The sequence below is a fragment of the Drouetiella sp. genome (assembly GCF_059504425.1).
The window spans coordinates 1-57,537 of the sequence record NZ_JCACIN010000025.1; the positions used below are offsets into that span (position 1 = coordinate 1).

Here is a 57,537-nt window from a genome sequence, read left to right on the forward strand (position 1 = left end):
TTTTCTCTAAACCCCTGCCCAGTCAGTCTCTCAAGACTTTTCTGCACCACTAAGGTGATAATGACGTGGTGTTTCTTCCTGTAAGGGAATATAAGCTCTATAGTGCTTAAGACACGCATCCAGGAAACCTCTATTATCTCTATCAGGTTTCCTTGCTAAAAATGCCGATCTTAATTCTGCTTCGGTAACTTGCCTGATGGAGCTTTTGAATCTATGTTCATAGTTGTTCCAAGCGTCAAACTCAGAGTCCTCTACCTTGATATCCCAATCATTCTTAAAGTCTTTTCCGCACTCAAATCCAAATAAATAATACTCAACGAGTTGGTCTTTGCGAAAAACCTTGAACTCGTTATAAGAAGCATGAGAAGAATCGTAAAAGGTAATTGTGTCGGTATTCAAGAGCAACGCTAGCGCGAAAGCAATCGATTCCTCTCTACCTGAGAGGGGTAGAATTGTCCATTGGTGATTGAGATATCGCCAGAATGGAACAGCCCACAGTACTGGAGGTAGTGATTTATTAGGTCTTGATTTCCTAACTTGTCGTTGCCGCTCAACTTCTGCCCATGAAGTCTTATTTGCGTCAACATAGTCAGCAATTTTGCAATTGGATTGCACCTCAAGCACAAAATATTGTTGAACAATGGTGCTTACAGCTTCAACGGGTGCTTTAACAAGAATGCAGTTGTCTAGCGCATACTTGCCACAGCCAAGCTTTTGAGCAACGGAGCAATCCTCAACCATCGAAAAAATGTGATTCTAACCCGATATAACACTCTTACTACACCAACAACTCAAGTGTACGTCCTTACAGATAAATTCGAGCCGTATAACTATTGGTAGGCTGAAAGTTTCTGCCTAAGATCCCAGAGAAGGTGGATATACCGAAAGTTTCCGCATAACACCCTAATTTGGGTAGTATAGACAAAATCTTTCGATGATAATACGCCGATTTAGATAGATAGGCAGAATTGTTCTGCCTATTTTCAGATTCAGTCACAGCAAAAAAGTATAGTCCTTCTGCAAAAGGTGCTCGATCGCCCCCTCCCCAACTCTCTATCCCAAAAACACAAACAAACTTGTACGGGAAAGAGCTTGACGATCGCCCCTTCCTTCCTATATTCTTATCCGCTAAGGTTGCTTTCTCGTATTCCTGCGCCAGCAGCCTTAAGTCACCCAAAAACCTCTGGCGAGGTATGAAGTAGTGCCACCTACAACATACCTCTAACCTTACAGACCGTACAGGCAGTCCGTAGGGCTTAAGTTAGTGTAGCTTTCTGGTTACACTCCTTGGCGCTACTTGTTAATCGATCGTGAGTAGCCATGTTTTTGGGGTTCCTTCTCGTCTTACTTCTGTAAGCGAGATCTCTGCAAGCGAACCCAAAACAACAAGGAGTGATAGTTATGACCGGAGAATTCAATTTCTTCAACCATCCGGCGTTGCAGCCCGATGGTGAACCCAACCCAGAGCGAGAGCTAATTCGCGTAATTGTGTTCGGTTCACGGGATGCCGTGCGTGCCACGATTCACGAGTCGCATATCCGGGGATTTCGGACAATTGACACCTGGAGTCCGCTCTTGCCTACCCCTGACCCACTCAAGGTAATGGCGATCAGCACCCACTATCGCCCGACTAACGGCTAAGGGAAGGCGATCGATTGAATAGAGGTGGCGGAGAAATAAACCGAATTGAGCATTATACCTCCGCTACTTACCTAATTCCTATGGCAAAGCTGATTTTGAGTTCCTGTTCACAGGTTTTGCTTGAGCAAAATCTAGTTTTGCCTCAGCAAATGTTGATTTTGAGCTTTGATGTACAAATTTTGCTTGAGCAAAATCTGATTGCATGGAAGCTCCAATCGATTTTGAGAACGCCAAACTTGATTTTGAGCTGAGTTTTTCTAATTCAAACCAATAAACCGTGGAAATATTCAACGCTCTCTACGAACAGAATTAACACATCCACTGCGCCCACAGTCAGTTCCTCAGTTCCGACTGTGGCTTCGTTCTACCTCACACTAATATTTAACTAAGCCATCCTTGAACACCGATCGCCTCCATAATGAGTTCGACAGCCAGTGCAGCTAAAATCATGCCTGTAACACGCTCCAAGATTGCAGCACCATTGGTACCAATGACCCGTAAAATTGGCTCAGCCAGCAGCATCAATCCATAGGTAACGGCCATAATGCATACAACAGCACAAGCTGTGACTATTTGTGATGGAATCGAATAAATGTGATTGTCTGTTAGCAGAACCACAGCCATAATTGCTTCTGCTCCTGCAATAGACGGCACCGCTAGCGGAAAAACCGCAATATCGTAACCCTTTTCAGGGGTTGCTGGTTGTTCGTGCGAAAAATCAAAAATCATTTGCAAGGCAAACAAGAACAAGATCAAACCACCTGCAACTTGCAAAGAAATCAACCGAATTTGCATCGCTGACAGAATGACTTGGCCCACCACAATAGACCCTAATAAAATAATTGTGGAGTAGACAACAGCCTTAAGCGCAACTCTACGACGCTGCGTTTGAGAAAGATGCGCCGACAATGTGGCGAAAAGAACAACTGTTCCAATCGGTTCGATTGTCACCCATAGTGTCAACAGATCGTTCAGTGCTTTATCAATCATGGTTAAAGTCTACATGGTCTATATTTGATAGCTGCTGGAAAACCATGCACGCAGGGTAAAACGACAGGTTAGCAGCACTTCGCTTTCACCCCCCGATCGCCCCCTGCTGTCCATCGCTGCCAAGACTTTTCCACCTCCACCGACTGACTCAACCAGCAGTGCAAGACCTTTGTGTGGAGCCAGCCAAAGGCTAAAGTGAGCGGCGACAGATAACTTTGGCAATGTACCACAATCTTGAATCTGTCCGCTGCACTGCGTTATACCGTGCCTTCACCGATCGCCTCAAGCTACATCCACTTCAGAGGATGCCTGAGAAGTGTAATTTGCTACCCGAACCGCCCCCAATCCCCCAGAATTGTTGAGGATTGGGAGATGAATGCAGAACAAGAGAACTTATCTACTCCCTTCCCGCTCACCGACATTGGTTGGCAGCACCAAGAGAGCTTTTTTTACGGCGTAGCTGACTTTTTAAGCATCTTTTTGGGCAGAGGCACCCTTGTCCCTCCATAAGAATGATTCTCATTGACAAGAGCACAGAGCATCGGATAAGTTGCTGAGTACATCAAATGAGATACATTATCATTCTCAGAGGAAGGAACAGTGTCGAAACAGTGTCGAGTTGCCCCCGTTGTGCAGAGCCACACTGCCTCTGCTACACCAACCCAGGGGCGATTTTGGTCTTTCGCAACCAGTCTATTGACTTTATTTGTTCTGCTGCCGACTTTAGGCTGCGGCGCTCCCCAAGCTGCCTCTAGTTCTTCAGTTACCCCCACCGGGACAAGTTCTGAGACAGGTAGCCCTAGCGGCGATGATCCCCTACAGGTCGTTGCGGCTGAAAATTTTTGGGGCAGCCTTGCGGCTCAAGTCGGAGGCGACAAGGTAAAAGTTACCAGCCTCATTACTAGCCCCGATACCGACCCCCATGACTACGAGCCAAAGCCCACAGATGCCCGTCTCATGGCAAGCGCCCGCTATGTGATTCTGAATGGCGCGGGCTATGATCCCTGGGGACAAAAGCTGCTGGAGAGCAACCCGGTAGGCGATCGCAAAGCCTTAATCATTGGCGATCTGGTGGGCAAGAAAGAGGGCGACAACCCTCACCTCTGGTACAACCCCAACTACGTCATGCAGGTCATTGATCAAATCACAGCCGACTTCAAAGAGCTTGATCCCGCAGATGCCGCCTACTACGATCAGGAAAGGGCGGAGTTTATCGCAGTTGGACTCAAGGATTACTTAGGGACGATCGCCGCCATCAAGCAAAAGTACTCGGGCACACCAGTCGGCACCACCGAGAGCATTTTTGCTTACCTGGCTGAGCCGCTAGGATTGAAGCTGTTGACACCAGCCAAGTTCATGAATGCTGTTTCTGAAGGCGAAGAACCTACGGCGATCGATAAATCCGCCGTGGATCAGCAGTTGACTCAAAAGCAAATCAAAGTTTTGGTCTTTAACGCACAGAACGCGACGCCCGACACCGATGCGCTGACGCAAAAAGCAAAGACCGCAGGCATCCCGATCGTGCCTGTCACAGAAACACTAACCCCGGCAAACGCCAGCTTTCAGGAGTGGCAAACCGCTCAACTCAAGGCTTTAGAAGCGGCATTAGCCGAAGCCAAATAACCCACGCTGGTATTCATGTAATGATTTTTTATTGGGTGGGCTTAGCCCACCCAATAAAAAATCATTACATTTTGAGGACTACCCCCACACTTAACCAGGCGCAAAGCGCTGTAAGGAAAGCCATGACCCGCCCCACCGGGATTGACCCCATGCCATTGTCTGGAGATCAGTTCAGCCAGCGAGAAATCGTTATCCAGTTTGAGCAAGCTGCCGTGCGTCGGGGCGATCGCCTCATCTGGAGCCATCTCAACTTAAGCGTCAGTGCCGGGGAATTCATTGCTGTGTTAGGGCCTAACGGAGCTGGGAAATCGACGCTGCTCAAGGTATTGTTGGGCTTGCTGCCGTTGAACGAAGGTCGGCTCAGTCTATTAGGGAAACCTGCGCGGCGTGGCAATATCGCTATCAGCTATTTGCCGCAGCGGCGAACTTTTGCCGCCGATATGCCAGTGCGGGGGCGCGACCTAGTGCATCTTGGGATTGACGGCAATCAGTGGGGGCTGCCGTTACCCGGACTGAGGAAGCTCTGGGGAGGAGATGTTCGCGCTCGTGAAAATCGCCGACGGGTGCAGCAAGTGATTGAGCTAGTGGGAGCAACAGCCTATGCCGATCGCCCCATTGGTGAGCTATCGGGCGGCGAACAGCAAAGGTTACTAATTGCCCAAGCGTTAGTGACCCGTCCTCGGATCTTGCTGCTGGATGAGCCTTTGGACAGTCTAGATTTGCGCAATCAGCAGGGTGTATCGGCGCTAATTCGCCAAATTAGCCAAGACTACCAAGTGACAGTGCTGCTTGTCGCCCATGACGTCAACCCGATCTTGCCCTACCTCGATCGCGTGCTTTACCTAGCGCGGGGACAAACGGCAATCGGCACTCCGGAAGCCGTGATTACCTCCGAAACGCTGTCCTACCTTTACGACACGCCGATCGACGTATTGCGCACCAGAGACGGACGCATCATTGTTGCCGGACATCCGGAGGAGGTAACCTATCATGCTCATCACCACTAGCCTTCTGGCGGATGCCGGGGAGGTGCATTTCTCCTGGAATCCGATCGCCAATCTCCAAGAGCTGTTTGCCTTTCACTTCATGCAGAATGCCTTTCTTGCCGGGACAATGATTGCGATCGTTGCCGGGGCTATGGGCTACTTTATGGTGCTACGCGGACAAAGCTTTGCTGGACATACCCTGGCAAATGTCGGTTTTGCCGGAGCATCGGGCGCGGCGCTGCTGGGCGGATCGCCCGTCGTGGGCATGCTGCTATTTGGCATAGCGGCGGTGTTCGGCATCGACTGGCTGAGCGGACGAACGCAGAGGGCGAAAATCCCAGGTGGACAAGATGTGGCGATCGGCACCACTCAAACTTTTGCCCTAGGGCTGGGGCTGCTGTTTGTACAGCTTGGCACTTCCTATGCGGCAGGCATTTACGCGCTGCTGTTTGGGGCAGTGCTGGGCATCAGCGATCGCGACATAGCGGTCATTGCCCTCACCGCCGGGACAACGCTGACCGGGCTAATGGCGATCGCTCGTCCGCTGCTGTTTGCCTCGATCGATGCTGATGTGGCCGCAGCGCGGGGTGTCCCTGTGCGGCTTCTGAACCGCCTGTTTCTTATTTTGCTAGCGTTTGCCGTGGCTGAGGCGGTGCAGGTCGTCGGGGTGCTGCTGATTTTTGCGCTGTTGGTGACTCCGGCTGCCATTGCCGAACAGGTAACGGCTCGTCCGATCGCGGCAGTGGGGCTGTCTATGGGTTTGGCGATCGGATTCACCTGGGCAGGGCTGGCAGTTGCCTACTTCATTCCCTATCCTGTTGGCTTTTTCATCACGAGCTTTGCCTTTGCCACCTACGTGGCGGTGCGTCTGCGGCGAATTAGATGGCAACCGAGCGTCTAATGTTTATATCCCTCACCGTATCCTCGTCAGTGCTGTTAGACATCCCACCCTTTTCGCTAAACCTGATTCAAAATGTGCAGAATATGCTCAGCGTCGATTTCATGCAGAGCGCTTTTCTAGCGGGTACAGTGCTGGCGATCGTGGCGGGGTTGGTCGGTTACTTTGTGGTGCTACGTCACCTAGTTTTTGCGGTAGAGGCGCTGTCCCATGTCACCTTTACTGGAGCGCTGCTGGCGGCAGTTGTGGGGCAACAGCCGATCGTGGGGCTATTCGGAGTCACGGCGCTGGTGGCGCTGGCAATGGGGCTTTTGGGCAATCGCTCGGCGCGATCGCGAGATGTGGAAGTCGGTACGGTGCTGGCATGGGTGCTGGGGCTAGGGGTTCTATTTTTGAGCATGTACACTACAACATCCAGCGGTGCCAAGGGCAGCTTAGGTGTCAATATCCTGTTCGGCTCGATTTTAGGATTGCAGCCGCAGCAGGTACAGTGGATCACGATCGTGGGTACTTTAGCCATTGCAGCAATTTTGGCGATCGCCCGTCCTCTGCTCTTTGCCTCTGTTGATTCCGACGTGGCGGCAGTGCGCGGCATCCCCGTACGGGGACTTAATATCTTGTTCCTAGTTTTAGTGGCAATTAGCGTCGCTGCCGCCGTCCCTGCCGTAGGAGTCTTGCTCAACTCTGCCCTAATTGTGACTCCAGCCGCGATCGCCCAACGTTTAGTCTCGCGTCCTTTTATGGCGCTGCTGCTGTCTGCCGTCATTGCGCTGCTCTTTACCTGGGTAGGGCTAACCATCGGCTTTTATGCGCCTGTTCCCATTAGCTTTTTGATGAGTGCGATCGCTTTTCTTAGCTATGTATTAGTGGCTACTTTTTCTAGAAAAAATTAGCTCCGGTGATGCTTATTCTCATCCCAACAATAATGAGATTGGGCGAGAACGCCAATTCTATCGATCGAGGTTTTGATCCTGGAAAGAAACGGGATCTTCCAAAGGTTCTAAATGGGTCATGACATGGGTTCTAGGCAAGGCTTTGGCGATCGCCAATTCCACCTGATCGCAGAGGTCATGCCCTTTCTGCACTGTCCAGGAGCCAGGAGCCAGGACATGGATCGAGACAAAGCGACGAGAGCCAGCCGTACGGGTTCGTAAGGCATGGAACTGAATTCCCTGCTGCTCATACTCGCTCAAAAGCTGCTGGATTTTCTGTTGATCGGGTTGAGAAATCGATCGATCCAAAAGTTCTGATCCGGTTTGTAGCATCAGGCGAGCACCCGCCCAAATAATATTGGCTGCAACCAATAGAGCAATGATTGGGTCTAGCACCAGCCAGCCTGTGAGCTTCACGAGAAGAAGACCCACGACCACGCCTACCGAAGTCCAAACGTCAGTCAGCAGATGATGCCCATCGGCTTTGAGAGCGATCGAATTTAGCCGTTTTCCTGCTCTCAAAAGAATCCAGGCAACCCCGCCGTTAATCGCCGTTGCGACCAGAGAAAGCGCTAGCCCGACTCCAATCTGCTCTAAGGGCTGCGGATTGAGCAAGCGTGGCCATGCGGCAATGCCAATGCTAACGGCTGCGACCATAATCAGGGCGCTTTCTAACCCACTCGAAAAGTACTCTGCCTTAGAGTGCCCGAAGGGATGCTCTTCATCGGGCGGCTTTGCCGCGTAAGACAAAGCCCAAAATGCAAACACAGCCGCAACTAAGTTAATTCCTGACTCCATGGCGTCAGAGAGTAGCCCGACCGAGCCAGTGAGTCCGTAGGCTCCAGCTTTGAGGGCGATCGTCAGTAGGGCAGCAGCGATCGAGAGCAGCGTGTAGGAACGAGCGGACGGGGCAGTCTTCTTCATGGCAATTATGGCAGTAAGATCCTAACTCTGGTCTTGAAGCGCCTGGTCGAGCGTCCGTCTAGCTGACTCTGCCTGCTCTTTCGCCTGACGGAAGCGGAGATTAGACTGAGCGAAGGTCTTCAGCAGCTTAAACCCTTCTTTGAGACTCGCCACATCTGCCTCTGTAATGGGAGCATCCTCAAACAGAATATCGACGTGCTGACGGATTTTGATGGCTTCCTGCTTTAGCTCTTGGGTTTTCAGCTTTAGGCTAGCCAGATTGCTCAGAAGCTGAATGGCTTGGCTCACCTCATCCTCTTCAGGGCTAGGCTCAGCGCTGGGAGTAGACTTAACCTCAATAAACTGCTCAGCAGCAAAGCCATTCGGCAAGTTGGAAGGGAGCTGATCGTTATCCAGCATCTCCATGAGCTGATTCATTGCCTTTTCTCTAGCTTTTTTGGAGTCTTTGCCCTCGATCGCGATAATGACTTCAGGATGCTCTGCCAGGGTGTATTGAACCATTGTGTCCTTCTCAATTTAGCGATTTACTTAATTTAGCGATCTATAACAAGTACATTCGCACTATTTTAGACTAAACTCAAGGCTTCCCTACTTTCGTCGCCCTACCATCTTCAGCTTCACGCTCGCTGGGGCAAGCGTCACTCCTCGGCGCTGGGGGCGTACCGATCGCGGTTCTGCCAACGCCAGCTCATAACGTGACAAGATAACCGCTAGGGCAAGCTTCATTTCAAACAGCGCCAATGCCTCCCCAATGCAGCGCCTTGCGCCCCCGCCAAATGCCATAAACTCATAGCCTGAGAATTTCTTTTCTAGAAATCGCTGTGGCTGAAACTGCTTGGGGTTGGGGTAAAGATCGGGTCGCTGATGCACCAGATAGATACAGCCCACCAAAATCGTGCCCGGTTCCAGGCTGTAGCCCAGCAGCTCCATCGGCTGCTGCACCTGACGGGGAAACGTGAGCATGGCGATCGGGTAAATTCGCAGGGTTTCTTGGCAAACGGCGCTGAGATAGGGCAAACGGGCGATCGCCATCGGGTCGTTTGCTATCGTGTCAGCCAAATCACCGTTCAGCGAATCTAGCTCTGCCAGCAGCTTTGTCCGCACCTCTGGCAGGTGGTGAATCCAATAGAGCGCCCAAGCCATAGCCGTTGCCGTCGTTTCATGACCTGCAATGAGCAAAGACACTAGCTCGTCCCGCAGCTCTTGATCGGTCATGGGCTGACCCGCTTCATCCTTTGCCGTCATTAGCATTGAGAGAATGTCGGTACGGCTAGCATCTGGGTAGGCACGGCGATCGGCAATTTCGGCATACAGCAGGTCATCCAGCCTCTGCCGCTGCTGCAAAAACTTACCCCAAGGACTCCAAGTGCCCCAGTCTTGCTGAAGAGAGGGGAAAAATAGGAAGCCAGAAGCAAGCGGCGAACTAAAGGTATCCGCCATTGCACCCGTCAGATGTTGCAACTGGTCGTAGCTCTTTCCTTGCTGCACCCCAAAGACCGCCTGCAACATCACCTGTAGCGAAATAGACTGGGTTGCCGATCGCGCCTGAAAGACTTGATTGGCAGGGATTTGAGACATTGCCTGCTCCGACAGGTCGGCAATCAGCTGTCCGTAGGTGCGCATTCGATCGCCGTGAAAGGGCGGCATCAGCAACTGTCGCTGACGACGATGGCGATCGCCGCTCAGCAGAAAAATTGAGGTGTCGCCCACTAGAGGCGTCAAAATTTTGTTAATCTCACCTGGCGCGGTGAACTCCTTGCGATCGTTCGTCAATATGTATTGAATTGCCTGGGGATCGTTGACAAATATCAGCCTGTTGCCAAACCCGACGATTTGAGCCGCAAAAATGTCTGGAAGCTCCTGCACAGCGCTTTCCATATAACCAACCGGATTCAGAATCCACTGAAACTGCTGCAAGAGCGCAGGCGTTTTAAGTCCGCTGACTTGTTTCATAGGGGTGATGATGATCGCGTGGGATTCGCTTAGCTAAAACTCGCTTAGCCAAAATAATGGTATCCCCCTTTTGGGGATATCCATAGTCCAGACAGGTTTTGATCATTTTTGACCGTGGAAGCTGTGCAAACCATCACGCGAATGCCTGCTCACTAGCCTGTACTGTTATGGCTGTATTCAGAGCGGTTAAGACAGGGACATTCTTGAGGGCGCGCTCAAAAATGTCTCAAGCCCGATGATTACGGCTATATCCACATCACTGACTATATTTAGTGCTTTGCCCTTAAACCCTCGTCAAACCTGAACTTTGCTGCCGCACAACCATGATCATTCTGCACTATCTCGTCATTGCCTTGACCTACGTTGGCTTAGGGCTTGGGTACTTGCCGGGGCTACACATGAATCGAGCGACGATCGCCCTTGTGGGATCGTCGCTGCTGATGGCGTTGGGTGTGCTAGATCTCAAGACCGCCTGGGGAGCGATCGACTACAAAACCCTAGTTTTTTTGTTTGGCATGATGGTGATTAGCGCCAATCTAGCGACGGCTGGATTCTTTCAGCTATCGCTAGATTACCTAATGCGCTACGTCCGCAGTCCTTTTGGGTTAATGGTAGTGCTGACAGGGGGGAGCGGCGCGCTGTCCGCATTATTCCTGAATGACACGATCGCCCTGATCCTAACGCCGCTAGTCTTGGGCTTAACGGTTTCCCTCAAGCTCAACCCGATTCCGTATCTGCTGGCGCTGGCAGGTGCAACCAATATTGGCTCAGTCGCGACTCTCAGCGGCAATCCGCAGAATATTTTGATTGGCTCGTTTTCGGGCATTAGCTATCTCGATTTTGCCAAAGCCCTGACTCCTTTGGCGATCGCAGGTTTGATTGTTCAAATCGGCTGGCTGTGGTGGCTGTATCCAGAAGTGCGATCGCTTCAACCCACGCTAAAACCTGAACATTTGCGCTACCGAGTGTTTAAGCCCCTGCTAACCAAAAGCTTGCTGATTACAGTCGGGTTACTGGCTGCCTTTTTAGCTGGCATTCCTATAGCCGAAGCGACCTTCATTGCCGCAGGATTGCTGCTCTTGACGCGACGTGTCAAACCAAAACGGATTTTGCATCAAGTCGATTGGGATTTGCTGCTGATGTTTTCTGGGCTGTTCATTCTGACGGAAGGGGTGCAAAAACTCGGTCTGCTCAATGGCTTTGCTCAGTTTGTGCATGACCCATTAAGCATTCTAGGGGTGACGGCGCTGTTGTCTAATTTGGTGTCCAATGTACCTGCTGTGCTGTTGTTGCATCATCTAATTCCGCACCCTGATACGCGCACCTGGCTTCTACTAGCCGCCGGATCGACACTTGCAGGAAACCTAACGCTGCTCGGCTCAGTAGCAAATCTGATTGTGGCAGAGGCAGTGGCAAAACAGGGATATCGCCTGACGTTTTGGGAGCATCTGCGCTTTGGGGTGCCGCTGACCGCCCTAACTTTAGGGCTGACTTACTTCTGGATTATGAGTTAGGCTTTCTGGGCAATTGCCTGAATGGGGGCATTTCCGTTGGAGAATTCTCAGGCTTGCCCTTCCAATTGATTCAGATGGATGGCATTACGTAATTGAGTTAGGACGAGTTATTTTTTGAGCGCGGCTCTCAAAAAATAACTCATTAGATCTGAGCGCGTAGCGCTATGTAAGCGCTATATGGCTGTCTAGAAAGATGCAGCACTTCAAAATATATTGGGTTTTACGATCGCGGAGCATTATTTTGGGAGATGATCTGTAGAGCTATCCTCTAATCCGCATTTTGAATTTCATTCAGCCCTCTGTTCGTCTAGGTCTCCAACTCTGTGGCGGTTTGCTGCTGCTTCCGGTGGGCTTGCTGCCCGCAAAAGCTCAGCCTTTTTGTCCAGCTCAGCTGGATCAGGCGATCGCCCCCATCATTAACGCTCCCCAATTTCGCCGTGCCCACTGGGGAATTTTGGTACAGACGGGCAACAACCAGACGCTTTATTCTCAAAATGCAGAAGAATTTTTCACTCCTGCATCCAATGCTAAGCTGCTCACGACCGCCGCAGTGCTGACACGACTCGGTTCGCAGTTTCGGATACGGACTTCTGTGTACCAGATGGGTCATGCAACTTTAAATATTTTGCGTGTCGTAGGGCGGGGCGACCCTAGCCTGACCGATTTGCAATTGCAGGATCTGGCTCAGCAGATCCGCGATCGCGGTATCACTCAGATCGATCGGCTAGTGCTAGATGATCAATATTTTCGCGGTGATGCCATCAATCCAACCTGGGAGTGGGAAGATATCCAGGCGGGCTATGGGGCTGTGGCAAACAGCCTGATTATTAACCAGAATGCGATCGGTTTAACGCTGGTACCGCAAAGATTGGGAGAACCCTTGCAGGTTGTCTGGGATGAGCCAAGCATGGAGCGGCATTGGCAAATTAATAACCGCTCAAAGACGGTAGCCATCGATCAACCAGAATTTTTGCAGGTGGGACGTACCTCTGATCCGCCGACTCTGAAAGTTGAAGGGCAGTTGCGGGTTGGGTCTGCCGTAGAGCCGATCGCCATTTCAGTGCCTCAGCCCACCGCATATTTCGCCGATCGCTTTCAGCAAGCCCTGGATGCAGCCGGAATTCAGGTGAAGCAAATTCAAACTCTCGACAGTTCTGATGCTCAAGCTATTCAGTCCGTACGGCTTACTCAAGCGATCGAGATAGCCGCAGTCGAATCTGCACCGCTGGCGGAGCTGTTGATAGAAGCTAATCAAGAGAGCAATAATCTTTATGCAGAGGCAGCCTTACGGCTTCTCGGCGCCAATCAGATGTCCCAGAGTAGCTCCAGTCTGGAGGCAGGCTTAGATGAAGTGGAAGCTGCTCTAACCCAGATCGGAGTCAATCCAGAAAACTATCGGCTGTCAGATGGTTCAGGTTTATCTCGTCGAAACCTGGTTAGTCCAACCGCCCTAGTCGAAACGCTGCAGACAATGCAGCGATCGCCCTACGCCTCAAATTATCAAAACAGCTTAGCTGTTGCCGGAGTCAGCGGCACTTTGCGCAATCGCTTCCAAGGCACCTCAGTGCAGGGACGGCTCCAAGGCAAGACAGGATTCTTGAGTGGTGCTGCCGCTTTGTCAGGATACCTACAGCCACCTCACTACCCGCTCGTAACGTTCAGCATCATGGTCAACCAGTTTGATCTGCCGATTGGGGAGGTTCAGGAAGCGATCGATAGGATTGTAGAGACTTTACAAAGCCTACAGCCCTGCTGAGCTGACCGTTGAATGTGCAAATTGGTTGCAAGAACCTAGACTCGATCGAAGCTAGACCAAAGCAGGACGAGCTTCCGATGGCTTAATTTGGAACTTCACCAAGTTAGCCAGCTCTTGGAGCTGATTGATGGCTTCTGCACCCTCTAGCTTCATGAGTTCGCGATCGTCTCTCATCTCTGTCCAGGTGATTCCATAGTCAGATACCAAGAAGCGAATCAGATGATTCTCCCCCAAGCTGACCATAAACGATGCGCTATTCATTTGCCCCCCGCAGGTGTAGCAAGAAGCTAGATACCCTCTGGCTTCCAACACAGTTGCCAACGCCTGAAGATTCATAACTAGATCTTGAACGAATCTACGATGCTGCTCTGCAAGTCTGAGAAACATACTTAATCTCCTCTGCCACAGTTAACACAATTCTAGAACATTTTATAATTTCTTAAACATTTGAATTTAAAGTAAAACGCTTTTCGACCGAGCCACAAAAGCATCCGTGAGCGACCTAGCGCAATTGGTATCCTAGTCTTACAACTTTTCCATAACAAACACGTAACGAGCTAAAGAGGACGAACTGTCCCGCAAACCTAAAGTAGCGAACTACCCAGTGAGATGCGGTATAAGCTGCGACACAAGAGTCGGCAGAACATCAAACGAAGGAGGTGAATCGGATCTGTAGCTAATGAGCAGCGCTAATTTTACAGCCCTCAGACTAAGGTTAACCTATTGCTCCAGACTCTGCCCAGGGTCTTCAGCCTTTCAATACACATTTTTAATATATTGCTACAGTCCTGTTACAAAAATTAAACTATTGCAGATGTGTGGAAGAGGCGATCGCGGTCTAATTAATCTTCCACCAGCCCAGCCCAGGTCCAATGAGGCGCACAACCACCCAGTAAGCAACGAGTACCCCAATTCCAATCCAGGCTCCACGGGTACTCCAATTGACAAACTGCTCTGCCTGACTTTTTTTGATCGGCAGCCATGGATAAACGTTTCCTTCTTGGCCGTACTTCTCGCCTAGCGAGTCTTTGCGCCGCTTCGAGTCTCCCATAATTCACCAGCCGTAAGCTTAATTGTAGGAACATCATCATACCGTCTTCTCACTTCCCTCTGCCGCAGCGGTTAAATAACTACACTTCAGAAATTCTCATTTTGCAACAAAGCCCGAAAAAAGCTCGCCTGCGGCGAGCTTTTTTCGGGCTTTGTTGGGGGAGTTCGTGCCCGCAGGGCACGAACTCCCCCAGCTGACCACACTTTGAGACTATTCAAAGGTGATAGAATGCACAACAAGCTAGGGGTGCCTGAATAATTCAGGCTGAGATTACACCCTCGGAACCTGAGTCTGGTTAGTACCAGCGGAGGGAAGCGTTGAATTTCGATCGCCATCATCCGAAGCCACAGCTCGATCGCTGATGGCATCTCAAAATTACCCTAGCCAGACACACTCTATAAGAATGGGCTAGATCACTATGTCTATAGGTCTATCTACAGGAGCGATCGCGCTGCTAGTTACGTTAGTGACAACAGGTTTATTTGCGCTGCTAGGGTTGCTGAACGCCAGTCAGAAGACGATGAACATTGAAGACTTCATGGTCAGTCGCAATCGGTTTGGGGCTGGCATGGCGCTGGCGACGATCGTGGCATCGGCAATGGGAGTCTGGATTTTGTTTAGTCCACCCCAGGTTGGCGCTACGAGCGGTATAGCTGGAATTTTAGGCTACTGTATTGGGTCGGCAATGCCGCTGATTGTATTCACCCAAGTAGGGCCTCGCATCCGCTACCTGATGCCAAACGGACATTCGCTGAATGAATTTGTTTTGTACCGTTTCGGCAATGCTATGTATTTACTGACTTTGGGCATTGTTGTGTTCTATATGTTTGTTTATCTGGCGGCTGAGCTGACGGCGATCGCTAAAGCCGTGCAAATTCTGGCGGATGTGCCTCTAGGCTGGACGGCGTTAGTTGTCATTACTGCCACCTTCATATACACAACATACGGCGGGCTAGGAGCGACTATTTTTACCGATGCTATTCAGTTTGCCGTCATGCTGCCCCTGCTGCTCATTAGCTTTTGGGTGGCGCTAACGGCATTGGGCGGCTGGGAAAACGCGCTTGCGCCAGTTCAGCTCAAAGCGCCAGAGCTACTGAATTTAGGCTATGTAGACGGCATTAAATTTGGGGCAACACTAATGATCGCGATCGTGGCAGCAGAAATGTTTAACCAAAGCAACTGGCAGCGCGTTTATGCCTGTCGAAATGATAAGACCGTGCAGCAAGCTTTTTTGGGAGGCGCTTTAGCGGTTCTACCTATTATTCTCATTTCAGGCGGATTGGGATTGCTGGCAATGCGTTTCGGATTTAATGACGATCGCGCTTTCTTTTCTCTGCTTCAGCAACTTTCATTACCGCTTTGGGTAACGATTTTGGTTTTGGTTCTGGCGCTTGCCTTAGTTATGAGTACCCTCTCTGCTCTACTCAACGGTATTGCTAGCGTGTTCACAATTGATCTGATGCGATTGTTTCCGCAAATGCAGTCAGCAGGTTTGCTACGTACATCGCGGATTCTCACGGTAGCGATCGGTATTCCCACTATTTTGATTGCCGCGCAGGGCTACGATGTTCTCTATTTGTTTCTATTAGCCGATCTGGTTTGTGCGGGAGCTTTTTTCCCGGTGTTGTACGGGTTCTATTCCCATCGTTTGACCGGAGCTATCGCCCTGTTGAGCGCTTTGTTAGGCATTGCAGCAGGCGCGCTTTTCTTTCCCAAGCCTGACTTTAGTCCCTGGCTCAATATTCCCTTCGGCGGTGATCTCTTGATGAGCTTTGCAGCGGCTCTGATCGTATCGGCATTGGTGACGATCGCCTTTAGTCTATTCAGCAAAAGCTCGTTTGACTTCCAAAATCTGCGAGTACAGAGTCGCTCTTATGTGGAATCAGAAAAGGCGATCGGCATAAGGGAATAGGTCAATAGATACAAATATTTTTTGACCGACCCTAGCGCAAAGTGATTTAACCATGATACGCTTGCGAACAAGCTAGGGGTGCCTGAGAAATCAGGCTGAGATTACACCCTTAGAACCTGAGTCCGGTTAGCACCGGCGGAGGAAAGCTGTTTATATCAAGGAATTAAATATGAGAACGCACTGGGTTGCTCAACGACACGGACAGGCTAACGTGTCCCAAATGCACTATGCTCGTCAGGGTATAGTGACCGAGGAAATGAGCCATGTTGCACAGCGCGAGAACCTGCCTGTGGAACTGATTCGAGATGAGGTTGCGCGGGGTCGGATGATTATTCCGGCGAATATTAATCACACAAACCTAGAGCCAATGGCGATCGGTATTGCCTCCAAGTGCAAGGTGAATGCCAACATTGGTGCGTCACCGAATTCGTCAAATATGGACGAAGAGTTGGATAAGCTAAGGTTGGCGGTGAAATACGGAGCCGATACCGTCATGGATCTGTCCACAGGCGGTGGCAATTTGGATGCTATTCGCACCGCAATTATTCAAGCTTCACCCGTGCCAATCGGTACCGTGCCGATTTATCAGGCTTTAGAAAGCGTACACGGCAGCGTTGAGAGCCTGACCGCCGAAGATTTCTTGCAGGTGATCGAAAAACACGCGCAGCAGGGCGTAGATTATATGACGATTCATGCGGGCATCTTGATTGAACATTTGCCCCTCGTCAAAGGTCGGCTGACTGGAATTGTGTCTAGAGGCGGCGGCATTTTGGCACGATGGATGCTGCATCATCACAAGCAAAACCCCCTCTATACGCACTTTCAAGACATTATCGAGATTTTCAAGCGCTACGATGTCTCCTTTAGCCTAGGCGACTCCTTGCGTCCGGGCTGTCAGCATGATGCCTCAGATGCAGCACAGCTGGCAGAACTCAAGACTCTAGGGCAACTTACTCGCAAAGCCTGGGAGCAGAATGTGCAGGTGATGGTGGAAGGCCCTGGGCATGTGCCGATGGATCAGATTGAATTCAATGTGCGCAAGCAAATGGAGGAATGCTCTGAGGCTCCCTTCTATGTTTTGGGGCCATTGGTGACAGACATTGCGCCGGGATATGACCACATTACTTCGGCGATCGGTGCAGCGATGGCGGGCTGGTACGGCACGGCAATGCTGTGTTACGTCACGCCCAAGGAGCATTTGGGCTTACCCAATGCCGAAGATGTGCGTAATGGCCTGATCGCCTACAAAATTGCGGCTCACGCGGCAGACATTGCCCGTCATCGACCAGGAGCACGCGATCGCGATGATGAACTCTCCCGCGCCCGCTATAACTTTGACTGGAACCGCCAGTTTGATCTGTCACTTGATCCCGATCGCGCCCGTGAGTATCACGATGAAACCTTGCCCGCAGACATCTACAAAACCGCTGAGTTTTGCTCAATGTGCGGACCTAAGTTTTGTCCAATGCAGACAAAGGTGGATATGGAGGCGTTGACGGAACTAGAGAAGTTTTTAGCGAAAGAGTCGGTGTTGGGATAACCCTGATTCTGGGTCGCGCGGGCAATGTCCACGCGATCGGAGATTCTGAGCCGATCGCTATTGTGTCTCCAACAGGCATTCCAAAGTCTGCACAAAGTCAAAGAGATGATGCGCCATTTCAAGTTTGCTGCACGGGTCGATCGCCTTCTTTCTGCCCGTGCAGTCTAGAAAAATTGCCTGATTTTGCTCGCTGCCAAAGCCGCTGTTAGGCTGATCGATGGGGTTGGCAACGATCGCATCCAAACATTTGCTCCGCAGTTTCTCTAGGGCTGGAGCCAGGATATCGCCCGTCTGAGCTGCAAAGCCAATCAATCGCTGGTGGGGCTGTTTGGATTGACCTAACGCTGCCACGATATCGGGGACAGGCGACAGAGGAAGAGAGGAGGGGAGGGATCGCTTGGGCAGTTTTTCAGGATGAAATTCGGCTGGCGCGACGTCCGCCACAGCCGCCGCCATGACTAGCCAGTCGGCAGAGGCAAAGTGTTCTGCCAGCGCTTGATGCATCTCAGCAGCAGTAACAATCGGTACAAGCTGTATGCCCTTGAGCTGGGTCAGTAAACTCGGCTCCATGGGAGCATGAACTAAGGTGACAATCGCCCCTCTGTGCTGGGCTGCTTGTGCCAGCGCCACACCCATTTTTCCAGTCGCTGGATTGCCGATAAACCTTACCGGATCAAGATGTTCGCGGCTTCCGCCTGTGCTAATCAACAGATGTTTGCCCTCTAGATCGCGCTTGCCGCCCGTATGCAGAAGCGATCGCACTTGCGCCAGAATTTCCACAGGCTCCGCCATCCGTCCTGAGCCAACGCGATCGCAAGCCAAAATTCCTTCTCCCGGCTCTAGGAAGTGATAGCGGCGATCGCTCAAAACCATCTGCCAATTGCGTTGCACCACCCATTGCTGCCACATATCCGTATTCATTGCCGGAGCCAGCAGCAGAGGACAGGTGGAAGCCAGCACAGTGTTTGTCAACAAATTATCGGCAATTCCATACGCCAGCTTTGCCAGAGTATTCGCCGTGAGCGGTGCAATCAGAAACACTTCTGCCCACTCGCCCAATTCGATATGGAGAGGGCGATCGTGGGGCTGCCAAAAGTCTCGATCGCGGTAAGCAGCATGGCGGCTGAGGGTGGCGATCGTCAGCGGCGTGATAAACTCCTCCGCGCCCTGGGTGAGAATAGCACGAACTTCTGCCCCCGCTTTCGCTAGCGTAGACACCACCTCACAGACTTTGTAGGCAGCAATACCGCCTGTAATGCCGATTAAAATCCGCCGACCTTTCAGCACGATAGATTCCTAGAGTGTGATTCAAAAAATAAACAAGGTTTAGAATTATGACTACTAAGAAGATGATTGCGACTTCAGAAAACTATAGCCGTGATCAAACCGTGGAATCATCCTACAGTTGAATCGGTTAAGTTCGTCAACAATATCAGGACTGTCAAAGTCTTTAACGTTTCGATTCAAAAAACATGATTGCCGTGGTTGATAACGTCGCAGGTGGTTAAGAACTGATGTATAAACGAGGGCATCTTGTGGCGTTAAATCGTAAATAGCTTCACAAGATGCTGCCTCAATCAAAATGTCTGTAGTAAGGGCAACGATTTCTCCAATCTTGAGCAATCGCTCACGATATTGAATAAAGCGATATTGTTCTTCCTCATTGCTTTGTACCATCAAGCTAGCGACATCTTGAATACTTCTAATACGATTTGTATAGGAAGCTGTACGTGAAAGCTGTCGTAATTCGATATTTAGCGACTGTTGCAGTTCTCGGCGACTCTTGGCTTGACGACTCAGCTTTTCGTGAGGCTCAGCAAGACTGTAGGCGGGAATAATTAACTTTGCCTGTCCTACTTCGCAAAGTTGCAGGATTTGTTCGCAACTTGCACATTGCTCTTGTTCGAAGGTTAACTCCAAAACAAAATTTGTTTCGACATAAATATTCAAGCAACTGCCTCATGCTCAAATTTTCCTCCCGCTAGAGCAGCATATAGCCCTGACTTAATCAGCCAATGCTGAGAATCATTTAAGGTTTCAAAAGACTTTTTAGAATAAATAATTTCTCCGAGCCAGGATTCAACAATGAGTACAAGGCTTTGCCCACTGATTCGATCACCCCTTACCCCTGCCTGTTCAAAGTAAGGTTGAAGAATAGGGCGGGCATCAATAATGTAGTCAGGTTCACTCTGATCCAGATGAATTTCGGCACCAGCCCATAAATAAAATTTATCTGGAAAAACCATCAGCAAGTACGGAGCTTTTGGAAAAGTACCATGTGCAAGAATGTTGCGCCGTAGCCGTGCAGCCCACTCTGGCGACACATTGGTTTTGCCCTTAACTTCAATAACTAGAGCAAGTTGACCGTTGCGATCGCGAACTGACAAATCCCATTGAGCATCCATACGGACTCACTCTAAAAACCAACGACCCTATCATTCTGACGCGAAACAGCGTGAATGAGCAGATGTGTAACGATCCTCTACTCATTGATCTCTAGCTATTTCTATGTAGACTGATGAATTTATGGCAGTGCCGAATTTACTACGAAACCGTATTTGACCCGCCGATCGCTTCTGATGAGAACACTGATTTCTGATTGAGTTTGGCGCTCCGCAAAGCATGGGGATGAGAAGGAATAATTTCGGCACCTTGGCGGGCAAAAGCGCTGTGGGGCAAAACTCGCCGCACTTCTTCAACGGTAGTGAGTCCCTGAGTGATTTTGGCGATCGCTGCCACCAAAAATGAGTCGTACTGAATCTCATGCAGATAGCGCCGCAATTGCGTCACGGTGCCTTCGTAGATGATCTCGCGTACGCGATCGTCAATATTTAGCAGCTCAATTACCGCCTCTCTGCCGGAATAGCCTGACTTAAAGCAGTGGGGACAGCCTTTGCCCTTGCGCCAGCCTTGCAGGTTTGCGTCTTCGCGCTTCAAACCCAGCAGCTTGAGATCGGCGGCAGTAGGAACGTAGGGTTCGGCGCAGTGGGTGCAGACTTTGCGGACAAGACGCTGAGCGACAATTCCCAGCAGGGCATCGCTAACCAGACCCGGATCGGGTCCAATATCTTTGAGGCGAGGAATAACGCCGATCGCATCATTTGTGTGCAGCGTTGTTAGCACTAGATGTCCGGTAAGCGCTGCTCGCACCGCCGTTTCTGCCGTCTCGTTATCGCGAATTTCACCCACCATAATAATGTCAGGGTCTTGACGGAGAATCGCCCGCAGTCCGGCAGCAAAGGTCATGCCTGCCAATTCATGCACCTGAGTCTGAGTAATCCCTGGCAGCACATATTCCACCGGATCTTCGACGGTGACAATGTTGACGGCATCCGTGGCGATCGTCTGCAAACTCGTATAGAGCGTACTGGTTTTGCCCGACCCGGTGGGGCCTGTGAAGATAATCATGCCCTGGGGTTCGCGCAGCCAGCCTTCGTAGATTTCGCGGGTGCGATCGGAGAAGCCCAAATCCTGCACGGTGCTGAAGGTGTTTTGCTGGCGTAGCAGACGCAGCACGGCTTTTTCTCCAGCTTCGCCCTTGTGAGCCGCGATGCAGGGAATCATGCTGACCCGCATATCTAGACCCTGCTCAGCCTGATCGGTCATGTAGCGTTCGCTGATTCTGCCGTCTTGGGGACGGCGGCTCTCAGCAATATCCATATCGCACATAACTTTGAGCGAGACAATGACTCGACGGCTAATCTCAGGGGGCAACGTGGTGACGTGGCGCAAGATGCCGTCAATTCGGAAGCGCACCCGCAGTCCGTCTGGGGCAGGGGCTAGGTGAATATCGCTAGCGCGGTTCCGCAAGGCGCTGGAGATGAGTGCCTTGATGCGCTCCGTTTGGTTATCGACCTGGGACAGATACAGCTCTGCCATTTCGGTGATGTCTTCCTGCTCCAGTTCCCCCGTGAGCGGATTGACATGGACTGAAGAGCTGAGGCGCTTGGTGTCCAAACTTTGCAGCCGCACCCACTGGCGATAGCTTTTTTCGACGATCGTAATTACCCGAATGTCGGTACGCAACTGAGCGCTAAGCTGCTGCACGATGGCATCTGGCAATACCACTGGGCTGCCTACGTAAAAACAGCTTTGCCAGAGCAGCAAGGGCATCACGGGGGGTAGGACATGGCGATCGCCCAACATGCGCCAAAATCGAGAGTTCACCTCGCGATCGAGCAGATCAAGCCGGACATTTCCTTCGACATCCACTAATAGATCAAGCGCCTGATCACAGCTAATCTGCTGCTGCTTGAGCTGTTGCCAAGCAGTGAATGGGATGGCTTGCATGGGGTTTTGTAGAAGATTAGGGAGTAGAAGGTCAAGGGATTTACTGAGCGGCCTGACAGGGACGACCTTGCTGATCGATCGCAACACAAGCCACGCCGTTATCGGTATTGGAATATCGGATCAGCTCTGGGGGTATCCTCTCACTGGTCTGCCTCACGACTATCCGCCGATTGGGCATATTGGCATTACTACCACATAAGCCGTTCAAATTGAGCGTAGCACCCTTGGAAGTCTGCATATAACAGACTAAACCATCATCTACAGGTTGCGCTGTAGGCTGTATCACTTGAGGTAAGATTTCGCCCAATGCAACGCTAGAAAATGCAGCGCCAGCAGAAAAAATTAGCACGCTTGACAAAACGATCGCCTTCATGTTCTTTAGCATCATTAACCTACATGGCATTACGTAATTGAGTTAGGACGAATTTTTTTTGAGAGCTGCGCTCCGCGCAGCTCTCAAAAAATAACTCATTGGATCTAAGCGCGTAGCGCTATAACTTGCATCAACGCTTTCGCCGAAATACCGCAGCCGATCAGCGTGATTCCCAAGGCACTGAGGGCAGGTAATGCTCTAATGGAATGGCTGGGTGTAGGAAGTTTCTGGAACAGATGCTTTGCGTAAACTAACGCTAAACCCAATCCTGTCAGAACGCCTGCTAATCCTAGGCTAAAGGTAAATACCATTAGCAATCCAAGACCAATATTGCCAAGGGCGATCGAACTTAACAGCAAGACTAAAGCTGCCGGACAGGGAACGAGTCCACCTGAGATACCCAACGCCAGTAAACTACGCCAAGTCACCGGGTCGCCGTCTATTTCAGGCAGATGAGAGTGATGTCCATGATTATGCTCGTGATCGTTTCCGTGACTGTGATTATGGCTGTGACTGTGATCATGCCCGTGGCTGTGATCATGCCCGTGGCTGTGATCGTGATGATCAGACTTGTAATGTTGATGTTCATCTAGAACATGATGAGTGTCAGCAAAATTCAGTTCACGAGGATGAGCATGAACTGGATTAGGAGAGAGATGAACACTGGCATAAGCCTGTGTATATGCCTGAGAGACTGAAGGCTGAGGAATATGGGTATGAGCCACCTTCACTCGATCGCCCACCTTCCTAATTCGTTCGCGGAATAAATTGATACCGATCGCTACCACCATCAGACCGGATATTAAACTCAGCCAGGGATAAATTTGTTCGGGCAGGATATACTGCGCAGCGAAAAGCGTCACCAATCCTAGCGCAAACACGCCGAGCGTATGGGTGATAGTCGTCGTCAAAGCCAGAAAAATCGCGTGCTGAGGCGTAGCTCTCGTGCCTACCAAATAGGCTCCAACCATGGTTTTGCCATGCCCCGGCGTGAGGGAATGCATGGCGCCCCAGACCAACGCCCCGGCGATCGCGACCCACAATCCGCCGTGCGCAAAGTCAGGGAGGCCAGGTGTGGCAGCATAGGTTTGTTGAGTGGGGGTGAAGATAAAGGTTTTGAGCTGTTTGCCTTGCAGAATGGTGGCAAGACAGCTTGAAGTCGAGACTCCTGGCAGAAAGAGGTTGTAGCGAATCTGAAGGGTCTGAATCGGCTGCACCCACGAGTAGGTGAGAAGCAAGGTGCTGTGGGTGTTAGGCGCAACTTTGCTGGAGAGCGGAATATTCGCTTGTTCCACAGGGCTTACCGCCACTGTGCCAGCTTCAGCTCCGTTCATAAACCGGATCTTTTCGCCAAAAAATGCTTGCAGTTCAGCCGCGTGGGTACGGACTTCGTCTGCCGATAACTGACCGCTCTTGTCGCTGTCCGCAAAGGGCACGAGTCCTGTCGGGAAGGTCAGCGTCATCTGGGCATCGGTGTTGTTTACCTTCACTTCAGCAGCGGCTAAATCTGCCCAATGTGCCTGACCAGGAGGCGCTGTAGCCATCCCAATTAGCAAAATGCACAAGAGCGAAAGAATGCCTAAAATGCCGTTTCTGCGGGTTGTCCTCAGACCTGCTTGGCAGATGTTCCTGGGAGACAATCGATTCATAAGTTTACCCTCCTAATCCGGCAGCTAAGTTGAGCGCGTTCCTGGCACGATCGCCAAATTGTGGATCGATCTGCAATGCTTTTTGAGAACTCGTTTGCGCCTGATTACCCAACGCTTGCACCTGATTACCCAACGCGGCTTCGATCGCGGCAGCTCGGTCGTATAGGCTAGCATTGCGGATACCTGTGGCGATCGCCTCTTGAATCACCTGCTGCGCCTGTTGGGTCTGTCCATGTGCCAAGAGTGCTCCGGCGTAAGTGCTCAGCGTTTCGGCATCGCGGCGGATTTTGATTTCAGCTTGCATTAGAGAAACCGCTTCAGGAATATCCTGTGGGTTGCCACGCTCTAGCAGCAGATGAGCCAAGTCGCGCCGATGCCCGAAGGCCGAGCCTGTTGCCTCTTGCCCGGTGGTCAGGGTTTGTCGTAGCAGAGATTCGGCTTGCGTCCAGAGGGCTTGAGCCTGGGTATCGTTGCCTTGCAGTTTTTGGATACGGGCTTGCCCTCGCAGAACCAGCGGATCAAAAGCTCTAGGCGTCCCCCTAGAAGTAGCTAGAATTTCGGCATAGTGGCGATCGGCTGCACCATAGTCTCCTTGACGAATTTTGAGCTGCGCCAGATTCATCAGCGCCAGCGGCAAACCAGGCTGGATGCGCAGAGCTTCACGGTACAGGGCTTCGGCTAACTCCAGATTGCCCCGCTCGTAGTAAAATCGCCCCAGCAGAGTCCGGGTGCGGGCTGAGGCAGTCAATTCTCCGGGTTCTTCGCTGGCGATCGCATCCTGAAAGTTCTGCAAAGCTTCTGTATCTTTGCCCTCAGCCGTCTTGACCAGCGCCCGCAAAGTCAGAGCGCTCACGCTGGGTAGGCGATCGACTAATTGATCAGCCGCCTGACTTGCCAGGTCTAACTTGCCCGTTGCCAGATTAGAAGTCACCTGGATGCCGATTGAATCTTTGTGATCGGGCACCTGAGCCGCCAGATTTAGCGCACCCGTAAAGTCGTGCTTTGCTTCCGCCACTCGCGCCAGCAGCATCAGCGCTTCAGGATTGCCATAGGGCAGACTTGCGAGAGATTGCTGAGCAGATTGTTCTGCCAACAAATACCAATTTCCTTCGCCCGTGACTTTTGCCATCTGGATATAGGCAGTTGCCAGAGAAGATAGGCTCAAGGCACTCATGGGATCTCGACGCAGCCGCTCCTGGTACAGAGCGATTTCTTGCTCAATTCGCCCGATCGGGTTCTCCATCCGTTCAGCCGATTCAAAATAGCGATAGCGATAGGGTTCAGCTTCTTTGTTCCAAACACGGCTGATCACAGCGTCCAGACTCGACTGAAAATTAGACTGCGTGGCAACTAGAACGATAGAAGCGATCGGCAAGCCTAGCAGCATAGTGAGCCAGAACGGGCTAGACCGACGCGGAAAAAAAAGCTGTTTCATAGATGGCTCAGATTCATTTTGGACTCTAGATTTTGGATTTTGGAACGAATCTAAAGTTCAAAATCCAAAATTTCTAGACAGCTAGCGAAGTGCTACGGCAGCCGCCAAGGCTCTTATGGCAACCGCCAAGGCGGTTAGGACAGGGAGATTTATGGTGGGGCGCGAAGCGCCCCACCATAAATCTCTTAAGCAAACTGGCGACAGCTATAGTTCAGTGTTGCTGTTAGTTCGGCGTTGCCAAATAGGGGAAACTGCTCAGGGGCTGCTGATGACCTTGTCCAGGGTTGCCAGGAGTGCCTTCGTAGGAAACGTTGTCTGTGGTGACAGCACCGTTACTCAGAATAGATAGTTCTGCGTCAATCACATCGTCCTTCAGCATTCTTCCTCGGATGGGTGCGCCTAAAGCATTAAGGGCATTAGCAAATCCGCTGGGGCCAGTAGTGTCAATGCGCATGACATCCGGTAGAAGTGCTCTCAGCAAAGCGCTAGTTCGGGCATCGCTGTTGCCCAGCGCCTTCAAGGTTCCTCTAGCTTCGGTAATCACCCTACCGACTGCGCCGTTGGTAACTCGCGTAGGCTGCGCTCGGTTAAATGCCGCTAGATTGGTTTGGCTCAGGATCAGCGCTTCGTTGATACCGGGACGACCAAATTGCTCCATTTGCTCGAACCTTCCAGTTCTAGTGTTGGGAATAGCGATCGTCGTCCAAGCATCAAATGTGGTCGCTGATGTGCCGCCTTGGAGGAGGCGACGAGGAACGCGCACTACGATCGAGTTGACGTTGTAGTCTTTCGTGAAGTCTTGAGCGGTTTCAGGGCTACGGAAGCCAACGCTAGGCCCTAGCCCTGCCAAACCTGCCCGCACGCGGAAGAACTGATCTACGTCAAAAAAGAAGGGATCTTCTCGCAATCCGGCAAAAACGCCAATTGTTGCGCCACCGAGCCTGACTTGATTGAGGATCGGGGTGCCAGCCGCGGTAATGGGCGTCGTAACAATTGCTCCTCCAGTAGTGGTTTGAGCCACCGTTCTGGATTTGTTGCCCTCAATTAGGGTCAGGCTCAGCCGTTGCTGAAAGCTGCTGGTAGGCTGAGAAAAGGTAAATCGCAGGGTGACATTGGGAGTAGCCGTAGGAATCGAATCATTGTTTCCAACACGGGACAGCTTGAGATCATACTGCGCCTGAGTGCTGAAAAAATACTGCTGACGGGCAAGCGATCGCGGATTAGTATTAATTACAAAAATCAGATCGTTCGCATCAGCGCTCGGATTCTGGTCAATTTCACGAAATGCATACAGATCGGTTAGGCTCAGAGCGCGGCTGCGGGTGTCAATGTCACCATCATCGTGATCGGAGGCTTGCATCGCGGGGGGTTTAACGGCAGTTGCCGTCAGACCCAATGCCACCAAAGCTACTGTCAGGGCCGAGGCGGTCAGCCCTAGCTTCACTTTGCTCCCTGAGAGGCGCACTCGTTGGAATAGGGAACGCCCTGTGGCGATCGAAATATTTCGTTTTGGCTGAGTCGCCATCTCTGTTGTCTCCTTCAAACTGGGGATTGCAATCCATTCACTCTAATCGGCACCCAGACCCATAACGGGTTTCTAAGCAATTTCAAGGAGATAAACGAACGCTGTTGTAAAAGCATACGGTAATCCCCCCCGGTCGGATTGCAATGAGCTGATGATCTGGGTAACACCCACTCTCATCGTTGAGCTGACTCTAGAGACTCAAGATGTATCCCCGTCAGCTTTAACTCTCTTTTGTTACTACCATGAGAGAGAAATAGTATAAGGCGACTCAAACTGACTCCAGGATTGGGATTGGGAGAATGCGAAAGGTATCCATACAATCCATCAACTGATGGAGTCCATGCTCAAGTCCAGGGATGGGAAAAACCTGTAACCAAACCTCTAGCCACCCCCAGCCACTGTAGGGTTGCAGCAGTAATCTCAAATTGTTCAAGGCACTCTTCCAAGTGGTTCCTCGTTCCCAGTGCGGATGCTGAGTAAAGGGTAAGGGCGATGCTGCGGGTGTTGAATCATCAAGATTGCACTGCTGTTGCGCAATAGATTCATCAGCATGGAGACTCACCACTTAATCAATTTAATCCGGTTGTTCATCCCCTCAACGACTCCACTGGTCGTGCGACTTACAGCAGTTTTTAGATGAATAAGCCACAGTGAGCGAACCAACCCAGGGCATCATCATCGGAAAAAGACTCATTGATAATCTGGGTTAACGCTTGATCAAGTGCTTCTTTGGTTCGAGCTTTAGCCGATCGCAGAAGCTGCTTGAGTTTTGACCAACATAATTCAATGGGTGAAAGGTCGGGGGAGTAAGGAGGCAAGAACACAACTTTTGCTCCGACTGCTTCGATTGCCTCTTGAATGACCGTAGCATGATGAACGGGTAAGTTATCCATGACAATAATGGCTCCGACCCATAATTGAGGAATCAGAATCTCTTGGATGTAAAATAAGAACACGTCGGTGTTGACGCTGCCAACGACACTCAGGGTGGCAATTAACCCATCGATACTCATGCCCCCAATTAACGAGATGTTCTGCCCCCCCTTGCCAGGAGCCTCACTGTCATGCAAGCGTTCACCAATGGGGGCGCGACCATACAAGCGGGTCATTGCCGGATGGATACCCGTCTCATCAATGAATACCAAGTTGCGGGGGTCGATGGTGAAACTCCACAGGCGATAAGCAAACCGCAGATCCTTGAACCGTTGTGTCTCTTGTTGAGCCGCAATCAGTGTTTTTTTGACGCTGAGCTTGAGTTTGCACACCGCTTGTTGCATCGTTGATAGGCTCACCTCTATCCCAGTTTGTCCAGCAAAGCGTTCACACAACTCTTTGAGGTAAAGCATCCGGTTGAGCCGTGACTAAGGCTTCGACGATGAGCAACTGCTCTTTTCCCAACTTGGCAACGGCTCCCCCAGGCAGCTTAGGCTGCACTGTACCTGTTTGACGATGGTGTCGTCTCAGATCTCTGATGAAAGACAAGCTCACCTTAAAGCGTTCTGCCAGTTGCCGTTGTGAGCCTTCTTTAATTGGGTTTCATCTACGACTTCATATGCAGCGATAATTCGTTGTCGTAAATCGATAGATAAGGGAGCAGGCATCAGTGGATATTCTCTACCTGGCTAGGATGACTTAGCCTACCAAATATGTGGCTTACTCATTCAACAACCGCTGTAGGTTTGCAGGGACGCTACCCCAGCAGTGGGTATGTTCTCAAACTAAGGGGAATCCTTGCATTCCGAATCATAGTCCCAAGCGATAGTGCCAATTTTTGGACATTAATTCTTTAAACCAAAATTCTGAGGAGCTAATTTCTCCCCAAAGCCTGAAACGCCCAAATCTCGTAGAATTGGACATTAATTCTTTAAAGTGGACAAATAATTCTTTAAAGGACAAAAAGACAACAGAAAGACATGGAGAATAGGAGATTCGAACTCCTGACCTCTGCGGTGCGATCGCAGCGTGGTACCACTCCACTAATTCCCCGTATTCGCCATTTTAGCAGGACAGTTGCAGCATCAGCATTCAACGTCATGTCGTGCCTTATGCCGCTAATTTCTGCCCATAGACTGCTCGGATGCGATCGAATTCTAATTCTGATAGATAATCTACCGCCCAATTAGACTGACGCTGCATCATGTGAAATGGATAAGAATTTGCGACGCCAACAACCTGCATTCCTGCCTGCTTAGCCGCCTGAATGCCTGCTGGAGTGTCCTCGATCGCCAAACATTCTTGGGGCTTGAGGCGTAGCTCAGGGTAATATTCGTTAAGCCGATCGACCCCTAATAGATAGCCCTCTGGGTCGGGTTTACTGCCTTGAATATCGTCCCCCGATACCACCACAGGAAAGTATTGAGCTAAATCAACCCGATTGAGAACGAGATCAATTTCTGAGCGCACGGCACCGCTGACGATCGCCATGGGCATTTGCGCCGCCCGGATCTGGAAAATCAGATCGGCTAAGCCAGGATAGATCGGCAATTTGTCGATTTCCGCTAGCTGTTGCTGGTAAGAGCGAGACTTACGGACAATTAGACCCGTAATGTAGTCCTCCGTCACTACTCTGCCGCGACTCGCCAACAAATCTTTGAGACAGGCGCGATCGCTTCGCCCCAAGCAAAGCTGCCGAAATTCTCCGGCTTTGGGGCGCAGGTTCTCTTCCAGCATGATTTGTTCAATCAGCTTTTGATGCAATGGCTCATCGTTAATGATGACTCCGTTGAAATCAAATAAAACTGCCTTAAGAGCCATAGAGTGCGATCGCTTCCGTGAGCCTTGTCCGAGAGCCTATAAAATAGAGCCTGTGCAACGCTATCATAGCGTTCCTCTCAAAACAGTTTCTAGTCTGCGGACGCGCTAAATTCCTTTTACACTAAAGGCAGTCTACTTACAGCAATTTTCGATTGCATAAACCACAGTTATTTTGTAGAAGCCTTGCGGAGTGAAGCTTCTACAAGAATAACCCACACTTAACCAAGCGCAAAGCGCTGTAATGATGTTAATAACGGGGATCTAGGGGGTGAAATATGGCGGACTACATAAACTTAGATACCTTGATTGCCATCATGCTAGCTGTCAGCCTCAGTGCGGCAGCGGGTTTTCGAGTGTTTGTTCCTTTGCTTGTGCTGAGCGGTGCGGCGGTGATTGGGCATGTCGATCTGCCTGCCGATTTTGACTGGATTGAGACTCAGCCCGCTCTGATTTTGTTTGCCGCAGCCTGTCTACTAGAGATTGGCGGCTACTATATTCCTTGGGTCGATCACCTGCTCGATCTAGTTTCTACCCCTGCTGCCATTATTGCCGGAACCGTGATGACTGCATCCCTGGCTCCTGAGATGAATCCTTTGGTACAGTGGACTTTGGCGCTGGCGGCAGGAGGCGGAACAGCAGGCGTCACCAAAGGGCTGATGAACATCTTCCGGGCAACCTCGACGGCAACCTCTGGTGGCATAGCCAACCCCATTTTTTCGACCTTCGAGCTAATCGCTGCTGCCGGTTTGTCTGTGCTAGCCCTAACCGTCCCTCTGGCGGCAGGTCTTGCCGTCATGCTGATTTTGACGATCGCCATTCGTCAGCTTTGGCGATTGGCGGCTCGTTTCCAGCCTAGCGCCACCCCTGAGCCGCCTGTGTCATAAGTTAAGCGTTTCTGGTTTTAGGTATAAATTTTTTGAGAGGGAAGCTTTGCTCCCCCCTCAAAAAAATTTATACCCAGATTCAGAACGAACTATCCCTGTGCAAACCAATCAATCAACTGCCGCGCAATGCTCAGCTTTGAGGGCACCTGCGGCAAGCTACCCCTATGGAACCAGGCAGCTTCGGCAATCTCGCGAGGATCGATAACGATCTCACCGCCCGCATAGGTCGCCGTGAAGCCAATCATGAGCGAGTTGGGAAACGGCCAGGGCTGAGAGCCAAAATAGCGAATGTCTTTGACCTCAACTCCGACTTCTTCTCGTACCTCTCGCGCCACCGTCTCTTCAAGCGATTCTCCAGGCTCCACAAATCCTGCCAGGACGCTATACATTGTGGGGGCAAATCGCGGGGCACGCGCCAGCAGCACCTCTTCACCGCGTGAAACCAGCACAATAATGGCAGGCGAAAGACGGGGATAGTTGACCAATCCGCAGTTGGGACAGCGTTTCGCTCGATCCTGCGGTATCTGTACAGTCGGCGTAGCGCAATGACCACAGTATTGATGCGTTCTATCCCATTCTTTGATCTGTATTGCCCGACCGCCCACCGCAAATAGATCGTCTTCTAGCACACCATAGAGTTCGCGCAGGGGAATTAGCCCCATGCCGTCAGGTGGCACCGCGTCATCAGGTAGCTCCACCTCATAGCAAGGGTGATCGTCCAAAGTACCGAGAAACTGCGATCGCACAGGCTGCAATCCAATTTCGCTCAGGTTCCTCAAGCAAGGGATGTGCGGTTTTTCTGCCGCCACCTGCTTCACCAAAAGCTGATTGCCAACAAATGCAAACCACCAGGCGGGCTGATTTTGCTCGGCTGGTGGAGTTGCGGAGGGAATGAAGGGGCGATCGCGGCAGAAGAACGGGTGCATAGAGAACGTGCAAGACAAATTAGGTTAGACAATCTAAATAGTGCCATACCCCTACACAGCCACACTGCCTCTAAGATTAAGGGCAAAATATTTAATCTAAATAAAAAACATGGTTGACTTACACAAAAAATACATATTAAATATGGCTTATAAGCTCAGTTTATATTCAACTCTTTACCCCCAGGAGTACAGACCGTGGGAACTTTTTCCTCAACACGATCACCTCTTTTCACACCCGCCCCCCAAATCATGAGCAAAGCAATGAGCAGAACTATGAGCAAAGCATCTGGAGCTTCACCGCACTATGAGGCAAATTTAGCGATCGTCACGGATGAGATTCTGCCTTACCAAGTTGGACGCATCAGTTTTTTATCGTCTTGGTGGCCTGCCCTATGTCCTCAAAATGTCCATATCTCTGAGGGTACGGTGGTTAGAGTTGTGGGTAGAAGTGGGATCACGCTCTTAGTTGAGCCAATTTTCTTGGAGCCAGCCGCGAAGCTCTAGCTCCAGAATCTTGCTCATTGCCGATCGCCCCCTAAAAATTTGCTATGAATGCCAATTCTCTGCCCAAGGTTCGCTACCTTCGCTCTGTTGCACCCCTTCCCCCTGACAAAAGTTATTCCAAAATCCTCATTCATGTTTTTCATCTCTACGGCAATTACATGAGGAATAAATGCATAAAAAATGTATCTTTAAATCATCGCTTGTGTAAATGCCCTAGATCTATAATCTTGGCGCAAACCAAAAAGCTTGTATAAAGATTGTGGAACAAGGCATATAAAATTTGTGCCTTGCATAATATAAGATTGGGGGTCTAACACCTAAAATATTCGGCAAAGGAACGGTTGTATGGCGACTGACAAGAGAACATTGAAGAAAAAGCGATTGAACTTAGATCTCACGCCTGAAGCCTACGAGCTGCTGCAAAAACTGGCGGACGACTCCGGCAAGAATATGGCAGAAATTTTGCGAACCGGGTTAGCTCTCTACGGCATTGCTCAGGAAGAGGGCAAAAAGGGACGGAGCCTCGGCATTGTTGAGGACGACAAGGTGATCAAGCAAATCGTCACAACTTAATCGTCACAGCTTAATCGTCACAAATTAACAGCCTCGCCCTCCGAAGGTTTTTAATGCTGATCTACTAAAGCTGGTTAAGCTGAATCCAGAGATCGTGAGTCAGTTGAATGTATGCCTTGAGCTTCAGAATTTGCTCATGTAGGTTGTCTAGCTCTAAGGGAAACTCAGCAGTAATCCAGTTACCCAATTCGCCATTGGTCATGGTGTCAATCAGGTGTAGCGTTTCATCCCTATAGACATTAAGCTGTGTCTTAAACAAGGCACAGTTTTTTTTAAAGGCAAGCGCCATGTTCTGAATTTTGTCGTATTGGCTCAAGGCAGAAGCAGAAGAGCGATCGCGGTATTCCCATTCCAAGGCAGTCTCTAACAGCTCGATCGCTTCTTGCCAGTTTCCCAAGCCTTCTTCTACGTCTAGAAATCGGTAGTTCAAATCCCCTCGAATTTCATCTGCCCGTCGCCGCATTTCTGAGAAAGCTTCAGAATCAAACTGCTCTCCATCAGGACGGCTGGACAAATCTCGGTTAAACCTGGGAGCACAGGGAATGACGCTTGCCCCTCGATCTTGCAAAGCAGTTCGGTTTGCATCGCTGAATCCCAAATTTTCCCAAAATTTAGTTTCTGTGACGATCGCCTCCTCCAATAAAATCCCGCTGAGATCGGCACCATTCAAATCAGCCCCGCTGAGATCGGAATGCTGCAAATTAACATCGCTCATATAGGAGCGTTTGAACATGGCATTTTCAAGATTGGCGAAACGGAAGTTTGCGCGGAGTAGGTTTGCGCCAATCCAATCGGCATGACTCAAGTTTGCCTTCGTAAAGTTTGCTCCCACCAGGTAGGCGCGGTTAAGTCGGGTGTGGCTTAGATTAGCTTCCTGTAGGTTGGCATCACTCAGATTAACGCGCAGTAAGATAGCGTCCTGCAAGTTTGCCCGCGTTAAATCTACAAAGATTAATCGGGCACCGCTTAGGTTGGCTCCCTGGAGGTTCGCTGAGCTGAGATTGGCACCGCTCAAATTTATGCCGCTCAGATCTGCATTGCTGAGATCTGCATTTTGAAGCTGAGTACAGGACAGATTAGCATGACTAAGATTGGCACCGCTTAAGATGGCGTGTTCCAGATCGGCACCCCGTAAACTGACTCCGGTGAGCTGGGCATGACTCAAATTTGCTCTCTTCAGGCTGCTGCGCCTCAAAATAGCACCGCGCAATTGAGCTGCTCTCAAGTCTGCGCCGCTTAGGTCGGTGCCGCTCAGATCTGCCCCTGAGAGAAAAGCGCCTTTGAGGTCAGCATTCTGCAATAGCGCATTAACCAGGTTTACCTGTCGCAGTTTGGCATCGCAGAGGCTGGCGTTACAGAGGTCGGCATGGTGCAAGTCGCTCCCGCGTAAGTTTGCTTTTGTCAGAATAGCTTGGCGAAAGTTCACGCCGCGCAACACCGCATTATTGAGCTGAGCCGCATAGAGGGTCGCTTGCTGAAGAATGGTACCTGAGAGGTCTGCGCGTTCTAGCAAAGCTCCATTGAGATTGGCTCCCGTCAAGTTTGCGCCACCCAGATTTGCACCCTGCAATTGGGCACCTTGCAAATTGACTCCCTGCAACTGGGCATGAATGAGAACTGCGCCCCGCAAATCAATTTCCTGCAAATCAAGATGCCGTAGGTCTGCACCGATATAGTTTCCATAAGGTTGAAATCTTCTTCTCTCTAAAGAGGTAAGCAGAATATTTTCAACAGGCACATTCTGTATTTCATTCAACTGTCCTCTGTTATATAAATCTATAAGTCGATTTATTCCAGATTGAGAACCTTCTAAGACAAGTCTGACAGTCCTTGATTGTACTTTTTCTAAATCCATATTCGCCTCTTCTATGGTTCCAATAGTGTCATGTCAGCATCTCCTGATATTTTACGAAGATGAGCAACCATGGCTTCAACTAACGAGCGGTCATCACGGTTAATCGTTGCCGTAACCACCACAGTTAATCTAGTTGGTGCTTCTGTCTTATAGTTTATGTTTCTATGAAGAACAGGAATGAAGTGTCCTGAAAGATTTTCTAATTGAATTTCTACACAACCGGCTTCATGTGCCTTCTCAATATCGCTGCAATCTGCCCCTATTGCTTTGTAAAATCCAGTAGAAAATGCGATTGCAGCTTTGTCTCCTATTTCCTGGCTCATTCCAACAACGTAAGGAATATATTGAGCAATGGCTTTTGCCTGAATCTCTGAATGACATGTGTTCAAGACAACGCATTTTACATGTTTAGATGCCAGTTTGAATAGGCTTGCTAAAGCGTCTAATTGAACGGTCTGCACTTTTCCCAATCTATCCTCGATACAAAGCTCACCCGAACTCATACCATGCCCAGAAAAGTGAACTATGTGTGGGCTGAAAGCAAGAATTGCTTGAGTAATGTCACCTGAACGGATAGCCTCACGGGACTCTAGGATAATTTCGTTCCTCAAGCAAGCCATCTGTAGCTTTTCACGAATTTCCCGGAGTTCCTGCCCTACACGTAACCGAACCTTATCACTTGGATCTGAGGATAAAAATAGGATCTTGGTTTGATTAAGGGCTTCCATTTTTGAATTATGAGGAATAGCTTCAAGGCTTTCAGACCTGATCGTTTTAGTCTTTACTCCTACATTTGCCCAAAGCAGTTGCTGAGCCTACCACTAATTAAAGATGCACTTTAATTAGTGTAATATCTAGGCTACCATAACTGTCCATAGAAATACATATGCAAATATCTGACTAAAAAATAGATGATAAATTGATTAAGCTACTGTTTTTTATAATTAAGTGTCTAAAAAATAGACAAATTACTCCAAGGAGCAAAGTTCATGACTGAGGACGCGATCGACGAGTTGCAATACACACAGCAGCAGCAGCGCTACTGGGAGCAGTTACGACAAGAGCTAGAGCGCTATAAAGCTGACCTAGGGGCAACCCATACAGAGATAGCCCAATGTCTTGGCATTAGCCGCCAGCCGTTAGTAGTTTTTATGCAGGACTCAAGCCAAGGATTGCCGATTCAGCGATCGAATCTGGTGCGGCTATGGGATCTCCTGACAGAGCCAACGCGCTTCCGCAAAAAATACTCGCCAGAAGAGCGATCGAATCGAGCCGCTCTGAGACAGCAAGGAGCCAATGCCTTATTAAAAGCAGCAGGATTTCTTCCAGACGTGAACGAACAGTCGTTAGAAATTCATTCCAATCGCCATCAGCAAATTCAGCGCTTGGTATCGAGGTTGTCGAATTTGCCTGTTTCAGATTTTGCGGATTTCATCACGTTAACCGATTTTTTAGAAACCTTTGTAACTAACTCTTTTCCCGGTCGATATAAAACTGCGCTAGAAGAAACCCAAATTTTGGATAGCGATGCTGACTCTAGCTCAATCGATCGCGTAGATTACTGGATCAAGAAAAATCATCTGCCTAACATTCCCGATCCAGTTGTTAAAGATAAATTGCAAGGCGCACTTTCTCGGCTAGCTATTTCGGGAAAATCTAAGCTAAATAATGCTGAATTTTTTGAGCTGTATATGTCGATCGCTGAAAATGAGCGGTTGACTAATCATGTTGATAAATTCCTCAAAATGCGGATCACGCAGTGTCAATTTACAACATTGACTTTTTCAGTCCAATCCTATCTCTCTGCCGAAGAAGACAGCCTCATTTGGCAGGATTTTTGTGAGGCAAGTCTGGCTGTAGAGCAATGTCTTCGCCCACAAATTCATGAGAGAAGCGACCTAGAGGATTCTGTTGCCGAACCTGTGATTGAAAGCTCGATTACCTGCAATTTTAGAGAAGCCAAGCAGGACGTTCGCTGGCGCTACAGCTCTTCTACAACCCATTTTGAAACGATGCTGGCGGCGATCGGTCGAGGAATGGGCTATGATTCTGAGCTGGAAATGGTGGATTTCTCTATCCGAACTTTGGGTCACAAAGACTATAGTTTGATTCGCGCTTCTTCCGCATTTCGACCCATTCATTCCACTAATCCTACTGACTACAAGTCTTACCAGAGCGTTTGGATCGATCGCAGCGCTATTTTTGGCATCCTGCAATCTACCATTCTTGCCGTTAGAGGCTGGCTCTCCGAAAACTTTCCAGATGAATCTAGTTGCCGCACCTACTGTGAAACTTGCCAAATTGTTTCTAGCATTAATGACAGCCTCATCAAAGGGAAAAGTTTTTTGAATGGCTATCGTATTCATCAGGCAGCCTATTCCGGTAGATTGTCAACTAGCGATTATCTGGAAAAAGAAGTAATTGAGAAAATTAAAGGGTTAAAAGAAGGTGTATTTAAGCAATATCCAAAATTGCAAGACTGTTATGAATCCGATTTAGATCGCAAGTATTGTGTGGCTAAACTGGCTTGCGCTCACTCTGCTTTAGTTGAAGGCAATATGATCACAGCATCGCGCTTGCTGCTAGAAGTTGAGGATTTTCTTGAGAGCCTTGATTTTCAAAAAAGTTCCAAGGAAAACAAACACCTTCTCAAGATTTCCTATGCGATCGAGCTGAACTTGCAATGCTTTTACCGAGGCGATTCAGTAATCTTTTCAAATCATCAAAAATGGCGTACTGAACTGCAAAATTTCCTCAGTCAGCTCAGCACTTATATTGATGATTGCAATCAAAATTCAGGACAATTTGCTTCTGATACTTATATGAATGTCTCAGAGCTATACGGGCGACTGGCTCGTCTCAATTTCTGCTGCTGCAACGCCGATGAAATTGAGGACTTAGAATCTGCGGTCAGGTATTCTCTGATGGCGGCGTACTGTTCGGCTAAAACGGGTCATCAGCACCGAACGGCACACTGGATTAGCAACGCGGGTCGAACCTGTGTGCGTTTGGGCGAGGGCGATCGCGCTAAAGGATTTGCCGATCTTGCCGATCGGATTATTAGCCGTGCTAGTGAGCCGACCCATAGCCCAGAATATCAGGAAGCCATTCGGGCTGAGGTCAATATTGCCAGAGGAGAACGCCTTTTGTTGATTGAAAAAGACCCTGCGAGAGCGCTGAACTACTTTTTGCGATCGCTCAAAGGCTCCATCTATATTGGCTTTGTTCGATTAATTGCCGATAATTTGTATGACATTGCGCGAGCTTCTAAAGACTTAGGTAACTATCGGATTAAAAAGTCTTTTTCATCGGCATTTGGCAAGAGTGACCCTAAAACAAATTGGCTTTTGAACGAAGATAATCAGAGCTGGCAGGAAAATAAAATTGCGGCAGAAGTGATTCAGTTCATCAACAAAATTGATAAAGAAGAGGACTGGAGTTTCGTTTCAATTCAGTTTAAAGAACAAGCGCAGAAAATCTGGCGTGGTCTGGCAAATTTCAATGATCCAAGCAACAGCTTGCCCCATCCTCTTGAAGCACAAATGGAGGCAGAGGAGTTTCTCAACCGAGTGAAATGATCGCCTAATCCGATCGCCGCCTTTCTGATCTGAGAATCGTGACAATCAGCCACACGCCCAGCAAGCTTGCAACTGCAAAGAAAATATTGCCAATCAGCTGAAGTTGTGGAGTTTGTTGCCCGGTAGAAATAATTGCCGCTCCAATGATCAGCGCTGCCACAACCGTACTAGAAGACCGACGATTGGCAGCCTGATCGATCGATCGCCGCATAGCATTCAGGTCTTGTAGGGTAATGTTAAGCCGCAGCGTTTCAGATGTGAGTCGGTTGAGCAAAAAACCAACCTGACGCGGTGAGTCTAGCGAAAGCTGCTTAAACTCCAGCGCCGTGCGAAGAAGCGATCGCATCGGATCATCTCCCACAAGCTGCCTTTGGAAGAGATCGGTCATCAATGGGCGAATCTCATCGACAATATTGACCGAAGAATCAAACCCTCGACCCGTGCCCTCCAAATTGGCGATCGATTTGGTTAACAGCCCAATGTTGCTGGGCAGCCGCAGATTGTTGAGGCGGGCAGCTTCCAGGATTTTGCCAAAGACTTCACCAATGTTGATATTGGACAAGCTGAGGTCATAGTATTGGCGCAGAAGGCGATCGTAATCGGATTGCAGCCGCAGTAGATTAATCGGCTGGCTCATATCCATGGGTTCGGCAAGCTGTAGAGTCAGCTGGGCGCAGCGATCGGGATCGGCATCAATAATAGCCAGCACCAGTTCTACCATTACCGACTGGGTGCGGTGATCAAGTGTCCCCATCATGCCGCAATCTAGGATACCCACACGCCCATCGTGCAGATAGAATAGATTGCCGGGATGGGGATCGGCGTGGAAAAAGCCGTCGATCAAGTATTGCTGAAGAAAAGCCCTGAAGAGCAGCGTCGTAAAGGCATGACGCTCTGCCTCAATATCGCCGCTATAGTTCGCGCCTGTCATCTTGGCATTCAGGAGAGGCACGCCGTCTAACCATTGCAAAATCAAGAACTTTTTGCTGGAGGAGTAGACTTCTGGAACGACGATCTGATGGGGATTAAACCAGCGGCTGTTCGCCAGGGTTTTACGGAGGCGATCGGTATACTGGGCTTCCAGAGTAAAGTCAAGCTCGCTTAGCAGCGAATTGCTGAACTCGTCTGCCAGAGCCACCACGTTATAGCGCTTGCCAAACTTGGTGGGCGAGAGCAAGGTGGCAATTTGCTTAAACACGGCAATATCCCGCGCCACGATCGTCTCAATTCCAGGACGCTGAATCTTGACGGCGGCTCTCTGACCGTTCTTCAACACCGCTTCATGGGTCTGGGCAATGGAACCCGCAGCGATCGCCTGCGGATTAATGCTCTCAAACTTTTCCTCTAGAGAGATATCCTGGCGAAGCTGAAATTCAATCTCTGACCAATCAACAGGCGGCACGTTTGTTTGCAGATTGCTCAGCGCTTCAATATAGGAAGCAGGCAGCAAATCAGGACGAGTGCTTAGGAGCTGCCCTAGCTTGACGTATGCAGGACCCAAGTCCACTAAGATATTGCGCAGCACTTCTGGGGCAGGGACTTCCGGCTCATCCCCTTTGCCAATGGTCAAGAGCTGGCGCATATAGTCCCAGCCGTGCCGAATCAGCACTTCGATAATTTCGCGTTGTCGAACAACGGGGGTGAGGAGAGGAGGCATACAAAGATATGGAAAGGGTTCTATCTTGATCCTACAAACAAAAAATCAGTGGTGCCGTTTAGAACACCACTGAGCTTATCTATGGCTGTCGCCAGTTTGCTTAGAAGATTTTTGGTGGGGCGCGGAGCGCCCCACCAAAAATCTTCCCGCCCTAACCGCCTTGGCGGTTGCTACAGGTCAATCCCTAAATGAAAAACAAGCCGACGCTGATGACTTGATGAATAGACCTGTTGCAAACTAGGTGGGGTAGATCTACTGATTCCTTTTGATGGGGATCGCCCCCCTCAAAAAAATATTGCCCGATTGAGCAGTGGGAACAAGCCTTCAGAGCGAGCAGCTTAGTCTAGAAAGCCCATCAAAGGTTCACTTTCATTAATATCGTTAGAGGCGATCGGGCGACCACCAGGCAAACCTGAGGTTTCCATCAGCCGAGGATCGCTAACCATCACCGGACGACCGCCAGGTAAACTCAGGTCTTCCCGAATGGCAAGCTCGCTGGCAAATATCGGGCGATGACCGGGCAACGCATAGCTAGCAATGTGTAAATGACTAGCAGAAATCGGGCGATTATTAAAATACAGACCGTAAACTTCTAGATCATCAGAAGGCATATGAGAAAGCCCTGAAGCTTCCAGTTCCCCCGGTGCATCGACATGTAATGCCATTCCAGATTCGCTTCGCCCGTTGGCTTCAGGCTTCTCAGTCACCTTCTCGGCAGGTTTGTCGGCAAGCTCTAGCTTTCCTACTTTTGGCTGTGATGCTTCGTCGCTAGCGCTCTTGTCTTGTACCACCATCTCTTCCTCCTGTTCAACTGCGTTATCTGACGGACGATCGCCAAGGGTGACAGCAAGTTGCTGCCGCACTAACCTGACGACCCGCCCTGGCGACCCGATGCAAGCTCATTTAGCTAATATCTCACTTAGCCTCAATGCTTGTGGCATCGACAACTTTGCGTAATGCCTGATTGTTAATCTTGTTAAGTTAAATTTCAGATCAACTCTGAATATTAGAGTGGCATCTGGCAGTATTATACGCGGAAACGTGCCTGACCCATCTGGGAGGAAACTCGCTAAACGATAGGTATCTTTTAAGAATTTGATTAGGTTTACTGAAGGATATAGCTCAGGGAGCTTTGGCTGCTTGATCGGCTAGGACGATCAAGCATGGCTGATTTTGCGAGATGGGTTAGACATTAGCCGTGACGCATCAAAGCCCGAAAGTAGTGCCCGGAAGCGATGCCTAGAGGCAGCCCAGAAGCAGTACGTTACGCTGCGCTAACGGCATCCTACGCGAAATTTCACGTTAATCAATCCGCGATCAGCCCTGAAATGCCTGATAGAGATAGTAGGTTGCCATCGGAATAATGGTTGCCAGCGCCAGTAAAACCACCACCACTACGGTTGCACTCCGATCGTCTGTGTCTTCAGCCTTAGCGAAGGTGCCCTCAATGCTAGTTGTGTCTTGCACAATAGGAGCGCCCGGATCAGGCTGACCTGCGAGGATCGTGCCCAGGCGATCGCTGGCATCTAGAAACGCCTGATTGTACTTGTTGCCGTTGCGCAGAGGTGCCATCATCGTTTCTTGGGCAACGCTTTCAGCCGTTTCGTCGGGCAGCAGCTCTTTGACGGCTTCGCCTGTGCGAATCGCAGTCGTGTTGGTCACGTTGTCTAAAACGACTAGCACCTGGTTTGCCTGAACTTCTGGCGTAGGAAACCATTTTTTGAACAAGGCTTCTGTGAAGGTGGCGATCGTTTCACCGTAGTCCAAACGGTGAATCGTGACTAGCCGCACCTCTTTATCAGTCGTTTCAGCAAGTTCTGCCAGCTCGGTATTCAGCTGCTTTTGAGTCAGGCGGCTCATCACCCCTGCCTGATCCACAATCCAGGTGGGCGTGCCAGCGCCAATGTTGGGCATACTGTACACTCCGGTCGCGTTGGCAGGGAGGCTGCCTGCCATCCAAAGTTGAATCGCCAAAGCCCATGCTGCCACAGGCAAAATTAGAGAACGGAACCCACCGATAATTTGACCTAGGCGCTGCATCATGCTCCGCATTCCTTAGTGCTTCTTTTCAAAATATTACAGGTGAATGCAATCAGATGAGAAGCAATGATTTATTTTTATTAAAGCATTTTATTTTTGCGACAGATTTCCCTGAACTTTGCCCAAAAAAAGCGCGACAATTGCCGCGCTCATACTTCAGGATGTCAACCTCAAACTTGCTTGTGAAATTTGCACTAACCCGTATTTCTCATGCCCGCCGCAATGCCGTTAATAGTCAGCAGCGCACCGCGCAAAAGCTCTCCTCTGCTGTAGCGCGATCGAATCGCTCCCGACGAGGCGCTGTTCTTGTGCTGGCGCAGCCGCTTGATGAGCGAGACTTGTAGAAACCCTAGGGGAACGATCGTGCTGTTGCGCAGCAAAACCGATCGCTGTAGGTCTGGATCACCATCTAGCAAGCGCTTGTGTCCAGCAATCTTCAGGACAAGCTCACGGGTAAGATTATATTCGGCAATGATTTGCTCAAACACGCCCTCCATCCGCTGCCGATCTTCTGACTGAGCCAATTCGCTGACATAGTGGTGTGCCATATTCAAATCGACTTTAGAGAGGGTCATCTCACACTTCGAGATCACCATGCGGAAGAACGGCCATTTGTAGTAGAAGTAGCGCAGCAGCTTCAGGTTTTCCTGAGGCTCTTCCTCTAGGAAACTTTGAATCGCGGTACCTACTCCATACCAAGAGGGCAGCAGCACCCGCGTCTGCGTCCAGCTAAATACCCAGGGGATCGCTCGCAGGCTGGTAATGTCTTTCTTGGCTCCGCTCCGCCGCGCTGGACGCGAGCTAATTTGCAGCTGGCTAATTTCTTCGATCGGCGTGACTTGCAGGAAAAAATCCAGGAAGTCTGGCTGCTCATAGATCAGATTGCGGTAGTGCGAACGCGATCGCGCTGCCAGCTCCTCCATGATTTCGTGCCAAGGCTGAATGTTGTCAAAGCCGCTGTGCAGCAGACTAGCTTGCAGCACGGCGGTAGTAACAGTTTCCAGGTTATAGAGCGCCAGCTCCGGCAGGTTGTACTTAGAAGCCAAGACTTCGCCCTGCTCAGTGATTTTGATCCGGCCGTCAATACTGCGTCCGGGCTGTGCCAGAATTGCTGCGTAAGCTGGCCCGCCGCCGCGACCCACCGATCCACCTCGTCCGTGGAAGATGCGCAGGGCAACGCCATACTGCTCAGCGATTGCCTGAAGCGACTGCTGCGCCTTGTGAATTTCCCAGTTGCTGCTGAGGAAGCCAGAGTCTTTGTTGCTGTCAGAATAGCCCAACATCACTTCCTGTAAGGGCTGGGTAGACTCATCTGTATCAGTCTGCTCCCCAAGACCTTGAGCCAGCAGCTTGCGGTAAAGCGGCAGCTCAAACAGTTCGCGCATGACGGCAGGAGCGCGCTGCAAGTCTTCCACCGTTTCAAACAGAGGCACTACCTTAATATTGCCTACTCCTGTCAAGGGGTCATACAATCCGGCTTCCTTAGCCAGCAGCAGTACCTCTAGCAAATCGCTGGCGGTTCTGCTCATGCTGATGATGTAAGTGTGGCAGATACCTTGCCCAAACTCCTGCTGCAACCGCCTCAGCATTCGGAATGTCTCGATCGCCTCGTTGGTTTTTTCCGAGAAGGACAGCTCGGACGGAATCAGCGGGCGACGGGTTTGCAGTTCTGTGGAGAGCCAGAGCGATCGCTGCGCTTCGGTCAGGTCGTCGTAGGGGCAGTGCATCACCTGCATATACTCAATCACCTCGTTGAGAGTGTCTGAGTGGCGAGTGCTTTCTTGCCGAATATCAAGATGCGCTAGGTTAAAGCCGTAGATCTCAACCTGGCAGATCAGATTTTCTAGATCCTTGCAGCTCAGCCCAGTTTCCTTAAGGTTATGGTGGATGAGCTGAAGTTCAGTCATGAACTCATCGCCCGATCGATACACTAGATTCGGATCAGCATCGGGCAGATTGCCCTGAGCATAATCGCCTTCGTAGAGTTCCAGACTGCGATCGAGGGTGTTTTCTAGCCGTTTCTGGATGTATGCCAACTTCAGTCGGTAAGGCTCCTGACGGTAGCGAATGGCGAGCGAATCATAAATATCTGGCATCTGCGCCTGATCTTGCTCTAAAGACTCCAACAGCCCCGGCAGCACATCGCTCCAGTGCAGTGACAGGCTCAAAAGCGTGGTCAGATGCTTCACAGAGTGAATATATTTGCGTAACACCAAGTTCCGCTGGTAGCACGCCGTTTTCCAGGTGATTTCGGGCGTGACCGAGGGGTTGCCATCGCGATCGGAACCCACCCAAGAGCCGAAGCTGCAAAAGTCGTGCTTGGGAGGACGCAGCAGCGGATAGGTGCTTTTCAAAGCCCGACAGAAGCGATGATAAAGCTGCGGGATCACGTCAAACAGTACTTCCTGGAAGTAGTGTAGGGTGAAGTCTACTTCGTCTAAAACCGTGGGCTTAAACTGGTGTAGCTCATCAGTTCTCCACCAAAGCCTAATCTCTTCCGTCAGTTGATCCTTTAAGTCTTCAGCTTCCCAAGAAGAGCTGAGACCGAGGGATTGCAAGCTCTCCTCAACCTGGTCAATCTGGCGCAAGATTTTTGCAATGCGGCGCTGCTTGTCTCGAATGGTGTGACGCACAATCTCAGTTGGATGTGCCGTAAACACCATCTGCACATCTAGGTTGTCAATGAGATGCTGAATCTTCTGGGGTGGCACATTTAGCTTTTGCAGCTTGGGGAAGAGCGTTTGTAGGGTGTTGGCTTGTGGGTTGCCAGGGGAATCTTGCAGGCTCTTCTTCAGTAGTTCAACCTGTGGCGAGTCTTCAGGCTCATCGGTATTCAGGGGGTGAGTCGCGTCAAATACTGAGGAACCCGCTACCGGGGCAACCTGCTCGTAGGCAGCGCGATATTGCTGCTGCTGGCCCCGCTGTTCGTAGTGTTGTTCAACAATGTTGATCAGCTGAAAGTAGAGAGCAAAAGCGCGAGCCGCCCGAATTGCCTCATTCAAATCCAGCCCTTCGACCACCTTTAGAGCCTCTAGCTCCGTCTTTTCAGGTGCCTGTCCTTCTGGAGTGTAGATAGAGCGCAGTTGCCCTAGCAAATCAACCAACTGCTGACCGCACTCCTGGTGAAGCACCAGCTCCCATAAGTCTTCTACAATTCTGAGGCGATGACGCAAGAACAAATCAGAGGTAGAGGCTGGCGCTTCCTCGCGGGTTTTTTCCTCTGTTGCCGTACCGGAGCGGGAAGCGTCGTCTGAGGATTGAAGGGTTGAACTCATAGTCTGCCTTGGCAAGATTATCTTGATAATTCTATGATTTTTACTCGGTTAAAACTGCACTCTGGCAGTTTTGCGTTCTCAAGCTTTCTTAAATAGTGGCTGTTAAGTAGAACATATACTACTGATACGACTGACTACAAGTTAAGACTGGCTACAAACTAAGATTGAGAGGTTTGACCTCGGATAAGCCCACGGCGGCATGATTAAAAATAACTTTTAAACTTACAAAGATTTAACTCATGTTCATAGAAAGCTTGTTTTGTTAGGTTATTTAATCTACTGAATTTCAAGAGTTTCAGATGTTGAACTGTTTTGTTCTGTATTAATTATCACAATTCATCAGGCGATCGAACAGAGCCTTCTTTGTGAACTAAAAATGAATCAAAAAATATGTCAAGAAGCTGGGTACAACAAGTTTTTTGTCGAAACATACGACTTGAAAGTTTAAGAGGGTTGTATGAATCCTGACCTTGAGCCTGTCTTGGCTTACTCCTACAGCGAACCTCTACTGGAATCTCCGCCAGATATGGAAATATGGGGACGATCAATCGATCGCAGCTATCAGGATTTGGGCGATCGCCATCAGCTGCATCAGTTGCTTCAAGACTGCCGCACGCGACCCGGAGCCTATGTGCTGGTGCGACAGTTGGCGGAGCTAGGCGATTCAGTGTCAGACGTGAGCGATCGCCTCAGCGAATTGGAAGCGCTGCATATCCATCTTATTGTTTTGGATGAAAAGATGGGTTCCGAGGAGTGGCTCAAGCGATCGGACTTGTTGAAGCTGCTACAAGTCTTGCAAAATAGTCAGCATAGCCAGATTTTGCGGCGCGGTCATGCCCGTAACCGGATCAAGGCTTTGCCGCCGCCTGGAAAAGCCCCCTATGGCTATCGTCGGGGCAAAGACCGCTATGCCCTCGATCGCAGTACGGCTCCAATTGTCAAAGATTTCTTTGAGCATTTCTTGCTGTACGGCTCCTTGCGGGGCAGCGTTCGCTATCTTCAAAAGAAGTACAGCAAAAAAATTTCGGTTTCCACGGGCAAGCGCTGGCTGACTAGCACGGTCTATCGCGGCGATTTGGTCTACCACAATGGCGATGTTGTTCAAGACACCCATACGCCGATTCTCTCTAGGGATGAGGCAGCTCAGATCGATCGCCTTATCCGCCGCAATCGACGAATGCCGCCGCGTGCGGCTAGCGCGCCTCGTTCGCTCTCAGGGCTAGTGATTTGCGGCACCTGCCAGTCGCCCATGAAAGTGAGCCGAGTTACGACTCCGCGACGGAAACAGGAGTATCTTTATTTGCGTCCTGTGGCTTGTCTAGGCTCTGCTGAGCATAGCCCAATTCATCCTGAGTTGAGCAAGAATTCTGAGTTGAGCAAGAATGCTGAGTTAAGCAAGAATGCTGAGTTCAAAAACAAGTGCAAAAAGTTGAGTAAATGTAAAGCGATCGCCTATGCCCAAATTTTGGACTGCACGATTCAACAAATCTGCCGAGAGCTGCCCCTTGCCGTTGCCGGAATGACTATGCCTGATATGGAAGGAATTAAGCAGGGAATCATGGCTCAAGTTACTGCCAAGCAAGCCATTATCGAGCAGTTGCCTGAGCTAGTTACGAACGGCATTTTGGATCGCGAGACTGCCGACCTGCGCCTATACAAGCTGCGGACTGAAATGGCGACGCTGCAAGCTCAGTTAGCTCGGCTACCGCCCATTAGCCTGAAGGCGATCGCTCAGGCAGTTTCTATTCCGCAGTTTTGGCTGGATCTATCTGAATCAGAGCGACGATTTTACTTCCGGGAATTTATCCAGCAAATTCAAATTTTGCGGCAGGGCGAAGCATGGCAGGTCAAGTTAGTGTTCATCTTTTAGCTGCTAAAAATCTTGGGGCTTAAAATTTGGGTACGGGTATGCATGTAATGATTTTTTATGGGGTGGGCGAAGCCTACCCCATAAAAAATCATTACATTTTAAGGACTACCAAAATTTTTAGAGCTAGAGACGCTGACCCATTAGGCGATCGATCGTCTATAGTCTAATCTGTGTTATCGCAACCGACCTTTCGAGCGTTGATCCTTGGCGCAACCCATGATTAGAAGCCTTAAGAAACAAAAACCGCTGGTGTGGATTGCTGTTGGTTCAGCGATTGGCTTAGGTGTGGGAGGAGCGATCGCCTGGTGGTCGCTTCAGCAGCCTGCGATCGAAGGGCTGCCGACTGGAGCCGATGTCATCCCTGAAGATGCCGCAGTCACGCTCTCTTTCTCCACCAACGAGGGGCAGTGGCGGCAGCTTCGTCAGTTTGGTACGCCTGAAACTGAGGCGGCTTTGAACAAAAACTGGACGCAGCTCCGCGATCGTCTCCTAACGGCAAACGGGCTAGACTACACGCGCGACATCAAGCCCTGGGTTGGTAGTGAGATGACGGTGGCATTTTTGTCTCCGGTAGCGCTTCGAGCTTCTGGCACCGACAAGGCGGCTCAGCCGATTCAGCCCTATCCTCCTGATCCGCTGAAGGGAGATGCGCCAACTGTGTTGGTGCTGCCGATCGCCAATCCGGTTAAGGCGCAGGAACTTCTGGCGCAGCCTAAGGTGTCTGGGGGACAGCAGTGGGTCGATCGCGACTATAAGGGCGTGAAGATTCGAGAAGTGCAGGGCAAGGCTGAAAGAGCCTATGTTGCTGCCGTTGTGGGCGATCGCTACCTGGTGGCAGCCTCAGACAGTCAGGCGATCGAGCAGGTGATTGATACGTTTAAGGGCAAGCCTTCGGTGGCACGAACTCCGGGCTATGGGCAGGCTTTTACACAGCTCACAACTGAAGCTCCCCTACTGCGGGCTTACGTGAATGTGCCTGTTGCTACTTTAGTTGCCACCAACAACGCTAATCAGCCGATTCCGCCCCAAGGTCTGGCGCTGTTGCAGGGCAATAAAGGCTTTGCGACTGCGATGGATCTGGAGCCGGAGGGGGTCAGGTTTCAGGCGATCGCCTGGTTGCCCTCAGAGAGCAAAGTGCGCTACTCAATGGATAACAAGGCGCAGCGCATGCCGAGTTTGCTGCCTGACTCAACCCTGCTGATGGCTTCTGGCGGAGACTTTAAGCGAACCTGGCAGAATTACACTCAGCAAGTTGGCGATAGCGGTACGGGTGGCGTATTGAATCCTACGTTTCTGCGCCAGGGATTTAATAACCTCACGGGGCTGGATTTTGACCAGGATATTGCCAATTGGATGGATGGCGAATTTTCTCTGGCGCTAATCTCTGATCCGGGCACGAATGCTGCAAATCCTAAGACAGCAACGCCGCCTAAAGCGGGGGTGTTGATCATGGCGCAGACGGGCAATCGCAAGGCGGCGGATGAGGCGTTGAAGAAGCTGGATGGGGTCATGGTCGATCGCTACAAGTTTCGAGTTAGCGAGACTCAGGTGGGGGGGCAGCCTGCGATCGCTTGGGTGTCGCCTTTTTCGTCCTTGACGGCGACTCATGGATGGCTAGAGGGCAATGTTGCGTTTCTGGCGATCGGCTCGGATGTGGGGAGTGCGATCGTTCCGGCTCCAGCGAAGCCGCTGATCTCCAATCCGCTGTTTAGCGGCACGGCTTCTAAAACGATTGAGTCTGGTAATGGGCATTTCTTTATGGCAAGCGATCGACTTGCCAGCCGAGATACGGGGCTGCCGCTGCCTATCTTGCCCGCAGACAATCAGGCTTATGTGGGTGCGTTGCGGGCGCTACAGGTGACGGGTGCAACGCAGGATTCTCTGACGACTCGCTATGATGTGCGTGTGCTGTTGCGTCGGGTGAGTAATCCTCCTGCTGCTTTGCCTTCGCCTAGGGTGGGGGCTACGTTAGAGCCTAATGCGGTGCCTAGTGCGGTGCCTAATGAGTCTTCTACGGAATCACCAGGCGAATCTCCAGGGAAGTCTTTGGCGAATTAGTTTTTGGCAGATTAGTTTATGCTCCTCAATAACAGCTAGAACAGCCTTGGGGGTCTCCCCCAAACCCCCGGCAGGGGACGGGTGCGTCCCCCACACCCCCTCCACATGAGGCGCTAGATGAGCGGCATGAGTCGCTTTGCATGGGTGGAGCGATCGAGCGTTTGGGATTTAGAGGTTTTACACAATCTCATCACACTGTATTGCTGGAGTAGACGCGCTGCTGCTGCAAGACCTGGCGGTAGAGTTCTTCTAGGTTGGTGATGTTGTTGCTAAGGGTATAGCGATCGATTGCTCTCTGTCGGGCTTTTTTGCCCAGGAGTGTGGTTAGTTCGGGGTGATCCTGGAACATGGGTAGCAGGGTCTGGAGCTGGGTGGAAACGCGGTGGGTATTGAGGACGATGCCTGCTCCAGTTTCTAGCACTTCGCCATCTGCCCCGGCATCGGTGGCAAGGCAGGCGACTCCGCAAGACATGGCTTCTAGGAGGGAGAGGGAGAGTCCTTCGACTAGGGAGGGCAAAATATAGACATCGGAGCCACGCAGAATTTCGATGCGGCGCTGCTCGTCGGCGATAAAGCCCATCCAGACAACCCCTTGGTCTTCGCCGTAGGTGCTCATCAAAGCTGGCGCTAAGGGACCGCTGCCGACAATGACGAGTTTGCTGTCTTCACGCATCTCGGCGTGTTTCCAGGCTTTTAGCAGCGATTCGACGTTTTTCTCCATTGCCACGCGTCCCTGGTAGACGAAGACGCGCTGTGCGCCAATTTCGGTCTTTAGGCGCGAGAGTCCGGGAGAGTACTTTTCGATGTCTACGCCGTTGGGAATGACCGCTAGGCGAGATTTTGGGATGCCTAAGCGCATCAGTAGATCGCGCTGAATTTTAGAAAAGATGATGACGCGATCGTAGTTTGCCAAGAATGGGGCGTAAAGCTGATACATCAGGTGTTGCGTTCCTGAAGTCAGGTTGCGCCGCTTGCGGGCGAAAGGTGGATGGAAGGTGGCGACTAGGGGAATGTTCAGCTCTTCACAAATTTCGGGTAGCAGAAAGTCTAGAGGTGAGAGAGTCAGCGAGGCGTGAACGATGTCTGGCTTAAGCTGTCGCAAAGCTTGGGTGAGTACTTTGCTCGATTTCAGGGAAGGGATGGTATAAATCTGAGATTTAAAGAGAAATGGAATCGGAACTTCCTGAACTTCCCCCCCTTGAAATTCTCCCCAAGATGCGGTGACAGGATGGTCGTCGTCTTCCTGGGCAAAATGGACAAAACTAACTTGATATCCCCGATCTAGCAGCGCATTCGTCACTTCCCGACCATATGTCACGTTGCCACAAAATGGGGATTTCTTGCCAAGCCACGCAATATGCATTCAAGTTAAGCGTTATTCGGTAAATTTTTTAGATATTAAGGATTTTAGTGGTTTATGTCAGCCTTTGATAATTTTGCTGGACAGTTCTACCGGATGATTCTGCGATCGCGACATTGTCCAGGTCAAAATGCCCCCGGCGATTGCCATACCTGACAGCACTAGAAACACGGCTTGCAGCCCAAACCAGTTCTCGGCAATTCCTGCTAAGGCTAGAGGCAAGCTCAAGGCAATGTTAATGGCGTTATTTTGTAGCCCAAATACCTTACCCCGCATGTCTTCGGGAGTCTCTTCCTGAATAGCGGTCTGCATCGGTACACCCGTAATCGCTGAACAGGCTCCTAGCACCACCAGCAGAGGCAATGTGGGAAACAGGTGATGGGTGAAGAATGAAATGGCCGCTAGGGAAATCGCCATGCCGATCGATCCATACAATGCCATTTGTGCCCGTGAGACTTTTTGCCCAAACTGCCCAATCAAAACAGCCCCGATCGCCATACCTACACCGCCAGCTGCCAGCAAAAAGCCAAACTGAGAAGACTTTAGCTCTGGCATGACTTCGGCAAGGCGCACCGCCAGCACCGCCAAAGCCGCGAAAATGGAGAACAAAATCACCAAATGAATCAGGGCTGCCCTCACTACGCCGTGGTTTTTCAGGTAGCGCAGACCGTCTTTAATGTTTTCCCAGACGTCGGGTAACTCTGCATGGGGATCGACAGCTTTTTCCTGAGTGTTGAGGGAGATCAGCAAGAGTCCAGCGATCGCATAGCTGCCGCCCACCAAAATTTCTTTGCCCATGTCTGGGGCAAGATGCAGGAGTGGAGCGATCGGCGCAATGGCTGTCTCCGCCAGCGCCAATAGCGGTTCCCCTAGCGCAAATCCCACGATCACGGATGCCATCATGGTCATGGTATAAAGCGAGTTTGCTGAGAGCAGGTGTCGCCGCTCAACAATCAGCGGAATCACAGCTTGTTCGGCAGGGGCAAAAAACTGAGTCAGAGTAGACACTAGAAAGGTGACAGTCAGCAGCACTAGAAAGCTGACAGGTATCCCAAAGAAGGCACCCCAGTCGTGGGAGATCCACAGCAAAACGGGCAAGCTCAGCACCAGCCCACCCCGGAGTAGGTTGGTAGAAACCAGCACCGCCCGCTTGCGCCAGTGATCGACAAACACACCCGCTACCGAACCAAATAAAATAGCTGGAATGGTGAAAGCAATCATCAGCGAAGACACCCAGCCGCTAATGGTTTGATCGGCAGACTGAAAGCGGCTAGCAATGATGGCAATCATCAGCACTAAATAAATTTTGTCTGCTAGCTGGGAAAAAACCTGACCACTCCACAGCTTCAGGAAGTTGCGGTTTTTTAGAACAGGCAGCAGCCCCCGCTCCAGATCAGCTTCTGAGTCGGGTAGCGTTTCAGGCGTTACGTCACCCCTGCCGTTTCCATTTTGCTCAGGTGCGTCACCCTGCCACTCTTGCCGATCTGTGATCGACTCAGCTAGGGGGACAACGCCTCCCACCACAGATGGGGCAGTTGGCTCGATCGATTCTGAAGCATTGCTGCCTGGAACTCGTTCACTCCTTATTTCTGGCAAAACCAGATCGGAGTTAGCTAACGGCTCAGGATACCGCTCCGATTTATAGGGCGGCGTTCCCGCTGAGGGCATAAATCCTGTTGGCGCGACCTGTCCTGGATGTTTTCTCTGAGGAACATGACGACCCAAAGCATCTCCGATCGGCTCTAGATGGCTGGGCATAGGCATCTTCCTATTGAGGGCTTCAAGATCTGAGTCAAAGGGTCGCATCATGGGTCACAGGCAGGAGGGGCATCGGCAAAACAGGCATCAATCAAGGTCGCTGACCGAATCGGTCGATCGTAATGATACTGGGCATATTGGCGCAAAATCCGCTCTAACGACAGCCAAATTCGAGACACGGTCGGCATCTTAGACGAATGAGACGAAAACCAGTCCTGAATCAAATTTGGCTGAGATAACTGCTGCAAAATATCTAGCTCGATCGCCCCAATTTCAACGTACAGATCAGCAGGGCGCGAAAGCTTAGGAGACGATGGCAACACTTTGGGGTTGCCAAAAGTCTGTTTAGGAACTTGTCCGGTAACTTTTGGCACAAGATGCTCAGCCTTGAGACGATCGATCGCCGACAGCAGGAAGGTTCCGCCAGCAAAAATGCTGAAGCCAACCCGCCAGTCAGGGTCTGCGAAATTGGGCGTTATCGGCTGCTGGGTAACACAGCAAGTCTGTACCTGGGGCGGCAGCCCTGCAAGCGCTAGCAGATGGTAGATAGCCTGCACCAGGCAAGGAAGCGTTGTAGCGCTCGGCATCTTTTCCAGGCGACTTAAATGCTCTCGCAGTAAGCAAAATAGCTCTGGCTGCGGATGATCATCCATTGCCTGCATGAGCGCCAACTCAGCTAAATATTGTCCTGCTGTGAGCTTACCCAAGTCTTGGCTCAGCCCTGGATAGGACTCCTGGCTCTCGGCCTGGGTGATTTTATCGAGATTTTTGCCCCTGGCAACCAGCAGATGATTCACCACAAACAGACTGCTACGTCCCCCCAAGCTAGACTTATGCTTGCGAGAGCCAGGAGCGACTGCCCGAATTAAGCCAAACTCCTCGGTGAGGATCGTTAAAAGACGATCGCTCTCTCCTAACGGAGCGCTTTTGAGGTTAATTCCAAGGGCTTTGTAAGTTCCACTCATGGGGACGGGGGCAAACGGTCTTTAGGGGACAAGAAGTCTTCAGGGGGCTGAACTAGAACCTAGCCAGAATCTAATTAGTAAACGGATTCCTCTATCCATGTCACCCCTCCAGAGTATCGCGTTGACGGATCAGGTCAACCCCTCTAGAAGTACCGAGTCGAGTTGCCCCTGCCAAAATTAAATCGATCGCCTGTTCAACGGTACGGATACCACCCGATGCTTTAATGCCAACGCGATCCTTAGCAATCGCTTTGAGCAGTGTAACATTTGCGACCGTCGCCCCGCCCCGCCACCCGGTGCTAGTTTTGAGGTAAGCCACGCCAGCATCCATACAGGCTTCGGCAGCAATCTTCACCTCTGCCTCGCTCAGCACCGCCATTTCCAGGATGGCTTTGACAGGTTGCCCCATCTCACAAATTTCAGCAATTTCTTGATGCAGCGCGTCGAGCTTGCCCGCCTTCAGCAAGCCTAGGTTAATGACCATATCTAGCTCAGTTGCGCCATTTTCAATCGCCTCCCCCGCTTCATAAGCCTTAACGGTTGAAGTCGTAGCTCCGCTGGGAAACCCAATCACGCAGGAGACTTGAGGACGCTTCTTGTAGAGCAGCTCAGCCGTCTGCCGAACATGGGCAGGGTAGACACAAACAGACGCAAAGCTATAGCGATCGGCTTCTTCGCAGTATTGCGCTACCTGTTCAGGAACTGCGGCTGGATCTAGCAAAGAGTGGTCAATAAACTCGGCTAAATTAATTTCTGAATGAGCTTCAGCCATGATTTCCTCCGTTCTGTTAACAGTTTGTCTCAAAAACGATCGGAAATTTATATTTCTTCGGAGCGTGGGATAGGTGTCAGGGCGATCGCAGAAAATCCAGCAGTTCCCGATTTACCGTCTGAGGCGCTTCCTGCTGCACCCAGTGACCACAGTGCGGCAAAAACTTTAGCTTCAGCGGCGCACTCACCAAGCTTTCCATGCCTTCGGTCAATTTTCGGTTGAAGAAAAAGTCTTCCTCCCCCCACAGCACCAGCGTTGGCGCAGAGATCAGGGCAGGCGATCGCCCTAAGTTTGCCAGCCAAGTCTGAGGAGAAAAAAGAGTGCGGTAGTGCCGCAAAACCGCAGACAGAGCGCCGGGTTTCTCTAATGCCGCCTGATAAATTTCGGTATCTTGAGCGGTAAAAGCGCCCTTGCGAATTGCCTGGTCTTGGAACAGGGTTTTGACAAAGCCCCGGAGGTTTTGCTGGATCAGCCACTCTGGTAAAGCTGGAATCTGAAGCGCCAGCACATACCAGCTTCGACGCAGCTGATCCAGATTGCCCACTAATTCCTGAACGAAGCGCTGTGGGGGTGGCGCATTGAGCATCGCTAGCCGATCGAGGGCTTCTGGAAACTTTTGAGCTAAATTCCAGGCGATCGCCCCGCCCCAATCATGCCCCACGACGTGAGCTTTAAGATAGCCGAGGCTCTCCATCAAGCCTTTAATATCTGCGCTCAGCGTGTCTAGGTCATAGCCGCTTTCTGGCTTGTCAGAGTCGTTGTAGCCGCGCAGATCGGGCACCACTACCTTAAAGTGCTGGGCAAGCGCTGGAATTTGATGCCGCCAGGAGTACCAAAATTCTGGAAATCCATGCAAAAGGATGACCAAATCGCCCTCACCCTGCATGACGCAGTGCAGACGAATATTGTTAGTGTTGACAAAGTGATGTTGCCAGCCAAAGCTAAGTGCAGTCATGTCCCGCAATGCCTTTAACAAAATATCGTGGTAGGAAAAGTAGCGTGATAAAAGTGGGTCTCCCAAGACGCAGCAGAAGCGCTGTAGCAAAAGCTACTAAAGCACAATTCCCCTCACCCTATAGCTTAACGTTTTGTTGAGTATCCATGCCAAGCAAGTTCCCAATCTTTTATTCCAATGAGTTTCTAGAACACGACACGGGTGCCTATCATCCAGAGCGATCGGGGCGGCTAACTGCCATTACCCAGGCATTAAGGGCACAGCCTTGGAGCGATCGCCTAGAATGGCGGCTCCCTACCCCTGTTTTGTCGCAGGCTGAGCGATTAACCACAGCCCTTCGTGCCGTGCACCCCGATCGCTACACCGAGGCTGTTCGGCTTCTAAGCGATACAGGCGGCGGTCACATTGATCCGGATACGGTTGCGTCTCCCCGCAGCTACGGCGTAGCCCTGCTGGCAGTCAGCGCATGGCTAGATGGCGTTGAGCAAGTGCTGCAATCGGGAGAACCTGCATTTGTGGCTGCTCGTCCTCCAGGGCATCATGCCCTACCGGAGCGCGGCATGGGGTTCTGCATTTTTGCCAATGCTGCGATCGCCGCTCTCTATGCTCTTCAGCAACCTGAGATCCAGCGGGTTGCCATTGTCGATTGGGATGTGCACCATGGCAACGGCACTCAGGCGATCGTTGAATCCCATGCCGACATTGCTTTTTGCTCGCTGCATGAGTTTCCGCAGTATCCCGGCACAGGAGCCGCCCATGAGTGCGGTAAGTATCATAATGTGATGAATTTCCCGATGCGGTCAGGCAGCACGATCGAGGATTATTTGCTTCACTTCGAGCAGAGCATTATTCCTTTTCTACAGCGCTTTCAGCCTGATTTGCTGATTGTCAGCGCGGGTTATGATGCAAACCAGTCCGATCCTTTGGCAAACATCGACCTACAGCCTCAGGACTACGGAGCTTTGACCGATTGCTGTTTGCAAGTCACGCGCCGTATTCTTTTTGGGCTAGAAGGCGGATACGATTTTGAGGCATTAGCGCAGTCTGTAACCGCTACTATTGAACGCTGCCTTGCCTAAAATCTATCAATGCTGAATCTGCTCCGCGAAATCCACTCTACCCCCCTTTGATAGATTGCACCCTCAAAGCCTTAGACTAGAGGGTGCATTGTTATTACGTGCATTGTTATCACGTGCATTGCCATTCCGGTCATGAACTGCGTATTGGTCGCGGTCATTCACCGCATTTACCCACCCTCACACTTAGCATACTGAGTCAACTTGTGCGTAAGGTCATCATTGCTGGCAACTGGAAGATGTATAAAACTCAGGCGGAAGCCCAAGAGTTTTTGCAGGGATTTTTAGATCAAATTGCTGAAACCCCAGACGATCGCGAGATTGTTCTCTGCGTGCCCTACACGTCGCTCAGCGCCATGTCTAGAAATCTGCATGGCACTCGAATCAGAATAGGGGCACAAAATGTCCATTGGGAAACCGCAGGAGCCTACACTGGAGAGATATCTGCACCCATGCTGACTGAAATGGGCGTACGATACGTCGTGGTAGGTCATAGCGAACGTAGACAGTATTTTGGTGAAACTGATGTCACAGTCAACCTACGGCTAAAGACAGCACAGAAACATGGTCTTATTCCCATTCTTTGCGTCGGCGAAACCAAGCAGCAGCGAGACACAGGTGAAACGGAAGCTCTGATTTGCAGTCAGCTCGAAAAAGATTTGGTAGAGGTCGATCAGGGTAGTCTGGTGATTGCCTATGAGCCGATTTGGGCGATCGGCACAGGAGATACTTGCGATGCCAAAGAGGCCAATCGCATCGTTGGGCTAATCCGTAGTCAGCTCGACAATAAAAATGTCACGATCCAGTACGGCGGTTCTGTCAAGCCTGGGAACGTCGATGACATCATGGCACAGCCAGAAATTGATGGGGCGCTCGTAGGAGGAGCCAGTTTGTCACCCAAAGAGTTTGCCCGGATTGCCAACTTTCAGGCAGATCCATAGCGGTAGATAGCATGACCGATACGCTCTCATCGGCTAGCTACAGCATTTCTCCCGAACAGGCGGAACAGTTGGAGCAAATCTACAACTTCAAGCGATCGTCTGAAATCTGGCAGTTTTTGCAGGAGAATGCCTTCGTGATTCCTCTGCTTTTGGAAGCGCCTACCTATGTCTATCGCCAATTCCCAGATGCCGCGATGTTTCTAGAGGTCTTAGTGCATCCCCAAGGTTCTGCCTCAGACGATGACGAAATGGTAATTCACGTCACGACCCAGCTTGAGGCTGATGATGCACTCGATCGCCTCTGGGAACTCGATCGCGACTGGTGGCTCAAAGCCTCAGAAACCGTTGCGGGACGGCTGATAATTGATATAGATTTTCAGGAAGTTTGATGGGTATGGTAGTCTTCTAAAACAAACTCCCGTGAGCCGATATGAGCTTTAATTGGGCGGAATACCTGCATCTCGCAGAAGAGTTAACCGGAATTGCAAATTCGATCGCAGGTGAAGAAGCCCGTCTTCGCTCCACAATTAGCCGCGCCTACTATGCCGCATTCATCCGCGCCAGGAATTACCTGCGTCACCAAGATTTAGATCTACCTAGAAATGGCGATGTGCATCGCTACGTGCGAGATTATTTCGATCGCAGCAGCAATGAACTTCATCGTATGATTGCCAACGATCTGGCAAGACTTCGCATTAGCCGCAACCGCGCCGACTACGACGACATTATGACGCAGCTTCCTGT

General features: G+C 50.6%; 53 protein-coding genes, 1 tRNA gene and 2 riboswitches (1 of these 56 only partly in view). Of the genes, 20 read left to right on the top strand and 34 right to left on the bottom strand.

Features of this window, described 5'->3' with window-relative positions; translation table 11 throughout:
- Window positions 1–30: 30 nt before the first annotated feature.
- Window positions 31–741 carry a hypothetical protein gene (locus AC5JMP_RS05570; protein WP_495850451.1) on the bottom strand — a complete coding sequence of 237 codons (711 nt, stop codon included), beginning with the start codon at window positions 739–741 and terminating at the stop codon, window positions 31–33.
- Window positions 742–1,401: 660 nt separating this feature from the next.
- Here AC5JMP_RS05570 and AC5JMP_RS05575 point away from each other — a divergent pair.
- Window positions 1,402–1,641 (top strand): hypothetical protein, encoded by a 240-nt coding sequence (locus AC5JMP_RS05575; protein ID WP_495850452.1) that lies wholly within the window; start codon window positions 1,402–1,404, stop codon window positions 1,639–1,641.
- Between the two features lie 78 nt (window positions 1,642–1,719).
- Here AC5JMP_RS05575 and AC5JMP_RS05580 read toward each other — a convergent pair whose 3' ends face one another.
- From AC5JMP_RS05580 to AC5JMP_RS05590, 3 genes are all read right to left on the bottom strand, one after another.
- Window positions 1,720–1,932 (bottom strand): hypothetical protein, encoded by a 213-nt coding sequence (locus AC5JMP_RS05580; RefSeq protein WP_495850453.1) that lies wholly within the window; start codon window positions 1,930–1,932, stop codon window positions 1,720–1,722.
- 90 nt (window positions 1,933–2,022) lie between these two features.
- A complete protein-coding gene (locus tag AC5JMP_RS05585; RefSeq protein ID WP_495850454.1) occupies window positions 2,023–2,631 on the bottom strand; it encodes a MarC family protein in 609 nt (202 codons plus the stop codon).
- Between the two features lie 18 nt (window positions 2,632–2,649).
- Window positions 2,650–2,853, bottom strand: a complete 204-nt coding sequence (locus AC5JMP_RS05590; protein WP_495850455.1) for a hypothetical protein — start codon at window positions 2,851–2,853, stop codon at window positions 2,650–2,652.
- 150 nt (window positions 2,854–3,003) lie between these two features.
- On the opposite strand from AC5JMP_RS05590, the gene AC5JMP_RS05595 reads away from it, so the two are divergent.
- From AC5JMP_RS05595 to AC5JMP_RS05615, 5 genes are all read left to right on the top strand, one after another.
- Entirely contained in the window at window positions 3,004–3,141 is a 138-nt protein-coding gene (locus AC5JMP_RS05595; protein WP_495850456.1) for a hypothetical protein, read from the top strand.
- 90 nt (window positions 3,142–3,231) lie between these two features.
- A complete protein-coding gene (locus AC5JMP_RS05600) occupies window positions 3,232–4,254 on the top strand; it encodes a metal ABC transporter solute-binding protein, Zn/Mn family (protein WP_495850457.1) in 1,023 nt (340 codons plus the stop codon).
- 122 nt (window positions 4,255–4,376) lie between these two features.
- A complete protein-coding gene (locus AC5JMP_RS05605) occupies window positions 4,377–5,261 on the top strand; it encodes a metal ABC transporter ATP-binding protein (protein WP_495850458.1) in 885 nt (294 codons plus the stop codon).
- Window positions 5,245–6,141, top strand: a complete 897-nt coding sequence (locus AC5JMP_RS05610; protein WP_495850459.1) for a metal ABC transporter permease — start codon at window positions 5,245–5,247, stop codon at window positions 6,139–6,141. The genes AC5JMP_RS05605 and AC5JMP_RS05610 overlap by 17 nt, the downstream gene beginning before the upstream one ends.
- Entirely contained in the window at window positions 6,123–7,031 is a 909-nt protein-coding gene (locus AC5JMP_RS05615) for a metal ABC transporter permease (protein ID WP_495850460.1), read from the top strand. The genes AC5JMP_RS05610 and AC5JMP_RS05615 overlap by 19 nt, the downstream gene beginning before the upstream one ends.
- A gap of 57 nt (window positions 7,032–7,088) precedes the next feature.
- Here AC5JMP_RS05615 and AC5JMP_RS05620 read toward each other — a convergent pair whose 3' ends face one another.
- The 3 genes from AC5JMP_RS05620 to AC5JMP_RS05630 all read right to left on the bottom strand — a co-directional run bounded on the left by AC5JMP_RS05620 (window position 7,089) and on the right by AC5JMP_RS05630 (window position 9,947).
- Entirely contained in the window at window positions 7,089–7,994 is a 906-nt protein-coding gene (locus AC5JMP_RS05620; protein ID WP_495850461.1) for a cation diffusion facilitator family transporter, read from the bottom strand.
- Between the two features lie 21 nt (window positions 7,995–8,015).
- Window positions 8,016–8,495: a hypothetical protein gene (locus AC5JMP_RS05625; RefSeq protein ID WP_495850462.1), complete on the bottom strand. Its 480-nt coding sequence runs from the start codon at window positions 8,493–8,495 to the stop codon at window positions 8,016–8,018.
- Window positions 8,496–8,582: 87 nt separating this feature from the next.
- A complete protein-coding gene (locus AC5JMP_RS05630; RefSeq protein ID WP_495850463.1) occupies window positions 8,583–9,947 on the bottom strand; it encodes a cytochrome P450 in 1,365 nt (454 codons plus the stop codon).
- A 323-nt stretch (window positions 9,948–10,270) separates the two neighbouring features.
- Here AC5JMP_RS05630 and AC5JMP_RS05635 point away from each other — a divergent pair, with 323 nt between their 5' ends.
- Together AC5JMP_RS05635 and dacB are read left to right on the top strand one after the other, a co-directional pair.
- Window positions 10,271–11,461 carry an anion transporter gene (locus AC5JMP_RS05635; protein WP_495850464.1) on the top strand — a complete coding sequence of 397 codons (1,191 nt, stop codon included), beginning with the start codon at window positions 10,271–10,273 and terminating at the stop codon, window positions 11,459–11,461.
- A 280-nt stretch (window positions 11,462–11,741) separates the two neighbouring features.
- On the top strand, window positions 11,742–13,217 hold the full coding sequence (gene dacB / locus AC5JMP_RS05640) for a D-alanyl-D-alanine carboxypeptidase/D-alanyl-D-alanine endopeptidase (RefSeq protein ID WP_495850465.1): 1,476 nt from the start codon (window positions 11,742–11,744) through the stop codon (window positions 13,215–13,217).
- A 51-nt stretch (window positions 13,218–13,268) separates the two neighbouring features.
- Here dacB and AC5JMP_RS05645 read toward each other — a convergent pair whose 3' ends face one another.
- Complete coding sequence (locus AC5JMP_RS05645) at window positions 13,269–13,604, bottom strand: DUF1815 family protein (protein WP_495850466.1); 336 nt, start codon at window positions 13,602–13,604, stop codon at window positions 13,269–13,271.
- A 451-nt stretch (window positions 13,605–14,055) separates the two neighbouring features.
- Window positions 14,056–14,268: a DUF2839 domain-containing protein gene (locus tag AC5JMP_RS05650; RefSeq protein WP_495850467.1), complete on the bottom strand. Its 213-nt coding sequence runs from the start codon at window positions 14,266–14,268 to the stop codon at window positions 14,056–14,058.
- Between the two features lie 232 nt (window positions 14,269–14,500).
- Window positions 14,501–14,598, top strand: a riboswitch (TPP riboswitch).
- An 88-nt stretch (window positions 14,599–14,686) separates the two neighbouring features.
- On the opposite strand from AC5JMP_RS05650, the gene AC5JMP_RS05655 reads away from it, so the two are divergent.
- Together AC5JMP_RS05655 and thiC are read left to right on the top strand one after the other, a co-directional pair.
- Complete coding sequence (locus AC5JMP_RS05655) at window positions 14,687–16,180, top strand: sodium:solute symporter family transporter (protein ID WP_495850468.1); 1,494 nt, start codon at window positions 14,687–14,689, stop codon at window positions 16,178–16,180.
- Window positions 16,181–16,244: 64 nt separating this feature from the next.
- Window positions 16,245–16,341, top strand: a riboswitch (TPP riboswitch).
- A gap of 8 nt (window positions 16,342–16,349) precedes the next feature.
- The gene (gene thiC / locus AC5JMP_RS05660; protein WP_495850469.1) at window positions 16,350–17,720 is read left to right on the top strand and encodes a phosphomethylpyrimidine synthase; all 1,371 of its coding nucleotides are present in this window, start codon (window positions 16,350–16,352) and stop codon (window positions 17,718–17,720) included.
- 57 nt (window positions 17,721–17,777) lie between these two features.
- Here the strand turns inward: thiC and coaBC are convergent, their stop codons facing one another.
- From coaBC to AC5JMP_RS05725, 13 genes are all read right to left on the bottom strand, one after another.
- Window positions 17,778–19,007: a bifunctional phosphopantothenoylcysteine decarboxylase/phosphopantothenate--cysteine ligase CoaBC gene (coaBC, locus tag AC5JMP_RS05665; protein WP_495850470.1), complete on the bottom strand. Its 1,230-nt coding sequence runs from the start codon at window positions 19,005–19,007 to the stop codon at window positions 17,778–17,780.
- Between the two features lie 54 nt (window positions 19,008–19,061).
- A complete protein-coding gene (locus AC5JMP_RS05670) occupies window positions 19,062–19,670 on the bottom strand; it encodes a PIN domain-containing protein (RefSeq protein ID WP_495850471.1) in 609 nt (202 codons plus the stop codon).
- Window positions 19,667–20,125 carry a hypothetical protein gene (locus AC5JMP_RS05675; RefSeq protein ID WP_495850472.1) on the bottom strand — a complete coding sequence of 153 codons (459 nt, stop codon included), beginning with the start codon at window positions 20,123–20,125 and terminating at the stop codon, window positions 19,667–19,669. Before AC5JMP_RS05675 ends, AC5JMP_RS05670 begins: the two co-directional genes overlap by 4 nt.
- A 139-nt stretch (window positions 20,126–20,264) precedes the next feature.
- The gene (locus AC5JMP_RS05680; RefSeq protein WP_495850473.1) at window positions 20,265–22,010 is read right to left on the bottom strand and encodes a GspE/PulE family protein; all 1,746 of its coding nucleotides are present in this window, start codon (window positions 22,008–22,010) and stop codon (window positions 20,265–20,267) included.
- 40 nt (window positions 22,011–22,050) lie between these two features.
- Complete coding sequence (locus tag AC5JMP_RS05685; protein ID WP_495850474.1) at window positions 22,051–22,413, bottom strand: hypothetical protein; 363 nt, start codon at window positions 22,411–22,413, stop codon at window positions 22,051–22,053.
- Window positions 22,414–22,487: 74 nt separating this feature from the next.
- On the bottom strand, window positions 22,488–24,032 hold the full coding sequence (locus AC5JMP_RS05690) for a nickel/cobalt transporter (protein WP_495850475.1): 1,545 nt from the start codon (window positions 24,030–24,032) through the stop codon (window positions 22,488–22,490).
- Window positions 24,033–24,036: 4 nt separating this feature from the next.
- Window positions 24,037–25,467 carry a tetratricopeptide repeat protein gene (locus AC5JMP_RS05695; protein WP_495850476.1) on the bottom strand — a complete coding sequence of 477 codons (1,431 nt, stop codon included), beginning with the start codon at window positions 25,465–25,467 and terminating at the stop codon, window positions 24,037–24,039.
- 223 nt (window positions 25,468–25,690) lie between these two features.
- Window positions 25,691–26,992, bottom strand: a complete 1,302-nt coding sequence (locus AC5JMP_RS05700; RefSeq protein WP_495850477.1) for a DUF4331 family protein — start codon at window positions 26,990–26,992, stop codon at window positions 25,691–25,693.
- A 268-nt stretch (window positions 26,993–27,260) separates the two neighbouring features.
- Complete coding sequence (locus AC5JMP_RS05705; protein WP_495850478.1) at window positions 27,261–27,554, bottom strand: hypothetical protein; 294 nt, start codon at window positions 27,552–27,554, stop codon at window positions 27,261–27,263.
- Between the two features lie 70 nt (window positions 27,555–27,624).
- Window positions 27,625–28,338, bottom strand: coding sequence for an IS630 family transposase (locus AC5JMP_RS05710; RefSeq protein WP_495850479.1), 714 nt, complete (start codon window positions 28,336–28,338; stop codon window positions 27,625–27,627).
- Window positions 28,313–28,474, bottom strand: a complete 162-nt coding sequence (locus AC5JMP_RS05715; protein WP_495850480.1) for a hypothetical protein — start codon at window positions 28,472–28,474, stop codon at window positions 28,313–28,315. Before AC5JMP_RS05715 ends, AC5JMP_RS05710 begins: the two co-directional genes overlap by 26 nt.
- A gap of 432 nt (window positions 28,475–28,906) precedes the next feature.
- A tRNA-Ala gene (locus AC5JMP_RS05720) sits at window positions 28,907–28,978 on the bottom strand.
- Window positions 28,979–29,035: 57 nt separating this feature from the next.
- Window positions 29,036–29,746, bottom strand: coding sequence for an HAD family hydrolase (locus tag AC5JMP_RS05725; RefSeq protein ID WP_495850481.1), 711 nt, complete (start codon window positions 29,744–29,746; stop codon window positions 29,036–29,038).
- Between the two features lie 275 nt (window positions 29,747–30,021).
- Between AC5JMP_RS05725 and AC5JMP_RS05730 the strand changes: the two genes are divergently transcribed.
- Complete coding sequence (locus AC5JMP_RS05730) at window positions 30,022–30,630, top strand: DUF4126 domain-containing protein (RefSeq protein WP_495850482.1); 609 nt, start codon at window positions 30,022–30,024, stop codon at window positions 30,628–30,630.
- An 89-nt stretch (window positions 30,631–30,719) separates the two neighbouring features.
- Here AC5JMP_RS05730 and nudC read toward each other — a convergent pair whose 3' ends face one another.
- On the bottom strand, window positions 30,720–31,556 hold the full coding sequence (gene nudC / locus AC5JMP_RS05735) for an NAD(+) diphosphatase (protein WP_495850483.1): 837 nt from the start codon (window positions 31,554–31,556) through the stop codon (window positions 30,720–30,722).
- A 273-nt stretch (window positions 31,557–31,829) separates the two neighbouring features.
- On the opposite strand from nudC, the gene AC5JMP_RS05740 reads away from it, so the two are divergent.
- Together AC5JMP_RS05740 and AC5JMP_RS05745 are read left to right on the top strand one after the other, a co-directional pair.
- A complete protein-coding gene (locus tag AC5JMP_RS05740; RefSeq protein WP_495850484.1) occupies window positions 31,830–32,060 on the top strand; it encodes an NfeD family protein in 231 nt (76 codons plus the stop codon).
- Between the two features lie 345 nt (window positions 32,061–32,405).
- Window positions 32,406–32,633 (top strand): ribbon-helix-helix protein, CopG family, encoded by a 228-nt coding sequence (locus AC5JMP_RS05745; protein ID WP_495850485.1) that lies wholly within the window; start codon window positions 32,406–32,408, stop codon window positions 32,631–32,633.
- Between the two features lie 64 nt (window positions 32,634–32,697).
- Here AC5JMP_RS05745 and AC5JMP_RS05750 read toward each other — a convergent pair whose 3' ends face one another.
- Both AC5JMP_RS05750 and AC5JMP_RS05755 read right to left on the bottom strand, forming a co-directional pair.
- Complete coding sequence (locus AC5JMP_RS05750) at window positions 32,698–34,488, bottom strand: pentapeptide repeat-containing protein (protein WP_495850486.1); 1,791 nt, start codon at window positions 34,486–34,488, stop codon at window positions 32,698–32,700.
- 11 nt (window positions 34,489–34,499) lie between these two features.
- Window positions 34,500–35,216, bottom strand: coding sequence for a CHAT domain-containing protein (locus AC5JMP_RS05755; RefSeq protein ID WP_495850487.1), 717 nt, complete (start codon window positions 35,214–35,216; stop codon window positions 34,500–34,502).
- A 261-nt stretch (window positions 35,217–35,477) separates the two neighbouring features.
- On the opposite strand from AC5JMP_RS05755, the gene AC5JMP_RS05760 reads away from it, so the two are divergent.
- Window positions 35,478–38,066: a hypothetical protein gene (locus AC5JMP_RS05760; RefSeq protein ID WP_495850488.1), complete on the top strand. Its 2,589-nt coding sequence runs from the start codon at window positions 35,478–35,480 to the stop codon at window positions 38,064–38,066.
- A gap of 4 nt (window positions 38,067–38,070) precedes the next feature.
- Here AC5JMP_RS05760 and AC5JMP_RS05765 read toward each other — a convergent pair whose 3' ends face one another.
- From AC5JMP_RS05765 to ppc, 4 genes are all read right to left on the bottom strand, one after another.
- On the bottom strand, window positions 38,071–39,723 hold the full coding sequence (locus tag AC5JMP_RS05765; RefSeq protein WP_495850489.1) for an ABC1 kinase family protein: 1,653 nt from the start codon (window positions 39,721–39,723) through the stop codon (window positions 38,071–38,073).
- Window positions 39,724–40,061: 338 nt separating this feature from the next.
- Window positions 40,062–40,586, bottom strand: coding sequence for a hypothetical protein (locus tag AC5JMP_RS05770; RefSeq protein ID WP_495850490.1), 525 nt, complete (start codon window positions 40,584–40,586; stop codon window positions 40,062–40,064).
- Between the two features lie 454 nt (window positions 40,587–41,040).
- Window positions 41,041–41,766: a photosystem II repair protein Psb32 gene (psb32, locus tag AC5JMP_RS05775; RefSeq protein WP_495850491.1), complete on the bottom strand. Its 726-nt coding sequence runs from the start codon at window positions 41,764–41,766 to the stop codon at window positions 41,041–41,043.
- 191 nt (window positions 41,767–41,957) lie between these two features.
- Window positions 41,958–45,038, bottom strand: coding sequence for a phosphoenolpyruvate carboxylase (gene ppc, locus AC5JMP_RS05780; RefSeq protein WP_495850492.1), 3,081 nt, complete (start codon window positions 45,036–45,038; stop codon window positions 41,958–41,960).
- A 457-nt stretch (window positions 45,039–45,495) separates the two neighbouring features.
- Here ppc and AC5JMP_RS05785 point away from each other — a divergent pair, with 457 nt between their 5' ends.
- Both AC5JMP_RS05785 and AC5JMP_RS05790 read left to right on the top strand, forming a co-directional pair.
- Complete coding sequence (locus AC5JMP_RS05785; RefSeq protein WP_495850493.1) at window positions 45,496–46,908, top strand: recombinase family protein; 1,413 nt, start codon at window positions 45,496–45,498, stop codon at window positions 46,906–46,908.
- Window positions 46,909–47,124: 216 nt separating this feature from the next.
- Window positions 47,125–48,966, top strand: coding sequence for a DUF3352 domain-containing protein (locus AC5JMP_RS05790; RefSeq protein ID WP_495850494.1), 1,842 nt, complete (start codon window positions 47,125–47,127; stop codon window positions 48,964–48,966).
- A 190-nt stretch (window positions 48,967–49,156) separates the two neighbouring features.
- Here the strand turns inward: AC5JMP_RS05790 and AC5JMP_RS05795 are convergent, their stop codons facing one another.
- The 5 genes from AC5JMP_RS05795 to AC5JMP_RS05815 form a co-directional block, all read right to left on the bottom strand.
- Window positions 49,157–50,329: a glycosyltransferase family 4 protein gene (locus AC5JMP_RS05795; protein WP_495850495.1), complete on the bottom strand. Its 1,173-nt coding sequence runs from the start codon at window positions 50,327–50,329 to the stop codon at window positions 49,157–49,159.
- A 57-nt stretch (window positions 50,330–50,386) separates the two neighbouring features.
- Complete coding sequence (locus AC5JMP_RS05800) at window positions 50,387–52,135, bottom strand: MFS transporter (RefSeq protein WP_495850496.1); 1,749 nt, start codon at window positions 52,133–52,135, stop codon at window positions 50,387–50,389.
- Window positions 52,132–53,049 carry a DNA repair protein RecO gene (recO, locus tag AC5JMP_RS05805; RefSeq protein WP_495850497.1) on the bottom strand — a complete coding sequence of 306 codons (918 nt, stop codon included), beginning with the start codon at window positions 53,047–53,049 and terminating at the stop codon, window positions 52,132–52,134. Before recO ends, AC5JMP_RS05800 begins: the two co-directional genes overlap by 4 nt.
- Before the next feature lie 100 nt (window positions 53,050–53,149).
- Window positions 53,150–53,821: a deoxyribose-phosphate aldolase gene (gene deoC, locus AC5JMP_RS05810; RefSeq protein WP_495850498.1), complete on the bottom strand. Its 672-nt coding sequence runs from the start codon at window positions 53,819–53,821 to the stop codon at window positions 53,150–53,152.
- 76 nt (window positions 53,822–53,897) lie between these two features.
- Entirely contained in the window at window positions 53,898–54,776 is an 879-nt protein-coding gene (locus AC5JMP_RS05815) for an alpha/beta fold hydrolase (RefSeq protein ID WP_495850499.1), read from the bottom strand.
- A 146-nt stretch (window positions 54,777–54,922) separates the two neighbouring features.
- Here AC5JMP_RS05815 and AC5JMP_RS05820 point away from each other — a divergent pair, with 146 nt between their 5' ends.
- The 4 genes from AC5JMP_RS05820 to AC5JMP_RS05835 all read left to right on the top strand — a co-directional run.
- Window positions 54,923–55,855, top strand: coding sequence for a histone deacetylase family protein (locus tag AC5JMP_RS05820; RefSeq protein WP_495850500.1), 933 nt, complete (start codon window positions 54,923–54,925; stop codon window positions 55,853–55,855).
- A gap of 203 nt (window positions 55,856–56,058) precedes the next feature.
- Window positions 56,059–56,793, top strand: a complete 735-nt coding sequence (tpiA, locus tag AC5JMP_RS05825) for a triose-phosphate isomerase (protein WP_495850501.1) — start codon at window positions 56,059–56,061, stop codon at window positions 56,791–56,793.
- 11 nt (window positions 56,794–56,804) lie between these two features.
- A complete protein-coding gene (locus AC5JMP_RS05830; RefSeq protein ID WP_495850502.1) occupies window positions 56,805–57,182 on the top strand; it encodes a hypothetical protein in 378 nt (125 codons plus the stop codon).
- A gap of 41 nt (window positions 57,183–57,223) precedes the next feature.
- A protein-coding gene (locus AC5JMP_RS05835; RefSeq protein WP_495850503.1) for a HEPN domain-containing protein crosses the window boundary here: on the top strand, window positions 57,224–57,537 show its 5' portion. It continues 109 nt past the right edge of the window; only the first 314 of its 423 coding nucleotides appear in the window; its start codon is at window positions 57,224–57,226; the stop codon falls past the right edge of the window.

Bases quoted from the DNA above. Each gene is read 5' to 3' on its own strand.
- AC5JMP_RS05725 (WP_495850481.1), bottom strand. From the start codon at position 29,746: ATGGCTCTTAAGGCAGTTTTATTTGATTTCAACGGAGTCATCATTAAC.
- AC5JMP_RS05745 (WP_495850485.1), top strand. From the start codon at position 32,406: ATGGCGACTGACAAGAGAACATTGAAGAAAAAGCGATTGAACTTAGAT.
- AC5JMP_RS05710 (WP_495850479.1), bottom strand. From the start codon at position 28,338: ATGCTTTACCTCAAAGAGTTGTGTGAACGCTTTGCTGGACAAACTGGG.
- AC5JMP_RS05790 (WP_495850494.1), top strand. From the start codon at position 47,125: ATGATTAGAAGCCTTAAGAAACAAAAACCGCTGGTGTGGATTGCTGTT.
- AC5JMP_RS05575 (WP_495850452.1), top strand. From the start codon at position 1,402: ATGACCGGAGAATTCAATTTCTTCAACCATCCGGCGTTGCAGCCCGAT.
- AC5JMP_RS05655 (WP_495850468.1), top strand. From the start codon at position 14,687: ATGTCTATAGGTCTATCTACAGGAGCGATCGCGCTGCTAGTTACGTTA.
- ppc (WP_495850492.1), bottom strand. From the start codon at position 45,038: ATGAGTTCAACCCTTCAATCCTCAGACGACGCTTCCCGCTCCGGTACG.
- AC5JMP_RS05695 (WP_495850476.1), bottom strand. From the start codon at position 25,467: ATGAAACAGCTTTTTTTTCCGCGTCGGTCTAGCCCGTTCTGGCTCACT.
- deoC (WP_495850498.1), bottom strand. From the start codon at position 53,821: ATGGCTGAAGCTCATTCAGAAATTAATTTAGCCGAGTTTATTGACCAC.
- recO (WP_495850497.1), bottom strand. From the start codon at position 53,049: ATGAGTGGAACTTACAAAGCCCTTGGAATTAACCTCAAAAGCGCTCCG.
- AC5JMP_RS05685 (WP_495850474.1), bottom strand. From the start codon at position 22,413: ATGCCATGTAGGTTAATGATGCTAAAGAACATGAAGGCGATCGTTTTG.
- AC5JMP_RS05610 (WP_495850459.1), top strand. From the start codon at position 5,245: ATGCTCATCACCACTAGCCTTCTGGCGGATGCCGGGGAGGTGCATTTC.
- AC5JMP_RS05700 (WP_495850477.1), bottom strand. From the start codon at position 26,992: ATGGCGACTCAGCCAAAACGAAATATTTCGATCGCCACAGGGCGTTCC.
- AC5JMP_RS05615 (WP_495850460.1), top strand. From the start codon at position 6,123: ATGGCAACCGAGCGTCTAATGTTTATATCCCTCACCGTATCCTCGTCA.
- AC5JMP_RS05680 (WP_495850473.1), bottom strand. From the start codon at position 22,010: ATGCAAGCCATCCCATTCACTGCTTGGCAACAGCTCAAGCAGCAGCAG.
- AC5JMP_RS05595 (WP_495850456.1), top strand. From the start codon at position 3,004: ATGAATGCAGAACAAGAGAACTTATCTACTCCCTTCCCGCTCACCGAC.
- AC5JMP_RS05795 (WP_495850495.1), bottom strand. From the start codon at position 50,329: ATGCATATTGCGTGGCTTGGCAAGAAATCCCCATTTTGTGGCAACGTG.
- nudC (WP_495850483.1), bottom strand. From the start codon at position 31,556: ATGCACCCGTTCTTCTGCCGCGATCGCCCCTTCATTCCCTCCGCAACT.
- AC5JMP_RS05605 (WP_495850458.1), top strand. From the start codon at position 4,377: ATGACCCGCCCCACCGGGATTGACCCCATGCCATTGTCTGGAGATCAG.
- AC5JMP_RS05800 (WP_495850496.1), bottom strand. From the start codon at position 52,135: ATGATGCGACCCTTTGACTCAGATCTTGAAGCCCTCAATAGGAAGATG.
- AC5JMP_RS05620 (WP_495850461.1), bottom strand. From the start codon at position 7,994: ATGAAGAAGACTGCCCCGTCCGCTCGTTCCTACACGCTGCTCTCGATC.
- AC5JMP_RS05785 (WP_495850493.1), top strand. From the start codon at position 45,496: ATGAATCCTGACCTTGAGCCTGTCTTGGCTTACTCCTACAGCGAACCT.
- AC5JMP_RS05625 (WP_495850462.1), bottom strand. From the start codon at position 8,495: ATGGTTCAATACACCCTGGCAGAGCATCCTGAAGTCATTATCGCGATC.
- AC5JMP_RS05765 (WP_495850489.1), bottom strand. From the start codon at position 39,723: ATGCCTCCTCTCCTCACCCCCGTTGTTCGACAACGCGAAATTATCGAA.
- psb32 (WP_495850491.1), bottom strand. From the start codon at position 41,766: ATGATGCAGCGCCTAGGTCAAATTATCGGTGGGTTCCGTTCTCTAATT.
- AC5JMP_RS05830 (WP_495850502.1), top strand. From the start codon at position 56,805: ATGACCGATACGCTCTCATCGGCTAGCTACAGCATTTCTCCCGAACAG.
- AC5JMP_RS05750 (WP_495850486.1), bottom strand. From the start codon at position 34,488: ATGGATTTAGAAAAAGTACAATCAAGGACTGTCAGACTTGTCTTAGAA.
- AC5JMP_RS05755 (WP_495850487.1), bottom strand. From the start codon at position 35,216: ATGGAAGCCCTTAATCAAACCAAGATCCTATTTTTATCCTCAGATCCA.
- AC5JMP_RS05730 (WP_495850482.1), top strand. From the start codon at position 30,022: ATGGCGGACTACATAAACTTAGATACCTTGATTGCCATCATGCTAGCT.
- AC5JMP_RS05690 (WP_495850475.1), bottom strand. From the start codon at position 24,032: ATGAATCGATTGTCTCCCAGGAACATCTGCCAAGCAGGTCTGAGGACA.
- AC5JMP_RS05630 (WP_495850463.1), bottom strand. From the start codon at position 9,947: ATGAAACAAGTCAGCGGACTTAAAACGCCTGCGCTCTTGCAGCAGTTT.
- AC5JMP_RS05585 (WP_495850454.1), bottom strand. From the start codon at position 2,631: ATGATTGATAAAGCACTGAACGATCTGTTGACACTATGGGTGACAATC.
- AC5JMP_RS05645 (WP_495850466.1), bottom strand. From the start codon at position 13,604: ATGTTTCTCAGACTTGCAGAGCAGCATCGTAGATTCGTTCAAGATCTA.
- AC5JMP_RS05570 (WP_495850451.1), bottom strand. From the start codon at position 741: ATGGTTGAGGATTGCTCCGTTGCTCAAAAGCTTGGCTGTGGCAAGTAT.
- AC5JMP_RS05650 (WP_495850467.1), bottom strand. From the start codon at position 14,268: ATGGGAGACTCGAAGCGGCGCAAAGACTCGCTAGGCGAGAAGTACGGC.
- AC5JMP_RS05675 (WP_495850472.1), bottom strand. From the start codon at position 20,125: ATGGATGCTCAATGGGATTTGTCAGTTCGCGATCGCAACGGTCAACTT.
- thiC (WP_495850469.1), top strand. From the start codon at position 16,350: ATGAGAACGCACTGGGTTGCTCAACGACACGGACAGGCTAACGTGTCC.
- AC5JMP_RS05740 (WP_495850484.1), top strand. From the start codon at position 31,830: ATGAGCAAAGCATCTGGAGCTTCACCGCACTATGAGGCAAATTTAGCG.
- AC5JMP_RS05635 (WP_495850464.1), top strand. From the start codon at position 10,271: ATGATCATTCTGCACTATCTCGTCATTGCCTTGACCTACGTTGGCTTA.
- AC5JMP_RS05760 (WP_495850488.1), top strand. From the start codon at position 35,478: ATGACTGAGGACGCGATCGACGAGTTGCAATACACACAGCAGCAGCAG.
- AC5JMP_RS05820 (WP_495850500.1), top strand. From the start codon at position 54,923: ATGCCAAGCAAGTTCCCAATCTTTTATTCCAATGAGTTTCTAGAACAC.
- AC5JMP_RS05815 (WP_495850499.1), bottom strand. From the start codon at position 54,776: ATGACTGCACTTAGCTTTGGCTGGCAACATCACTTTGTCAACACTAAC.